This window comes from Vibrio sp. Y10_XG_PY6 (assembly GCF_024181795.1).
GTDB classification, from domain to species: domain Bacteria; phylum Pseudomonadota; class Gammaproteobacteria; order Enterobacterales; family Vibrionaceae; genus Vibrio; species Vibrio diabolicus.
This window is the reverse complement of the sequence record NZ_JAMZAQ010000003.1, coordinates 1-57,671: the sequence shown is the minus strand read 5'-3', so window position 1 is coordinate 57,671 and position 57,671 is coordinate 1. Positions and strand designations below refer to the sequence as shown.

At 46.5% G+C, this 57,671-nt stretch carries 49 protein-coding genes, 5 tRNA genes and 1 rRNA gene (1 of these 55 running past the window's edge); 23 read left to right on the top strand and 32 right to left on the bottom strand.

The features are described from left to right. Positions 1–41: the 3' end of a hypothetical protein gene (locus NL644_RS16320; RefSeq protein WP_114323025.1), read on the top strand. 358 nt of this gene lie to the left of the window's left edge; only the last 41 of its 399 coding nucleotides appear in the window; the start codon falls outside the window, past its left edge; its stop codon occupies positions 39–41. 205 nt (positions 42–246) lie between these two features. Here NL644_RS16320 and NL644_RS16315 read toward each other — a convergent pair whose 3' ends face one another. The 5 genes from NL644_RS16315 to NL644_RS16295 form a co-directional block, all read right to left on the bottom strand. Beyond that, positions 247–1,905 (bottom strand): diacylglycerol kinase family protein, encoded by a 1,659-nt coding sequence (locus NL644_RS16315; RefSeq protein ID WP_114323024.1) that lies wholly within the window; start codon positions 1,903–1,905, stop codon positions 247–249. A gap of 142 nt (positions 1,906–2,047) precedes the next feature. Continuing rightward, positions 2,048–2,479, bottom strand: coding sequence for a hemerythrin domain-containing protein (locus tag NL644_RS16310; protein ID WP_005394414.1), 432 nt, complete (start codon positions 2,477–2,479; stop codon positions 2,048–2,050). A gap of 102 nt (positions 2,480–2,581) precedes the next feature. Next, positions 2,582–2,779, bottom strand: a complete 198-nt coding sequence (locus tag NL644_RS16305; protein WP_048624594.1) for a hypothetical protein — start codon at positions 2,777–2,779, stop codon at positions 2,582–2,584. A gap of 8 nt (positions 2,780–2,787) precedes the next feature. Continuing rightward, positions 2,788–2,964, bottom strand: coding sequence for a DUF1328 family protein (locus tag NL644_RS16300; RefSeq protein ID WP_012841233.1), 177 nt, complete (start codon positions 2,962–2,964; stop codon positions 2,788–2,790). A gap of 45 nt (positions 2,965–3,009) precedes the next feature. Continuing rightward, the gene (locus tag NL644_RS16295) at positions 3,010–3,561 is read right to left on the bottom strand and encodes a BON domain-containing protein (RefSeq protein ID WP_047009372.1); all 552 of its coding nucleotides are present in this window, start codon (positions 3,559–3,561) and stop codon (positions 3,010–3,012) included. A 435-nt stretch (positions 3,562–3,996) separates the two neighbouring features. On the opposite strand from NL644_RS16295, the gene NL644_RS16290 reads away from it, so the two are divergent. After that, on the top strand, positions 3,997–5,340 hold the full coding sequence (locus NL644_RS16290) for a sigma-54-dependent Fis family transcriptional regulator (protein WP_253658636.1): 1,344 nt from the start codon (positions 3,997–3,999) through the stop codon (positions 5,338–5,340). 87 nt (positions 5,341–5,427) lie between these two features. On the opposite strand, the gene NL644_RS16285 is transcribed toward NL644_RS16290, so the two are convergent. The 3 genes from NL644_RS16285 to ftnA form a co-directional block, all read right to left on the bottom strand. Next, positions 5,428–6,621: an NAD(P)/FAD-dependent oxidoreductase gene (locus tag NL644_RS16285; RefSeq protein ID WP_114323023.1), complete on the bottom strand. Its 1,194-nt coding sequence runs from the start codon at positions 6,619–6,621 to the stop codon at positions 5,428–5,430. A 180-nt stretch (positions 6,622–6,801) separates the two neighbouring features. Continuing rightward, complete coding sequence (uspB, locus tag NL644_RS16280; protein WP_005394407.1) at positions 6,802–7,125, bottom strand: universal stress protein UspB; 324 nt, start codon at positions 7,123–7,125, stop codon at positions 6,802–6,804. Between the two features lie 91 nt (positions 7,126–7,216). After that, entirely contained in the window at positions 7,217–7,744 is a 528-nt protein-coding gene (gene ftnA / locus NL644_RS16275) for a non-heme ferritin (protein WP_005379167.1), read from the bottom strand. A gap of 281 nt (positions 7,745–8,025) precedes the next feature. On the opposite strand from ftnA, the gene uspA reads away from it, so the two are divergent. Both uspA and NL644_RS16265 read left to right on the top strand, forming a co-directional pair. Then, the gene (uspA, locus tag NL644_RS16270) at positions 8,026–8,451 is read left to right on the top strand and encodes a universal stress protein UspA (RefSeq protein WP_005379165.1); all 426 of its coding nucleotides are present in this window, start codon (positions 8,026–8,028) and stop codon (positions 8,449–8,451) included. Between the two features lie 64 nt (positions 8,452–8,515). After that, positions 8,516–9,394 (top strand): carboxylate/amino acid/amine transporter, encoded by an 879-nt coding sequence (locus NL644_RS16265; protein ID WP_253658635.1) that lies wholly within the window; start codon positions 8,516–8,518, stop codon positions 9,392–9,394. Between the two features lie 72 nt (positions 9,395–9,466). Here NL644_RS16265 and NL644_RS16260 read toward each other — a convergent pair whose 3' ends face one another. From NL644_RS16260 to NL644_RS16250, 3 genes are all read right to left on the bottom strand, one after another. Continuing rightward, complete coding sequence (locus NL644_RS16260; RefSeq protein WP_199803647.1) at positions 9,467–10,039, bottom strand: hypothetical protein; 573 nt, start codon at positions 10,037–10,039, stop codon at positions 9,467–9,469. Between the two features lie 186 nt (positions 10,040–10,225). After that, a complete protein-coding gene (locus tag NL644_RS16255; protein WP_253658634.1) occupies positions 10,226–11,005 on the bottom strand; it encodes a class I SAM-dependent methyltransferase in 780 nt (259 codons plus the stop codon). Positions 11,006–11,095: 90 nt separating this feature from the next. Beyond that, the gene (locus NL644_RS16250; RefSeq protein ID WP_253658633.1) at positions 11,096–14,221 is read right to left on the bottom strand and encodes an EAL domain-containing protein; all 3,126 of its coding nucleotides are present in this window, start codon (positions 14,219–14,221) and stop codon (positions 11,096–11,098) included. 113 nt (positions 14,222–14,334) lie between these two features. Here NL644_RS16250 and asnC point away from each other — a divergent pair, with 113 nt between their 5' ends. After that, positions 14,335–14,799 carry a transcriptional regulator AsnC gene (gene asnC / locus NL644_RS16245; protein WP_005394393.1) on the top strand — a complete coding sequence of 155 codons (465 nt, stop codon included), beginning with the start codon at positions 14,335–14,337 and terminating at the stop codon, positions 14,797–14,799. A 74-nt stretch (positions 14,800–14,873) separates the two neighbouring features. Here the strand turns inward: asnC and prlC are convergent, their stop codons facing one another. Further along, positions 14,874–16,916 carry an oligopeptidase A gene (gene prlC, locus NL644_RS16240; RefSeq protein ID WP_006741761.1) on the bottom strand — a complete coding sequence of 681 codons (2,043 nt, stop codon included), beginning with the start codon at positions 16,914–16,916 and terminating at the stop codon, positions 14,874–14,876. 395 nt (positions 16,917–17,311) lie between these two features. Here prlC and NL644_RS16235 point away from each other — a divergent pair, with 395 nt between their 5' ends. Next, positions 17,312–18,151, top strand: coding sequence for a 23S rRNA (adenine(2030)-N(6))-methyltransferase RlmJ (locus NL644_RS16235; protein WP_005394390.1), 840 nt, complete (start codon positions 17,312–17,314; stop codon positions 18,149–18,151). A 259-nt stretch (positions 18,152–18,410) separates the two neighbouring features. Continuing rightward, positions 18,411–19,766 (top strand): glutathione-disulfide reductase, encoded by a 1,356-nt coding sequence (gorA, locus tag NL644_RS16230; protein WP_253658632.1) that lies wholly within the window; start codon positions 18,411–18,413, stop codon positions 19,764–19,766. Positions 19,767–19,846: 80 nt separating this feature from the next. Here gorA and NL644_RS16225 read toward each other — a convergent pair whose 3' ends face one another. After that, positions 19,847–20,752 (bottom strand): LysR family transcriptional regulator, encoded by a 906-nt coding sequence (locus tag NL644_RS16225; protein WP_005379156.1) that lies wholly within the window; start codon positions 20,750–20,752, stop codon positions 19,847–19,849. Positions 20,753–20,873: 121 nt separating this feature from the next. Here NL644_RS16225 and xapA point away from each other — a divergent pair, with 121 nt between their 5' ends. After that, the gene (gene xapA, locus NL644_RS16220; protein ID WP_253658631.1) at positions 20,874–21,698 is read left to right on the top strand and encodes a xanthosine phosphorylase; all 825 of its coding nucleotides are present in this window, start codon (positions 20,874–20,876) and stop codon (positions 21,696–21,698) included. A gap of 105 nt (positions 21,699–21,803) precedes the next feature. On the opposite strand, the gene NL644_RS16215 is transcribed toward xapA, so the two are convergent. Both NL644_RS16215 and NL644_RS16210 read right to left on the bottom strand, forming a co-directional pair. Next, positions 21,804–22,415, bottom strand: coding sequence for a bifunctional 4-hydroxy-2-oxoglutarate aldolase/2-dehydro-3-deoxy-phosphogluconate aldolase (locus tag NL644_RS16215; protein ID WP_005394384.1), 612 nt, complete (start codon positions 22,413–22,415; stop codon positions 21,804–21,806). A 9-nt stretch (positions 22,416–22,424) separates the two neighbouring features. Then, entirely contained in the window at positions 22,425–23,801 is a 1,377-nt protein-coding gene (locus NL644_RS16210) for a GntP family permease (protein ID WP_253658630.1), read from the bottom strand. A gap of 153 nt (positions 23,802–23,954) precedes the next feature. Here NL644_RS16210 and NL644_RS16205 point away from each other — a divergent pair, with 153 nt between their 5' ends. Next, positions 23,955–24,479 carry a gluconokinase gene (locus NL644_RS16205; protein ID WP_253658629.1) on the top strand — a complete coding sequence of 175 codons (525 nt, stop codon included), beginning with the start codon at positions 23,955–23,957 and terminating at the stop codon, positions 24,477–24,479. After that, positions 24,479–26,275, top strand: a complete 1,797-nt coding sequence (gene edd / locus NL644_RS16200; protein ID WP_253658628.1) for a phosphogluconate dehydratase — start codon at positions 24,479–24,481, stop codon at positions 26,273–26,275. The genes NL644_RS16205 and edd overlap by 1 nt, the downstream gene beginning before the upstream one ends. Before the next feature lie 358 nt (positions 26,276–26,633). On the opposite strand, the gene NL644_RS16195 is transcribed toward edd, so the two are convergent. From NL644_RS16195 to NL644_RS16180, 4 genes are all read right to left on the bottom strand, one after another. After that, the gene (locus NL644_RS16195) at positions 26,634–26,963 is read right to left on the bottom strand and encodes an SMR family transporter (protein ID WP_005394379.1); all 330 of its coding nucleotides are present in this window, start codon (positions 26,961–26,963) and stop codon (positions 26,634–26,636) included. Further along, positions 26,960–27,364, bottom strand: a complete 405-nt coding sequence (locus NL644_RS16190) for an SMR family transporter (RefSeq protein ID WP_048624587.1) — start codon at positions 27,362–27,364, stop codon at positions 26,960–26,962. The genes NL644_RS16195 and NL644_RS16190 overlap by 4 nt, the downstream gene beginning before the upstream one ends. A 271-nt stretch (positions 27,365–27,635) precedes the next feature. Beyond that, on the bottom strand, positions 27,636–28,571 hold the full coding sequence (locus NL644_RS16185) for a LysR family transcriptional regulator (protein ID WP_114323015.1): 936 nt from the start codon (positions 28,569–28,571) through the stop codon (positions 27,636–27,638). A gap of 55 nt (positions 28,572–28,626) precedes the next feature. Then, positions 28,627–29,634, bottom strand: coding sequence for a LacI family DNA-binding transcriptional regulator (locus NL644_RS16180; RefSeq protein ID WP_181869494.1), 1,008 nt, complete (start codon positions 29,632–29,634; stop codon positions 28,627–28,629). A gap of 219 nt (positions 29,635–29,853) precedes the next feature. Between NL644_RS16180 and NL644_RS16175 the strand changes: the two genes are divergently transcribed. The 6 genes from NL644_RS16175 (at position 29,854) to NL644_RS16150 (ending at position 37,552) form a co-directional block, all read left to right on the top strand. Further along, entirely contained in the window at positions 29,854–31,206 is a 1,353-nt protein-coding gene (locus NL644_RS16175; protein WP_114323013.1) for a serine/threonine-protein kinase, read from the top strand. Between the two features lie 13 nt (positions 31,207–31,219). Continuing rightward, the gene (locus NL644_RS16170; RefSeq protein ID WP_253658627.1) at positions 31,220–32,698 is read left to right on the top strand and encodes a chromosome partitioning protein ParA; all 1,479 of its coding nucleotides are present in this window, start codon (positions 31,220–31,222) and stop codon (positions 32,696–32,698) included. A 2-nt stretch (positions 32,699–32,700) separates the two neighbouring features. Then, the gene (locus tag NL644_RS16165) at positions 32,701–33,273 is read left to right on the top strand and encodes a sigma-70 family RNA polymerase sigma factor (RefSeq protein ID WP_005394366.1); all 573 of its coding nucleotides are present in this window, start codon (positions 32,701–32,703) and stop codon (positions 33,271–33,273) included. Between the two features lie 2 nt (positions 33,274–33,275). Then, the gene (locus NL644_RS16160) at positions 33,276–34,835 is read left to right on the top strand and encodes a hypothetical protein (protein ID WP_253658702.1); all 1,560 of its coding nucleotides are present in this window, start codon (positions 33,276–33,278) and stop codon (positions 34,833–34,835) included. Between the two features lie 262 nt (positions 34,836–35,097). Continuing rightward, positions 35,098–37,419 (top strand): acid phosphatase, encoded by a 2,322-nt coding sequence (locus NL644_RS16155; RefSeq protein ID WP_114323011.1) that lies wholly within the window; start codon positions 35,098–35,100, stop codon positions 37,417–37,419. Beyond that, entirely contained in the window at positions 37,409–37,552 is a 144-nt protein-coding gene (locus NL644_RS16150) for a hypothetical protein (RefSeq protein WP_012841245.1), read from the top strand. Before NL644_RS16155 ends, NL644_RS16150 begins: the two co-directional genes overlap by 11 nt. 76 nt (positions 37,553–37,628) lie before the next feature. On the opposite strand, the gene NL644_RS16145 is transcribed toward NL644_RS16150, so the two are convergent. The 5 genes from NL644_RS16145 to NL644_RS16125 all read right to left on the bottom strand — a co-directional run bounded on the left by NL644_RS16145 (position 37,629) and on the right by NL644_RS16125 (position 44,244). Further along, positions 37,629–38,642, bottom strand: coding sequence for an SPOR domain-containing protein (locus NL644_RS16145; protein WP_114323178.1), 1,014 nt, complete (start codon positions 38,640–38,642; stop codon positions 37,629–37,631). A 157-nt stretch (positions 38,643–38,799) separates the two neighbouring features. Continuing rightward, positions 38,800–39,756: an ABC transporter permease gene (locus NL644_RS16140; RefSeq protein WP_005394358.1), complete on the bottom strand. Its 957-nt coding sequence runs from the start codon at positions 39,754–39,756 to the stop codon at positions 38,800–38,802. Positions 39,757–39,758: 2 nt separating this feature from the next. Further along, positions 39,759–40,736: an ABC transporter permease gene (locus NL644_RS16135; protein WP_031780394.1), complete on the bottom strand. Its 978-nt coding sequence runs from the start codon at positions 40,734–40,736 to the stop codon at positions 39,759–39,761. A 146-nt stretch (positions 40,737–40,882) separates the two neighbouring features. After that, positions 40,883–42,436, bottom strand: coding sequence for an ABC transporter substrate-binding protein (locus NL644_RS16130; protein WP_005394355.1), 1,554 nt, complete (start codon positions 42,434–42,436; stop codon positions 40,883–40,885). Between the two features lie 92 nt (positions 42,437–42,528). Next, positions 42,529–44,244 carry an ABC transporter ATP-binding protein gene (locus NL644_RS16125; RefSeq protein WP_253658626.1) on the bottom strand — a complete coding sequence of 572 codons (1,716 nt, stop codon included), beginning with the start codon at positions 44,242–44,244 and terminating at the stop codon, positions 42,529–42,531. Positions 44,245–44,906: 662 nt separating this feature from the next. Between NL644_RS16125 and NL644_RS16120 the strand changes: the two genes are divergently transcribed. Beyond that, positions 44,907–45,632: an HAD family hydrolase gene (locus tag NL644_RS16120; RefSeq protein WP_114323010.1), complete on the top strand. Its 726-nt coding sequence runs from the start codon at positions 44,907–44,909 to the stop codon at positions 45,630–45,632. A gap of 340 nt (positions 45,633–45,972) precedes the next feature. On the opposite strand, the gene NL644_RS16115 is transcribed toward NL644_RS16120, so the two are convergent. The 5 genes from NL644_RS16115 to NL644_RS16095 all read right to left on the bottom strand — a co-directional run bounded on the left by NL644_RS16115 (position 45,973) and on the right by NL644_RS16095 (position 46,527). After that, positions 45,973–46,049 (bottom strand) — tRNA-Pro (locus NL644_RS16115). Positions 46,050–46,073: 24 nt separating this feature from the next. Next, positions 46,074–46,149: transfer RNA gene (locus tag NL644_RS16110), tRNA-His, on the bottom strand. A gap of 46 nt (positions 46,150–46,195) precedes the next feature. Beyond that, positions 46,196–46,272, bottom strand: a tRNA-Pro gene (locus NL644_RS16105). 69 nt (positions 46,273–46,341) lie between these two features. Beyond that, a tRNA-His gene (locus NL644_RS16100) sits at positions 46,342–46,417 on the bottom strand. A 33-nt stretch (positions 46,418–46,450) separates the two neighbouring features. Continuing rightward, a tRNA-Arg gene (locus NL644_RS16095) sits at positions 46,451–46,527 on the bottom strand. 335 nt (positions 46,528–46,862) lie between these two features. Here NL644_RS16095 and NL644_RS16090 point away from each other — a divergent pair. Further along, on the top strand, positions 46,863–47,276 hold the full coding sequence (locus NL644_RS16090) for a cytochrome c5 family protein (protein ID WP_012841248.1): 414 nt from the start codon (positions 46,863–46,865) through the stop codon (positions 47,274–47,276). Between the two features lie 73 nt (positions 47,277–47,349). Here NL644_RS16090 and rep read toward each other — a convergent pair whose 3' ends face one another. Further along, positions 47,350–49,365 carry a DNA helicase Rep gene (gene rep / locus NL644_RS16085; RefSeq protein ID WP_109168649.1) on the bottom strand — a complete coding sequence of 672 codons (2,016 nt, stop codon included), beginning with the start codon at positions 49,363–49,365 and terminating at the stop codon, positions 47,350–47,352. A 168-nt stretch (positions 49,366–49,533) separates the two neighbouring features. Here rep and NL644_RS16080 point away from each other — a divergent pair, with 168 nt between their 5' ends. The 4 genes from NL644_RS16080 to NL644_RS16065 all read left to right on the top strand — a co-directional run bounded on the left by NL644_RS16080 (position 49,534) and on the right by NL644_RS16065 (position 54,758). Then, positions 49,534–50,115, top strand: coding sequence for a TetR/AcrR family transcriptional regulator (locus NL644_RS16080; RefSeq protein ID WP_005398171.1), 582 nt, complete (start codon positions 49,534–49,536; stop codon positions 50,113–50,115). An 18-nt stretch (positions 50,116–50,133) separates the two neighbouring features. After that, a complete protein-coding gene (vmeC, locus tag NL644_RS16075; protein WP_005398173.1) occupies positions 50,134–51,240 on the top strand; it encodes a multidrug efflux RND transporter periplasmic adaptor subunit VmeC in 1,107 nt (368 codons plus the stop codon). A gap of 12 nt (positions 51,241–51,252) precedes the next feature. Continuing rightward, complete coding sequence (vmeD, locus tag NL644_RS16070; protein WP_048624578.1) at positions 51,253–54,375, top strand: multidrug efflux RND transporter permease subunit VmeD; 3,123 nt, start codon at positions 51,253–51,255, stop codon at positions 54,373–54,375. A 131-nt stretch (positions 54,376–54,506) separates the two neighbouring features. Next, on the top strand, positions 54,507–54,758 hold the full coding sequence (locus tag NL644_RS16065; RefSeq protein ID WP_005398178.1) for an accessory factor UbiK family protein: 252 nt from the start codon (positions 54,507–54,509) through the stop codon (positions 54,756–54,758). 187 nt (positions 54,759–54,945) lie between these two features. On the opposite strand, the gene ilvC is transcribed toward NL644_RS16065, so the two are convergent. Then, positions 54,946–56,430 (bottom strand): ketol-acid reductoisomerase, encoded by a 1,485-nt coding sequence (gene ilvC / locus NL644_RS16060; RefSeq protein WP_048624577.1) that lies wholly within the window; start codon positions 56,428–56,430, stop codon positions 54,946–54,948. A 143-nt stretch (positions 56,431–56,573) separates the two neighbouring features. Here ilvC and ilvY point away from each other — a divergent pair, with 143 nt between their 5' ends. Then, positions 56,574–57,464, top strand: a complete 891-nt coding sequence (ilvY, locus tag NL644_RS16055; protein ID WP_114323008.1) for an HTH-type transcriptional activator IlvY — start codon at positions 56,574–56,576, stop codon at positions 57,462–57,464. Between the two features lie 94 nt (positions 57,465–57,558). On the opposite strand, the gene rrf is transcribed toward ilvY, so the two are convergent. Beyond that, positions 57,559–57,671: ribosomal RNA gene (gene rrf / locus NL644_RS16050) — 5S ribosomal RNA — on the bottom strand; the annotation flags it as partial.

Here is a 57,671-nt window from a genome sequence, read left to right as displayed (position 1 = left end):
AAAACGATGAAATTGAAAAGCACTTACCCCAGGGTGAGTAGTCATACTCACCCCCTTCTTCCTTTCACTTCGAGAACGATAAATAGACGCTCTCTCAGATACAAAAAATGCCGATATAAAAAAGCCGCTGCACCTACGCAGCGACCTTATTGGTTCCCTCAAAACTATGACTAAACCGGTAAACAAAGGCGCGCAATAAAGCACTAGGCAAATCGCGCGTTATCCACTGCTTATCTGTTTTTAAAGCTAAGCCGATTTACTTCTCCCGCTTGGGACAAATACATTCAACGATTTTGGACGAAGCTTAATCGCTAATTGCTCATCAGAATAAAGCTCACCATCAATCACATACTCAATCGGTTTGTTCGCAGAAATAGTGACATTCTGAGCCGTCGCGTATTGAAAATGAGTCGATTCCTCCTGCGCACCTACGCTGGTTAATGTCAGATCAGACAATGCGATGAGGCGTCCGCCTAAAGATTCGGTGTTATCTAAATACGTGATATGCAGCTTGCCATCGTCAGGCTGTGGAGCACCACCACCTTGCGCGAGCAACGTACTAAAAGGAGCGATGTTCGCAACGACAAAGCTATGAACTTCTAGCGTTTGTGATCCATTTTCGCGGTTTCCATCTTCAAATGGCGCATCCATCGCAACAGTCAACGTCTGCGTCTCTTCCGCCACCACCGCGTTAAAAAAGCCCGTTAAGTAGGCCAATTGTCCAAAGGTGTTTTTCTCTTCTCGCTGCGCATGCTCGATCATTTTCTGCTCTAGGCCAATACCTAGGACTAACAATATAAGCCTCTGATTACACTCCGCCGTATCAATACGTTGGCAGTGACCTGCTAGCAATGCTTCACACGCTTTTTCGACTGGTGAGAATTTTGCGCCAACTCCATAGAGCACATGACATAACGCATTGGCGGTTCCGAGCGGAACAATACCGAGTTTGATATCAGTACCTACCAGCTGGCTCGCCACTTCCGTCACTGTGCCATCGCCACCCGCTACGATAATTTGCTTAGCCCCACTTTCTTTTGCCTGTTGTGTTAGCTGCTCGGCGCTGAGGTCTGTCGTCGTTTGATGAATACTCAAGCGATATTTTTTGGTTAGTTCACGAATCAAGTGCTGTTCGTTTTCCTCCCATTTGCCGCCACCTGCAACAGGGTTAACCACCATCCAAGTGGACTGATCCAGACCCAGTACGCCTTTTTCACTTATCGCTCGTAACGTTTTGATCTGCAATTTATTCAATCTCGCGGTACTGCGCACGTCATTGATTTTTTTCATCACAGATTCAACCGTCAGCGACGGATCTTTGCTCAGTAGATACGCCGCAACAACAAACACCGATCGACCACGCCCTAACGCACAATGCACAACCACAGCTCGCGAGCACGAGATTTGCGTATCAATCCAGTTAATCGCATGACGCAAGCGTTCCAACGTTGGGGCTTTGTGGTCGAGCACCGGAATCGAAAGGTAATGAAACTGCTTGTCGGTCATCGCACTTTCAAGCCCAGCAAATTCTGCGGTGACATCGACAATACAAGAGATGTCATTGGATTCGAGAAAATCTAAGTCACTCTGAAATAGCCGACGGGAGAGGTATAAATTATCGCTGACTTTTTGGATCGGAGGCACAGTATCGCGCCGTCTTTCCCAGGCATTATATGCTCTAGCGCCCAGTAAAAAGGGGATGAATGCCCAGCGGATCCACCTGACAATCTTGCCGTCTTGGTTTTTTCTAAAAATGGAGGGAATGTCGAAAACGTAGGCTACGCTGACTAATGCTAAAGAAAGAGATACCCATAAGAACAACAGGCTAACCATGATTTGGGGAATATAAATAGCGGCCAATAAACTGATCAGAGCGCCAAGAATATAATATTTGATGATAAACATTCGCTCTCCTTGCCTTCAGCGAGTGCGCTTTTTTAGTGAAAGTGAGAATAAGCTGGTTTTAGTTTAGGCTAATTAGCTTGGTAAACGCTTTGATTGGGCCCCTTCCCGTACCGAAATGGCACGAAAAGGATCAATACTCCACCTAGCTAGCCATTTCTTCGACGTAGCTATCCGCTAGTTTCATTTTCTGCTGATCGGTCATCACCTTACCGGCCAATTGGAAAAAACGCTGCTCTTCTTCTTCGAGGTGGTGCAATACTTTGTGACGCAAAGTTTTCATGAGGTTGAGCCATGCTGGCGAGCTCATGTCGGTTGCATCAAGCTGTGCAATCACTTTATCAATCTCGTGGTGCTCTGCGATGCCATGACGAGTAAGATCGATGGTTTTATCACTCTCGATTAAAGGCGCGTAGAAAAAGCGCTCTTCTGCGGCGGCGTGCTGTTCGAGTTCATCCTTAAGATTGTGATAAAACTCTTCGCGTGCAGGGGAATCTCCAGACGTTTCCATCAGAGCATCGAGTAAAAGGCGTTGCTTTTCATGACTCTCTTTTAGTACATCAAATATGTTTTTCATCTTTGACTCCTCATCTGATTGTAAACACTTGGGATAAAAGGAAGGGCGGTGATTGACCGCCCTTCCTTACATTGCTGTGAACAAAAAGCTGACCTGACTCGACTAACAATCTTGGTCTTCTGCGTTCAAGTTCTCTTTAATATTTTCACACTCATCTTCAATCGCATTTTGAGTTTCTTCGGCGGCTTCATCTATCTTCTTGCCTGCCTGTTCCATTGGCCCTTCTTCACTACAAGCAGCCAGTGCGAACACCAAACCAAATACTGCGGCGATACGGTAAATTAATGACGTAAGTCGCATGAAATCTCCTATCTATTTACGTTTTTTCTTCCTAGCAGAACAATCACTATTGATACAATTAATGACAATAGGAATAGGTAAAATATCACTTGCGCGATAGAGGCCGCCGCCCCTGCAATACCAGTAAAACCTAGTAGTGCAGAAACCAGTGCCAAAGCCAGAAAAATAAACATCCAACGAACCATAGTGTTACCTCCTAATAAAATTGGGTTAGGTCACTCGGCTCGTTATTATTGAACCACTTCTAGCTTATCAATCACCTTATTTACATCATTGGTATTATTTGCAATTGAAAGTGCAAGATCATGCTCCGCATCTGAATTAACCTTACCTGCCAACGTTACCGTTTTACGTTCCGTCGTTACATCAATGTCCGTACCACTTACATTGGTATCCATCAGTAGGCGCGTTTTAACTATAGTCGTGATTTTAGAGTCGGTCAGTGTGGCTAATGCCTCTGAATCGGTTTCTTTCTTACCTTCATTCACCACTGACAATTCGTTATTTACTTCTTTCACACCATCAAGACCTGTTACAAGCTCTTCGGCAAGCGATTTTTCAAGGTCATTGTTTACCGAACCAGAAAGGGTAACTACCTGATTTTCAACATCGGTGTTGATATCAAAAGAGTTAAGGTTACTGTTTAGCAGCAGCGTCGTTTCAGCTTTACCATCTAGCCAAGCGTCCATGGATTCTTTTTCCCATTTATCACTCGCTAAGACTGCTGTAGATGAAGTAGCAAGAACTGACGTAAGTACAATTTTAGCTGCGATGTTATTCATGGTAATTCTCCTTTATTGACGTTGTATTTCCATAGGAGCAAACCATGTGCCAAGTTTTTAAACAATTGTTTTTAAAGGAATAATAAAAACAAGAGATAAAAATAAGACAAACAAGAAAATATAAGCATGAATTATTTACACAGAAGAAATGTAATTTTTAATCGTTAGTAATTTCGCAATCAATTACATAATACGCCAATAAAAGATGAGACATTATTTCTTCAACTTCACTTAATCGCAGAATTATTATTTAAAGCGTGAGACACCCGAATAAATAAGCAATATTTATCAGAATTATTACTGATATATACCAAGATAGGTTCAACAACATTAAAATAGCCTACAGACCCTTAAATCTCTGCTGACAATATTTTGTCTTGTGCACTTAGAATAATCCACGTACATTGTTTCTGTCATAGTAAAGAGGACATTTCTATGTCGTTGCCAAGCCTGTTTCTACGAATACAAGACCCGACACTTAAAGGTGCTATCGCCTCTTGCCAGGAACTGAACAAATTTCGTCTGCATAATACCGATGCCGCAGATGGTTGGATTGAAGATTTCCTACAACTCAAACCGGAAGTTGCGATTGTTGAAGTCGCCCACTTTACTAGCGCAGACTACCAGCGCCTTTCTAATATCGAAGACATCTACGATATGGACTTGATCATCATTAGCTCTGGTGCTCCAAACGAAAATTTGGATAAGCTAATGAACTTAGGTGCAATTTTTCACTACAGAAAACCCGTCGATATTGCCATTTTGACGGACACCCTAAGCGAAGTCAGCCAGTACTATCAGCAAAAACAAGATCAAGGACGTAAAGTGTCCACTAGCGATCTCGACCAATTTGGCCTTTTGGTGGGTTCCTCATCGCCAATGCATCAGCTCTATCGCATGATCCGACGCGTCGCAAAAACAGAAGCCAACGTCCTCATTGTCGGTGAAAGCGGTTCGGGTAAAGAGTTAGTCGCACAGACCATTCATTTAGCTAGCGATCGCAAGCAACAACCCTTTATCGCGATTAACTGTGGTGCCATTAGCCCTGAATTGGTTGATAGCGAACTGTTTGGCCATGAGAAAGGCGCTTTTACCGGAGCAAATAAAACTCACCAAGGTGTATTTAAGCAGGCAGAGGGCGGCACGCTGTTTTTAGATGAAATCACCGAGATGCCTATCGAGCATCAAGTGAAGCTATTGCGTGTGTTGGAAACCGGAGAATATCGCCCAGTGGGCAGTAATACGGTGCATATCGCCAACACTCGCATCATTGCCGCCACCAACCGTGATCCTAAAGTCGCCATTGAAGAGCAGTTCCTGCGTGAAGATCTGTTTTTCCGTTTATCGCACTTCCCATTAACGATACCGCCACTGCGAGATCGAGGCGGTGACATCGTCGGTCTGGCTAAACACTTTATCGCGCACCGCAACGCAAATGAGGCTAAAACCAAAACCATTCTTGATTCTGCCATCCAAAAAATCGCTGCACACGATTGGCCAGGTAATGTCCGTGAGCTCAAACACACGATCGAGCGTGCATTTATTTTGGCTGATGACACCATCCGAGATGAACACCTGATCTTCGATACGCCACCATTGGAAACAGGCACCAGCATCGAAGACCTTGTTCCAGCGGGCGTTTCGCTAGAAGAGCTAGAAAAAGCCGCTATTCTCAATACCCTTGAAGAGAATCAAGGCAATAAAACGGAATCAGCGCAGGAGTTAGGCATTAGCGTTAAAACGCTCTACAACAAACTCGAAAAGTATCAAGACGAGTAACTCGCTGTGGGAATACAAAAAAGAGCACGGAATACGATTCAGTGCTCTTTTTTTATCTTATCTTTTATGCGGATGTGTAGCGTTTGATTACACCCACTGACCCGCGACAAAGCCGCTCGACCAGCACCACTGAAAATTGTAGCCCCCTAACCAGCCAGTCACGTCCATGACTTCGCCAATGAAGTACAGCCCTTTGATGTCTTTGCATTCCATGGTTTTCGAAGATAAGTGATCGGTATCCACACCGCCTAGTGTCACTTCCGCGGTTCGGTAGCCTTCAGTGCCATTCGGGGCGATATCCCAATGCTCTAAACGATCCACAATCGCCGCAAGCTCCTTTTGATTGAACTGCTTTAGCGGTTTATCGACCAGCTCTTTACGTTCAATCAAGACTTCAACCAAGCGCTTTGGTAGCACTTTAGCGAGCGTATTTTTGAGCGACTGATTCGGATGCTTTTCACGGCTGCGTTCTAATAACTCGGCAACATCATCGTTTGGCACCAGATTAATCGACACCTTTTGCCCCGCTCGCCAGAATGATGAAATCTGTAAAACGGCTGGGCCAGATAAACCACGATGTGTGAACAACAGGGCTTCTTTGAACATGGTGCCATCTTCAGCTGTAATTTCCGCAGGTACCGCGATACCAGATAACTCAGCAAAATCTTCTTTGTCTTCTTTATGCAACGTAAATGGTACAAGCCCTGCCGTAGTTGGGATAACTCGAAGACCAAATTGTTCCGCGACTTTATAACCAAATGGTGTCGCCCCCAGTTTTGGCATCGACAAGCCACCGGTTGCGATAACTAAAGACTCACACTCGACAATCTCAGTGCCAGCATGAAAACGAAAGCCTTCATCGATTTTCTCAATTGAGTGAACATCGCATTGGTACCGCTGCTCGATATTCGGCATATCACATTCAGCCAACAGCATCTTCACGATGTCTTTAGCCGTAAACGCATCGACACAAAACAGCTGACCGTGATCGCGCTCTTCAAATTCAATACCATGCTTACACACCATCGAGATAAAATCCCAGTTAGTGTATTGGGAAAGCGCCGACTTAACGAAATGCGGGTTTTGGCATAGGTAGTTGCTGGCTGAGACGTCGTAATTAGTGAAGTTACAACGGCCACCGCCTGAGATAAGGATTTTACGTCCTGGCTTTTTAGCATGATCGAGCACCAAAACACGGCGGCCTCGCTTGCCGGCTTCTGCAGCACACATCAAACCCGCTGCGCCTGCGCCAATTACAACAACATCAAATTTCTTACTCATCGGTAGCTCTTAGACTGATTGGGATCGAATCGAAATAAAAAAGGATGTGCACATTGCACATCCTTGCTTTCTAGGCGCGACATTCTACCGACAAATCTCGAAGGGGAAAAGCGCTTAAACGGTAAGCGCTATGCATGCCCGTACAATCTTAGGAGATTAACTCGCTAGATTATTGATTCGTTAAAGAATGAAGGCCGCGAGTAGGGTAACACCGAGCAAAGCGGTCGATAAAACAAATAGCTCACGCACCCTTTCGCACTTACCAGTAAAAATCTCATCGTGGTGATGGTGATATTCTTTACTTTTGATGTAGTGGAACAAACGCACCTGTTTGGTGACATTTCCATGGGTGGTAAAAAAGCCATTGCCATCAACTTGCTGATATAACAACGGATGCGCTTCACGCATGATGTAAATTAGAGAACGAAGAGCGGTGAGATACCGGATCATGTTGACTCCAGTTACCACCATTAGCGCAAATAAGATTGTGTCTCCACTGATCATCTTTTCCTCCCTACATCTTCAACAATGCTCAAGAGAAAAAGACGATCAATGCTTCGTCTTTACCCGCTACTTATAGCGTCAAAAAACGCGTTTACGCAGCTGGAGCATCCATGATTGAAGATGAACCTTCTTTCGCCATTTGTGCTAGATCTTTGTCGATGAAGAACAATGCTTTACCATCTTCACCTACTAATTCGATCTTATCTAAAATCCCTTTAAACAACTTCTCTTCTTCGTGCTGTTCAGACACGTACCACTGTAGGAAGTTAAACGTTGAGTAGTCTTGGCTAGTAAATGCAACATGTGCCAATTTATTGATTTTTTCCGTGATCATTTGCTCATGTTCGAAGGTCTCGCGGAAAACATCACCTAAGCTAGCAAAATCATGCTTTGGTGCATCAATAGCGCCCAAAATTGGCATTGAGCCAGTTTCACTTACGTAGGTGAATAGGCGTTGCATGTGCTCCATTTCTTCTACGGCGTGAGCGCGTAAAAATTCAGCCGCACCTTCAAAACCTTTGTCTTCACACCAAGCACTCATTTGTAAGTATAGATTGGATGAGAAAAATTCTAGGTTAATTTGCTCATTCAATTGTTCGACCATAGTTTGAGACAGCATGTTAACTCCTATTAATGTGCATGCAATATACCCAAGTAACCTCGAGATAAACGACGCCGCGAGATTGACTTGCTCTACATCAGAGGCAAGGTTTTACTTGAACTATAGTCAGTAACGGAGCGCTGAACTCCGCATCTCAAAGTCACTTGGGTATAACGCCACTATAACATGATTACTGAGACAAGACTTTGTACCTACGACACTGATATGAGATCACTTCAGCAAATTTTTTTGGGGGTTAGTGCTAATCTAAAACTATGACCTTACAAGGAGATAGCAATATGAGTTACAAACACATACTTGTGGCAGTCGACCTGTCAGACGACAGTAAAGTGTTGATTAAAAAAGCCGTATCACTGGCTAAACCTCTGGATGCGAAAGTCTCTTTTATTCACATCGACGTGAACTACGCAGAGCTCTACACCGGGCTTATCGACATCAATATGGCAGAAGCGCAACATCAAGCAATGGAAGCGTCGCGCACACAATTGGCGAATTTCGCAGAATATGCGCAATACCCAATAGCCCATACGTTGGTCGGTAGTGGCGATTTGAGTAATGAGCTGTGCGATACCATTCAAGACTACAGTATCGATTTGGTGGTTTGTGGTCATCACCAAGATTTCTGGAGCAAGATTCTGTCTTCGACTCGACAACTGATTAACTGCTCTCCAGTCGATATGCTGGTCGTACCGCTAAAAGACTGATTGGCGCGACGTTAAAACTTGGTTAGACTGCGGGCACATTTGTTGTTGATAAAGATTCTCATCCATGGCTTATCTATCCGCAGTTACCCTACTTTGGGCATTCTCATTTAGCCTGATCGGCGTTTACCTCGCTGGTCAGGTTGATTCTTGGTTCTCGGTGTTCATGCGCGTGGCACTGGCGAGTCTGGTTTTCATTCCCTTTTTAAAATTCCGCGGCGTTAGCAAATCCTTAATCGCGAAACTGATGACGGTCGGTGGCTTTCAGCTTGGTCTGATGTACTGCTTCTACTACCAATCTTTTTTGCTCCTTTCCGTGCCAGAAGTATTGCTGTTCACCGTATTCACACCCATTTACGTCACGCTGATCTATGACTTCTTGAAAGGTCGCTTTTCACCTTGGTATTTGGTTACCGCGGCGATTGCTGTATTTGGCGCAGCCTGGATTAAGTTTGCAGGCATTAATGAAGACTTCCTGCTGGGCTTTTTGGTCGTACAAGGAGCAAACCTCTGTTTTGCCATTGGTCAGGTAGGCTACAAATACATCATGGAAAGTGAGCCGGTTGATTTGCCACAACACACCGTGTTTGGTTACTTCTACTTAGGTGCGCTTTGTGTAGCAACCGTGGCTTTCGCTCTGATGGGCAACCTCGACAAACTACCCACCACCGCAACGCAATGGGGCATTCTGACGTACCTTGGTTTAATTGCTTCCGGTTTTGGTTACTTCGCGTGGAACAAAGGCGCAACCATGGTAAACGCAGGAGCACTTGCAGTAATGAACAACGCGTTAGTGCCAGCAGGTTTGATTGTGAACATTGTGATTTGGAACCGCGATGCTGATGTCATGCGACTCGCCATTGGCGGTGCGATCATCATGCTATCGCTATGGATTAACGAAACCTGGGTGAAAAAGCGCGTCGAAATGAGCTACGCCAAGAAGTAAAGCGACCGCTCCCAACACACATACCGACAATAAAAAACGCTCTCCAACTGGAGAGCGTTTTTTTGGATTAGATTAATGCACTTTGACTTGCGAGCTTGTGCTCATCAACGCATTAGGTGGCGTTGATAGCAACACCTCTAGCTTGGCATTGCGCGCTTCAAGCTTGCGCTGACGCTTAAGTAACTTTTGTTGTTTTTTCGCTACTTTTAACAACTTCTTCTGCTGCTTATAATGCTTTTTCAGTGCTTTTTTCGCTTTCTTAAGCGATTTTTTATCCGCTAAATCAAACCATACTGGTGCGTCGGTTCTTACTGGCTCCAGGGATTTTTCGGCTTGCTTTTTCTCTTTCACGCGCTCAACAACACGCTTCACAATCGCTGCTTTTTCGTTGCTTTGTTTTGTTGTCATAGGAATCGGTTGTACTGGCAGCGCTTCAGCCAATAAGCCACATGATTGTTGCTCGTTCAATGGCTTGTCTTGGCATTTTTGCGGCGGAATAGCGGCTGGCTTACACAGGGTATCTTTGGCCGCTGAAGAACGTGCGCAAGAGCGACAAACAAACTTTGGTGCGACAACTAAACGATGGATGTCGCCAAGCTCCGCCGCGATCTGTTTACGACTCATTTTACATAAGCGTTTAGCCATTCTACTACTCCAGCTTCCCAATTATCGACCGCATCACAACAAGTGAAATAATAATAATTCTTAGTTAGATATACAGTCAGGGAGGAGAATTAGCAAGAGAAAACTATCAGTAACGATTCAGAAAGAGAGGCTTGATCACAGCACGATACACCGTACTGTGACAAGAAAAGTTGAGCGGTCAGGAAGTTATGCCATTGAGGCTTTAACATAGACATCAAAGCGATTTTTTTTGGTTTCAATCGCCATGGTCGGCTTTTGCTCGTTCAACCAGTTTGCATAGTCTGGGCGCTTCACCACCACGCGTTTTGTGGCTAACGCCATGGCAGGATCTAGCAAACCATCGGCGTCCAAATCGGCGCCAACCAACGATTGGAAAACGCGCATCTCTTTTTTTACGAGCGCCGATTTCTTCTTGTTTTCTGGGTGCGGATACATAGGGTCGAGATACACCACATCTGGCTGAACAAAGTCTTCATCTTGTGCCAGCTGTTCCAATGCATCATGACTGGAGGCATGGATCAGCGACATACGCTCTGATACCCAAGTTCCAATTTCAGGGTCTTGTTTCGCACGAGCTAAGCCGTCATCCAGCAACGCTGCGACTATCGGGTGTCGCTCCACCATCTGTACCTTACAGCCGAGCGAAGCCAAAACGAACGCGTCACGTCCCAGCCCCGCCGTGCCGTCTAGAACGGTTGGCGTTGCCCCTTTGTTCAAACCTGCGGCTTTTGCGATGGCTTGGCCCTTACCACCACCAAATTTTCGGCGATGTCCCACTGCGCCACCAATTAAATCGACAAAAATAGCGCCCAACTTTGGCTCATCCACTTTACGCAGCTCTAAACGCTCGGTGGTCAGCACCAAAGCAAAATCGCTCTCGTCAGTGTGAGAAAGCTGCCAGCGTGCAGCCAGTTCATCCAGATGAGGTTGTTGAGACGGGTCTTCACAGATCAATTGCAGTTGCAAAAGGAGGCTCCAATAAAAAATCGCGGTAACTGGCGCTGAGTGTATACCTAAGTTACCTCTCAATGCTAGGTTGAGCTTGATATGACAGGACTACTCAGCCGTCAGTCGCTCAACTAACTCAGAAAGCGGTTGAGGATGCCCAATACCGTAGCCTTGACCATAATCCACACCAAGATCGATCAAATGCTGCATGACTTGTTCGTTTTCGACAAACTCCGCCACCGTCACTTTGCCTAGCTGTTTTGCCAGATCATTGATCGAGCGAACCATCACACGGTCCATTTCATTTACGTTGATATCTCGCACGAAAAGACCATCAATTTTCACGATATCAACGGGAAGTTTCTTTAAGTAACCAAATGAAGACAAGCCCGAGCCGAAATCATCCAATGCAATCATGCACCCCAACGCTTTGAGCTTGGTGAAGAGCTCAATGGCTTGCTCAAGATTACTCATCGCTGCTGTCTCGGTGATTTCTAGACAGATTTTTTCACACGGCATGGACGAACGTTCCAGTCGTTCCAATAAGAAATCGATAAATTCTTGATTCCCCATAGATTGACCTGAAAGGTTTATCGAACAACGGCCGAGTTTTTCAACCACCTCCGGGCGTTGCTCAAACCATTCTAGCGTTTGAGTAATGACCTGTTTATCAATCCAATGCGCAATGTTGTAGCGCTCGGAGGCAGGAATAAATAATGCAGGAGAAACATAATCACCATATCCATTGCGAATGCGCACTAAAATCTCAAAATACATCTGAGCATCGTGCTTTTGTAAGCTTTTGATCGGTTGAGCAAATAGCTCTAAACGCTGATTCGACAATGCCTCATGCACCAAATTGACGCTCTGCATTTCCATCTGGCGACGTTGTAGCTCTTCGTTATCTAAGCTGAACAGATTGTAGCGGTTACGGCCTTGCTCCTTGGCGGCATGACACGCCGAGTCTGCTTGAGCGTGCACCATTTGCGGCGTCTCTGCCGTATGATCGATGATACGAATACCAATAGAACAACTGATGAACAAGCGTGTATCTTCCCAAATAAAGAGATGTTCACTCAACGTCGAGATGATCAGTTTAGCGATATTAATCGCGCCGTATTCGTCGCAATCTTTGAGTAGTACCGCAAACTCATCGCCTCCCATTCGAGCCAAGATGGAATTGTATGGCAACACTTCCTCTAACATGCTGGCGCAAAATTGAATCGCCGCGTCACCCGCATCATGCCCAACCGTATCATTGAGGACTTTTAGCTGATCTAAGTCGAGGTACAGCATGGCATGGACGCGACGATGGCTGTCCACCTCACGCAGTGCGGTCTTGAGCTCTAGTTCAAAGTGGTTTCGGTTATAAGTCCCTGTCAGTAAGTCATAGCGCGCTTGATATTCCAATTTCTCGGAAAGCTGTTTGGTTTCTGTAATATCTTCACCCACAATCAATAGCTGATCAGATTCACTCAGTGGACGAATGTTCTCGCGTACCCAAACACGATGACCGTTTGCATGGCGATACTCGACTTCACGTCGCCAGACCCCATGCACCTGTTGATTGGGTTGCAATAGCACTTGGCGAGGAAACAGTACCTTGTCATCAAAATAAAACTCCCTTAGGCGGTGTCCGAGCATGTCCATCGGTTTGTAGCCAAGGAGTAGCTGAGCAAATCGATTCACTTCTTGAATGCGGTTATTGCTGTCGAGTGTCACCATCATGACGGGCTGTTGCTCATAATAGTTACGCAGGGTTGATTCGCGTTGATAGAGCTTATCTTCCATCAACTTACGACTAGTGATATCGCGCGCTTCAAACAAGTATTGCTTTTGATTTCCTACTTGCTGAGAAAAAGGCTTGAGTGAAATTTCCAACACCAATGTACCGTGCTCTTTACTCCAAATTTCAGCCTCAAACGTCGACACTTGATGGTGAGGCGCGTGGAAGTACGCCTCAAGCAACGCTTGCGCTTTATCACTCCAATTGGGATGAAACCAAAGTGGTCGGTCTAAACGCAGCCCTTGGTGATACAGCAAAGATTGCAGGTGATCGTTGCCCGATTTAAGTACACCGTTGGCATCCAAAATGCCCATATACTGCATGCTCTGATCAAAAATCGATTCTAAGATGGCTTGGCTTTCTCGCGCGGCACTCTCGCTGCGACGCATCCGCTGTAAATAGTAACCCATCAACAAAATGACCACCGACATCACAACAAACAGGCTACCAAACAAGCGAATTTCTTTGGCAAAACGCTCAGAAAACTTCATCGGTTTATTAAAAAATACCGCAGAGACCTCTTGCTCAGCACCCAACCCCCAGCGCACTACAGCTTGATAATCGAGCTTGATTTCAGAATCACTTTTCTTCACGGCTGGCAGAGATTGGTCAGGGTTATCCAACACAAACTCAAGTATCTCAGCGCTCTCAATGCCATGCCGATAACCACTTTGGATCACGCCACCAACCGCACCGTGCCCTAAGCCAATATCGTGCACCATAAACAGCGGCGCATTTGAGGCTCTGTTAACGCCAATCCAGTCACGTTCACTGCCAACCACACCCTGTTTATCTCGGTAATAGGTCCAAAACAGGACGACTTTATCTTTATTCAGCTTCGCTACTTGTTGCTTTAAGTCAATGATACTATCGGGAATAACTTGCACGATTTTGTCGCGATATTGCGGATGTTCATGTACAAAATCGTCGATTTGATAGCGTAATACCTCTCCCGTTACGGAATGGTCACTGACAATAAGAATTTGGGTGTAATCAGGGTGTAGGCGCTCTATGAGGGCTAAATTTGCCTCCAAATCGACATCTTCTGTTACTCCTGTGGCGTTCAGAGATTGGTGCAAAGAAGGATGATAATTGTTGATGCCGTTAAATATAACCGGGGTGTCTTTGATGATTGGCGCCAAACGCTGCATCAGTTCAAGCGCGTTGTTGTCGCTCACTAAAATGGCATCGAATCGTTCTGTGCTTAATTTCGTACGATATAAGGATTCAAGCTGAGCGAAAAACTGCTCACTCTGGTTACGTTTCGAGTCTAAATAGAGCACGCGCATATCCAGCGATCGATCACCCAATTGCTGCTCGATACCTCGCTGTATGGAATCCGTCCAGAAAAAACCTTGATGATAGGAGTGCACGACCAAAACTTTCGGATCTGAGGCCGCGGCAAACGCGCTCCAACATAGCGCGACAATAACCAGAAAACGCTGCACATTATCTCCATAGCTCGGAGTTAACCCGCAGTTACTCCTGCCAAACCTTGTGAATCCTATCCGCTATGAGTATAAAAGGGAGGTAAAACTCTATCCCTAACGGAAATAATAGTATGAATGCGAGCCTGCCGAAACTCGACGACCTTGACCGCGCAATATTAAAAACACTGATGGCTGACGCCAGAACGCCCTACGCAGAAATGGCAAAGCAGTTCGATGTCAGCCCTGCCACTATCCATGTGCGTATTGAGAAGATGAAATCGGCTGACATCATCGAAGGAACGGAGGTGATCGTAAATACCAAAAAGCTCGGCTACGATGTGTGCTGCTTCATTGGTATTAACCTAAACGCAGCTCGCGATTACCATTCCGCGCTAGAAAAACTCAACGCGCTCGACGAAGTCGTTGAAGCTTACTACACCACGGGCGCGTATAACATATTCGTCAAATTGATGTGCAAATCGATTGAAGAACTGCAATTTGTGCTGATTGATAAGCTGCAAGCCATTGATGAGGTTCAGTCTACGGAAACATTGATATCGCTGCAGAACCCAATTAACCGCAGTGTGAATCCGTGAATTTTTTATAAAAAATGGACAAAAAAGGCCAACCGAATGGTTGGCCTTAGTATTTTTGGAAAGACAGCGTGCGCTTACGCTGCAATACCAGAATGGCGCAATAGCGCATCAATTTGTGGTTCACGACCACGGAAGCGCTTAAACAGCTCCATTGGCTCTTCACTGCCACCCATTTCTAAGATGTTGTTCAGGAAGCTTTGACCCGTTTCTTTGTTGAAGATACCTTCTTCTTCAAAGCGAGAATACGCGTCTGACGACAGCACTTCCGCCCACAGATAGCTGTAGTAACCCGCGCTGTAACCACCAGCGAAGATGTGACCGAAGCTGTGCGAGAAGCGCGCCCACTCAACTGCTGGAACCACCGCAACTTTCTCTTTCACTTTCGCCAGCGTTTCTAAAACGCGTGCACCCACTTCTGGGTCGTATTCGGTGTGCAGAGTAAAGTCGAACAAACCGAATTCTAGCTGACGCAAAATACCCATCGCCGACTGGAAGTTTTTCGCCGCGAGCATCTTATCTAGCATCGCTTTTGGCAACGGCTCGCCTGTCTCATAGTGACCAGAAATGAACGCCAGTGCGTCTTCTTCCCAACACCAGTTTTCCAGGAACTGACTTGGCAATTCAACCGCATCCCAAGGTACGCCATTAATGCCTGATACCGCGCCAGTTTCTACTTGCGTCAGCATGTGGTGGATTCCATGACCAAACTCATGGAATAGCGTCACAACTTCATCGTGCGTGAACAGTGCTGGCTTGTCGCCCACTGGACGGTTGAAGTTACACGTTAGGTACGCCACCGGCGTTTGCAGTTCACCAGAGAGCGTAATACGGCGACCACGACAATCGTCCATCCACGCGCCGCCACGTTTGTGCTCACGTGCGTAGAGATCTAAGTAGAAACTGCCACGCAGTGCGCCTTCAGCGTCAAAGATATCGAAGAAACGCACAGATTCGTGCCAAGTGTCCACGCCTTCGCGCTCAGTAACTGTCATGCCAAACACGCGGTTTAGCACTTCAAACAGACCACTGACAACCTTTGACTCTGGGAAGTACGGGCGCAGTTCTTCATCCGAGATTTGGAACAGGTGCTGCTTTTGTTTCTCGCTGTAGTAAGCGATATCCCACACATTCAATTCTTCAACGCCAAACTCACTTTTCGCAAACTGACGCAACTCTTCCACTTCACGTTCACCTTGCGGTTTCGCACGTGTCGCTAGGTCATTCAAGAAGCCCAGCACTTGATCTGGCGTTTCGGCCATTTTCGTTGCTAGCGATTTCTCGCTGTAAGTATTGAAACCCAACATGCGTGAAATTTCGTGACGCAGTCTCAGTTGCTCAGTAATGATTTCTGAGTTGTCCCACTTACCAGCATTTGGACCGCGATCAGAGGCGCGCGTCACATACGCTTCGTACACTTCTTTACGCAACTCTTGGTTGTCGCAGTACGTCATGACAGGTAGGTAAGATGGGATATCCAGCGTAATGAGGTAACCATCTAACTCTTTTGCTTCTGCCGCGGCTTTCGCTGCTGCCAGCGCCGATTCTGGCATGCCAGCAAGGTCTTTCTCATCCGTGATGTGCTTGGTCCAACCCATGGTGGCATCCAGTACATTGTTAGAGAATTTAGAGCTGAGCTCAGACATGCGCTTGCTGATTTCGCCGTAACGGTGCTGCTCATCGGATGGTAAACCAATACCCGATAGCTCAAAGTCTCGTAACGCATCGGTGATGGTTTTTTGTTGAGCGCGAGTCAGCGTTGCGAATGCATCACTGGCTTTAATCGCTTTGTACGCTTCGTACAGGCCTTTGTGCTGACCAACCCAAGTGCCGTATTCCGACAAAATTGGCAAACAACTTTCGTACGCTTCACGCAGATCTTCGCTGTTCACCACGGAGTTCATGTGACCCACTGGCGACCAAATGCGGCTTAAGCGGTCATCCGCTTCTTCAATTGGCGCAATCACACTGTCCCAAGTTGGGTGAGCATTATCTTTTAGAACTTCATCGATTTTCGCTCGGCAGTCAGCAATCGCTTGTTCAACGGCTGGCTTGATGTGTTCTGGTTTAATTTGAGAAAACGGAGGTAAGTCCGTAAACGTCAGAAGAGGATTAGACATGAATAATTCCTTTTGTGTTTTGACTCTGTGATTGCCTGTCTATTTTGTGTAGATAGGCCAACTCAATGTACAGACGAGCCAGCAACATGGATTGGGGGAGCTCCGTTCCCTTTCTCTATGCTGCGATGACCATATAGTCAACGAGCGCTACTCTGTCCTTGAGTCTTGTTATACCTAAATGAGATTTCACACTCTTTGAGCACGAGAAACTCACCTAGTTCAATTCGATTACCAATAGTAAGTGTGGGTGACTTAAAGAAATTTCAATAGCGTCCCCTTATCAGAGGAACAGATTTGATTGGAAGTTCTACATCTTTAAGTTACTTGAGTATAATACCGCCATAGAGTGAAAATCACAGACCACACTCAGCCAAAGAGTGTTTCGAGAGTTTAATTTGTTAAGTTACCGCCACAGCTTCCACGCTGGCAACCATGCCGACGTGGTCAAACACATCGTTCAAAGCCTCATTCTTGATGCGCTGAAACAAAAAGATAAGCCATTCGTTTATCACGATACCCACTCGGGTGTGGGCCGTTACGATCTGACTCACGAATGGTCTGAAAAAACGGGCGAATACAAACAAGGCATCGCACGTATTTGGGATAACCCAAACATTCCTGAAGACATCAAAAGCTACATCGATGCCATCAAAGTGCTCAACAACGGCGAGAAGCTGCGTTACTATCCAGGCTCACCACGTGTGGCGCGCGCGCAAATCCGCCCACAAGATCGCATGGTGCTGACCGAGTTGCACCCAGCCGATCACCCATTGTTAGAGCAAGAATTCCATCGCGATCGCCAAGTGAGCATCTTCAAAGAGGACGGATTCCAGCGTCTAAAAGCCAGCTTACCGCCACAAGAGCGCAGGGGGTTGGTACTGATTGACCCACCATACGAACTCGCGAAAGAGTACCGCGATGTGGTGCGCGCGATTCATCAGAGCCATAAGCGTTGGGCAACCGGTATCTACGCGATTTGGTACCCAGTGGTAAACCGTCACGACATCGAAGATATGATTGAGGGCCTGGAAGCACTGGGCATTCGTAAAATTCTGCAAATCGAGTTAGGTGTCGCACCCGATACCAACGAGCGCGGCATGACGGCATCCGGCATGATTGTGATTAACCCGCCGTGGAAACTGGAAAGCCAGATGAAAGAGATTCTGCCATTCCTGCAAGACGCGATCGCACCAGCCACCGGCCACTGGAAAGTGGACTGGATTGTGCCAGAGTAAACTCTTCTGCACCGAAACCTCTCAGCGCAACGACATTTTCGTTGCGCTTTTTTATACTCTCAACTTTGCCCTCTCATCGCGCTTATTCTTCTTTTTATACCTCTCATCGCTATTTGTCATAAGTAATGTCGCTTTTTCCCATTTAGGAATTCGTTACATTCGATTTATGATAGTGGGATAACGGTGGCATTGAGTTCGGGCAAGGTCATCCCAATCTATCTATGTACCAGATAAAATTTATAAGCTCTTGGAGAAAGTAATGGCGACTCATTTTGACTATATCTGTATCGGTGGCGGCAGTGGCGGCATCGCATCTGCAAACCGTGCGGCGATGTACGGCGCTAAAGTTGCGCTAATCGAAGCTCAAGATCTTGGTGGCACCTGTGTAAACGTGGGTTGTGTACCGAAGAAAGTGATGTGGCATGGCGCGCAAATCGCAGAAGCAATGAACCTGTACGCAGAAGATTACGGTTTTGATGTCGACGTGAAAGGTTTCGACTGGAGCAAACTGGTTGAGAGCCGTCAGGCGTACATTGGTCGTATTCACCAATCTTACGATCGCGTTCTTGGCAACAACAAAGTAAACGTGATTAAAGGCTTTGCTAAGTTTGTTGACGAAAAAACTGTCGAAGTAAACGGTGAACACTACACAGCGGATCACATTCTGATCGCGGTTGGTGGTCGTCCTACTATTCCAAACATTCCAGGCGCTGCATACGGCATCGATTCAAACGGCTTCTTCGACCTAGCAGAGCAACCAAAACGCGTTGCGGTTGTCGGCGCAGGCTACATCGCAGTTGAAATTGCTGGCGTACTGCACGCGCTAGGTACAGAAACGCACCTGTTCGTACGTAAAGAGTCACCACTGCGTAGCTTCGATCCAATGATCATCGATACGTTGGTTGAAGTGATGGAAGCAGAAGGCCCAACACTGCACACCCATTCTGTACCAAAAGAAGTGGTAAAAGAAACCGATGGCAGCCTAACTCTGCACCTAGAAAACGGTGAGAGCCAAAACGTTGACCAACTAATCTGGGCAATCGGCCGTCACCCAGCGACAGACGCAATCAACCTAGCGTCAACCGGCGTGGCAACGAACGAAAAAGGCTACATCAAGGTAGACGAATACCAAGAAACCAACGTGAAAGGCATCTACTGTGTGGGTGACATCATGGAAGGCGGTATCGAGCTAACACCAGTAGCAGTGAAAGCGGGTCGTCAACTTTCTGAGCGTTTGTTCAACAATAAACCAAACGCGAAGATGGACTACGATTTGGTTCCAACTGTGGTATTTAGCCACCCACCAATCGGCACTATCGGTCTTACAACGCAAGAAGCCGAAGAGAAGTACGGCAAAGACAACATCAAAGTCTACACATCTGGCTTTACTGCGATGTACACCGCCGTTACTAAGCACCGTCAACCATGTAAGATGAAGCTTGTATGTGCGGGCGAAGAAGAAACGGTTGTTGGTCTGCACGGCATCGGTTTCACGGTAGATGAAATGATCCAAGGCTTCGGCGTAGCAATGAAGATGGGCGCAACCAAAGCAGACTTCGACTCTGTTGTGGCTATCCACCCAACGGGCTCAGAAGAGTTCGTAACGATGCGTTAATTACGCGCTAATCGCATTGCTGATTTCAGCGAATCATTTGAAAAGGTCATCTTAGGATGACCTTTTTTGTTAGCCCATGCTTAACTCGCATTCTCCAATAACGTGCGAATAAACTCGGCTTTGATAGCACTCTCCTGCTTACCGTCATGAATCAGGCATAAGTCTGCACGCAGTGATTCTTTCAGCTTGATAAAACGAATCCCATGCCAATGATGCTGAGAAAACGTCGACGGCACCAACGTCACGGTATTGCTGTTTGCTACATACGCCATCAAGGTGCTTGGCTCCACCACTTGTTTGCCAATATGGGGTGAAAAGCCTTCTTGCAGACAGGCATTGATGATGAAGTTTGCCGAGGCAGAATTCGCCAAGCTCATAAACGCAAACTCACACGTCTTTAAATCTTGGAGCCGCAGCAAAGATTTGCTGGCTAACTCATGTTGCTCCGACACCGCCACCACAAACACATCTTTGCCCAAAGATACCGACTGATACGGATAAATGTTGAGTGCATCGGCAAAACGAACAATGCCTACATCGATTTTCTTCTCGCTCAGATGTTTCTTTTGCGTCTCTGGGTTGAGGTCAAAAATGTCGGCGTGATAAGTGTCATGCTCAGCATGGAAGCGCTGTAACAGACGATCAAATCCGCCCCAAAATGCGCTACTTACCACACCAACTCGCAAAATGTTTCTCTGGTTCAAGCCCACTTGCTGCACTTGATTGAGCGAGACATCCAAGGTCTGAAAAATCAGTTGGCATTTGGACTCCAACAATCGCCCGGCCTCCGTCAGCATGACGTTTCTTGAATCACGCTCAAACAGTTTGACGTTAAGCACCTCTTCCAACTCTTTGATGCGATTGCTCAACGGCGAATTGGTGATATTGAGATTCTCGGCCGCCTTAGTGAAATGCTTGGTTTGTGCGACCTCGTAAAAGTAACGCAGCATCTTCAGCGTCACGCGCTCAAATGGTTCTGACTTCATGCATTGAGTCCTAGCGAATTTCATCATCCTCTTTTTAAGGATGATAGTAGCGAATAAAGCAAAGATAACCAGCGCAGAAAGTCACACAATGGAATCAACACACAACCAGAAGGTGACTAACATGAATCACGATCCAGTAATCGGCGCGCTGCAAACCATTCGCGAACGCAAACCAAACTTCCAACCTAAAGCGGCGTTTATTTTAGGCTCAGGTTTAGGCGTATTGGCAGACGAACTACAAGACAAAGTGGTCATTCCATACGAAGAGCTCGAAGGCTTTCCGGTTAGCACCGTGCAAGGCCACTCTGGTGAGTTGGTGCTTGGTACCATGGGCGGCGTAGACGTAGTGTGCATGAAAGGTCGCGGTCACTACTACGAACACGGCTCAATGAAGGTCATGACCACGCCCGTACGCACCTTTAAAAAGCTGGGCTGTGAGTTTTTACTCGTCACCAACGCGGCAGGCTCACTTCGCCCTGAACGCATTGATGTCGGTTCTCTGGTGGTATTTCATGACCACATCAATACCATGCCTGAATCTCCAATGATCGGTCCGAATGATGAAGAGTACGGCCCGAGGTTCTTCAGCCTCGCCAATGCGTACGACAAAGACCTGCGCGCAGAAGCGTTTGAAGTCGGCAAAGCCAATAGCATTCACCTGAATGAAGGTGTGTTTGTCTCTTACACAGGCCCCAACTTTGAGACCGCAGCCGAAATCCGCATGATGCAAATCATCGGTGGTGATGTGGTGGGCATGTCGGTCGTGCCAGAAGTGATTTCTGCGGCGCATTGCGGCTTACCCGTATTGGCAGTGTGTGCGATCACCAACATGGCAGAAGGCTTGGGAGATGTAGAATTGTCTCACACCCAAACATTGAAGTGCGCGAAGCTAGCCGAAGCAGATTTCATTCGCTTTATTAAGCGCTTTATGAAGCATCACTTCTAAAGCCGTTTCATTCCCAAAAGCAAAAGGGTCATCAAGTAACTTGATGACCCTTTTTTGTGTCACGTTTTCTAACGTTCGGGGGTATTTCGGAGCCGTTTGTGCATTTTACTTAACTGCACGAACCAATTCAGCAATACCTTCCCAATCGCCGTTGTCCATCATTGCGGTTGGCACCATCCAAGTACCGCCACAAGCTACAACCGATTTCAGCGCTAGGTAATCTTCCACGTTGGATGGGCTTACGCCACCTGTTGGCATGAATTCCACTGGGTAAACCGCCGTCAGTGCTTTCAGCATGTTTACGCCGCCTGATGGCTCAGCAGGGAAGAACTTCAACGTACGCAAACCCATTTCCATCGCTTGCTCAACCAAGCTTGGGTTGTTTACACCTGGTACGATAGTCACGCCACGTTGCTGACAGTATTTCACTGTGGTTGGGTTGAAACCTGGGCTAACGATAAAGTCCACGCCCGCTTCGATCGCGATATCCACTTGTTCTGTGGTCAGAACGGTGCCCGCGCCAATCAACAGCTCTGGGTACGCTTCACGCATGATGCGAATCGACTCCGCCGCCGCTTCGGTGCGGAATGTTACTTCAGCACATGGTAAACCGTTTTCTACCAACACTTTTGCCAGTGGCAGAGCGTGTGCTACGTCGTTGATTGCGATAACTGGGACGATTTTGATTTCTCTTAATCGTTGTTCAAGTGTTGTCATGGGGAACCTCTAAAGAATAAAGCTTAATGTTGCGACGATAATAAACGCGATACCACCAAGTAACGTTTCCATTACCGTCCAAGTTTTTAATGTGGTTTTCTCATCCATCTCAAGCAGACGAGAGGCCAACCAGAAACCAGAGTCATTGAAGTGAGACAGTACCGTTGCACCACCCGCAATCGCGATTACGATAAAGCAAAGGTCTAGTTCACTCAAACCTGTTGATGCTGCCACAACTGGCGCGATAAGAGCCGCCGTCGTGGTTAGCGCTACGGTTGCCGAGCCTTGAGCAACACGCAGACAGGTTGAAATCACAAACGCCGCCACAATCACAGGCATACCTGTGTCTGTAAGAACGTCAGCCAGTGCATCACCAATACCGCTTGAGCGCAGTACGCCGCCAAACATGCCACCTGCACCCGTGACTAGGATAACACCACAGATAGGAGCCAATGACTCACCACACAATTTTTCTAGTTTTGCCATGCCGTAGTCTTTGGCAAACACAGCCAGACAGACAATCAAAGTGATCAGCAACGCTACTGGGGTTTTACCTAGCATACGTAGAAACTCAACCAGTGCCGTTTTGCCATCAATCACACCCGCAACCGCCAGTGTGTTCAATACCGTATCCAAACAGATTAGCAGGACTGGCAGCACAAGGATGGTCATAACCGTGCCAAATTTTGGTGCGTTGCGCTCATCCACCATCGCTTCGCCATTAAAGAAGGCTTTAGATAGTGGAATATCGAATTTTTTGCCCGCGTACAAGCCAAATAGGTAAGCGCCAAGATACCAAGTGGGAATAGCAACCAAAATACCCACCACCAATAGCAGACCGATGTTTGCGCCAAGGAATTCTGCCGCTGCAACCGGACCTGGGTGTGGTGGAACAAACGCGTGCATAACCGCAAAAGCACCGGCAGCAGGCAACGCGTATTTAATTGGTGAGCCACCAAAACGAGCCGCCACACTTAGAATGATTGGCATCATCACCACAAGTCCAGCATCGAAGAAGATTGGGAAGCCAAACAGTAATGAAGCGACGCCCAAAGCAAATGGTGCGCGCTCTTTACCAAAACGACCAATCAAAGTGTCTGCCAGCACTTTCGCACCGCCAGTCACTTCAAGAATTTTACCGATCATCGCACCAAGACCAACCAGCAATGCTACGGAAGCCAGTGTGCCGCCGAAGCCGCCCATCATGGTCGATACGACTTTCTCAGAAGGAACGCCAGTGGCGATTGCTGTGCCTAAACTCACCATAGTAAGGGAAGCAAAAGCATGGACTTTCAGTTTAATGATCAGAACGAGTAACGCTGCAATGGCAAGGCCTGCAATCGTCAGTAGGAACGTAGGATCTGGGGCTTGGGTTAATTGCTCCATAGGTTCACCTTTAAGAATTATTGTTTGTGTTATGGTTCACATTTATTTCAGTTACCGGTAACATGTTACCGATAACATAAATAAGATAAACCCATATTTTAAAGTGAATTCAAAAATTGAGATCACGCGCAAATTTGGTTATGAGGATAAGTTATGGCTGGTAGTAGTGTCATCGTTATGGGCGTTTGTGCTAGTGGTAAAAGCACAATTGGTGAGCATCTAGCGAAAAAGCTAGGGCGTAAATTCATTGATGGTGATGATCTTCATCCACGAGCGAACATTCAGAAAATGGCATCGGGCCAACCTCTGAACGATGATGATCGCAAGCCATGGCTAGAACGCATTCGTGATGCGGCGTACAGCCTAGAAAGCAAAAACGAACACGGCATTATTGTCTGTTCAGCACTGAAAAAGATTTACCGCGATCAGATCCGCGAAGGCAACGACAACGTGACCTTCCTGTTCCTTGATGGCGATATGGAGTTGATCCTGAATCGCATGCGTATGCGCAAAGGCCACTTCATGAAAGAAAACATGGTGAAGAGCCAATTCGAGACGCTAGAGCGCCCAGACAACGAGCCTCAAACTCTGATCATCAGTATCGACGGAGACATCAGAGACGTGGTGGAACGCTCTGCCGCTGAGCTAATCAAAATGCAAGCGATCGAGGTGGCGTAATGACTCACTCTGTTGTTCTTGAGGTCACACAACGTTTGACCGAGCGCAGCCGTGAAGCGCGCGCTGCGTTTCTTGCTCGCACCGAAGTGCAAGCCGAAGCTGGCAAAGGCCGTGTTGGTTTATCTTGTGGTAACTTAGCTCATGCAGTCGCCGCATCTTGCTCTTCTGAAAAGAAAAATATTCTCGATTTTACTCATGCCAATGTCGCGCTGATCAGCGCCTACAACGACATGTTGAGCGCCCACCAGCCGTACCAAGACTACCCAGCACAAATCAAAAAAGTGCTGGCGGACTACGGCCATACGGCGCAAGTCGCAGGTTGTGTGCCAGCGATGTGCGATGGGGTGACTCAAGGTCAAGCAGGCATGGATATGTCGCTGTTTTCGCGTGACTTAATTGCGCAATCAACGGCGTTATCTTTGAGTCACAATGTCTTTGATGCCACATTACTGCTTGGTATCTGTGACAAAATCGCCCCGGGGCAACTGATGGGCGCGCTGTCTTACGCGCATCTACCGACTGCGTTTGTACCAGCGGGTCTGATGGCAACAGGCATCAGCAACGAAGAGAAAGTCGACGTGCGCCAAAAATACGCAGCGGGTGAAGTCGGCAAAGACGCTCTGCTGGATATGGAGTGTCGCGCTTACCACTCTGCGGGTACGTGTACGTTTTACGGCACCGCCAACACCAACCAGTTGGTGTTCGAAGCCATGGGCTTGATGCTGCCAGGTTCGGCATTCATTCATCCCCATACCCAACTGCGTAAAGCGTTAACCGATCACGCGGCTCTGAAAATCGCCTCAATGACGGCGGGTTCTGCACACTTCCGTCCGTTGGCAGAAGTGGTCACAGAAAAGAGCTTGGTCAACGGCATCATCGCTCTACTCGCATCTGGCGGCAGTACCAATCACACCATTCATATGATCGCCGTGGCGCGTGCTGCTGGCATCTTGCTCACGTGGCAAGACATCAGCGATCTGTCGGATGTGGTTCCTTTGTTAGCTCGCGTTTACCCGAACGGCCCAGCCGATATGAACGCGTTCCAAGATGCGGGGGGCGTGCCTGCGTTATTACACCGCTTGAACCAATCCGAGCTTTTGCATCGCGATGTGAAACCCGTGTTTGGTGAATTTGAAGATCAGATGACGCTACCGAGCCTTGTCGATGGCCAACTGACTTGGACACCGTGCCAAGGTAGCCAAGACAGTGACGTGATCGCCAAACCAGACGCCACTTTCCAAAATACTGGTGGCACTCGCGTATTGACTGGCAACTTGGGCAAAGCCGTGGTGAAAGTGTCTGCGGTGAAAGAAGAGCAACGCGTGATTGTGGCACCTGCGATCGTATTCCAATGCCAACACGAAGTGGAAGCCGCGTACAAACGTGGTGAGCTGAACAAAGATTGCATCGTTGTGGTCACACATAACGGCCCAGCGGCAAACGGCATGCCTGAGCTGCATAAACTGATGCCAATTCTCGGCAACGTGCAAAAAGCGGGCTTTAAAGTGGCGCTGGTTACTGACGGTCGTTTGTCTGGCGCGTCAGGTAAAATTCCGTCTGCGATCCATGTTTCTCCAGAAGCCATTCGTGGCGGCGCGATTGGTTTGGTGCGTAACGGCGATTTGATTCGCCTTGATTGCCAAACGGGCGAATTGAACAACTTAAGTGACACCACTGGTCGCGATTTGATTCATTTCGACACCGAATCTACCCAACAAACATGGGGACGAGGCTTGTTTAGCGTGATCCGCCAAAACGTCTCTAGTGCAGAAGAAGGCGCAAGCTTCATTGTTTAAGGCGAGAAGAAAAACCTCGTCATTTCGACAAGCCTATGCAAGATCAGGAATTTAATATCAACGTGCTGTGAAGCCAGAGAAAACAACTCTGCCACAGCACTTTTTTGTTGGTAGATTCTGAATCACGCTCGTCCCTCGCTGTTCAGAATGACGAGATGTGGGATTGGTCATTTTTCTTTTTCAATAAACTAATGAATCCGTCATTCCGACGAGCCTAAGCGAGATCAGGAATCTACTATCAACGTGCTGTGAAGCCAGAGAAAACACCTCTGCCACAGCACTTTTTGTTGGTAGGTTCTGAATCACGCTCGTCCCTCGCTGTTCAGAATGAAGATATCTGGGGGGTCAGAGGATTGCATTAAGCGGTTTTCATCACCACGACCGCAGCAATCACCACAAAGATACCAAACCAGCCGATTGGCTTGAGTTTCTGTTTAAACAGCAAGGCTCCACCCACTGCGGTACCCAAGATACCGATCGCGCCCCAAGAAGCATAAGCAATGGCTAAGTCGATCTCTTTAACCGCTTGTGCCAACAGCGTGAATGCTGTCAGTACCAACACAATCGCGGTAATGCCCCAGCCTTTGTATTTAAAGCCGTGAGAACGTGTGAGCGCCATGTTCGCCACAATGTCGACCAAGGCAGCCATCACGACAAATCCAAATGACATCGTAAAAAATTGACTCATGATTCACACCTTACACTTGTAGAAAATGAACGTTCTTTTGCCAGTTTATCGGAGTTTTTCTTGGTGTTAGATTGACCGTGTGACTCCCCTAAAGTCACACAAACGATGCCGATGACAGCTAACATCAAACCAAGCAGCTCTTGGGTATTTAAGTCAGAATCAAACAACACGATTGAAACGACCGTGATCAATGAGATACCCAACCCTTCCCAGACAGCGTATGCCACGCCGATAGAAATTTTTTTCGCTGCAATCGAGAGGAAGTAGTACGACACCGCAATCAATACGTACATCACGATGTAGCCCAACCATCCATGACCTTGTCCGATAAAAGACATGGTGCTGGTGCCTGCTACTTCGGCAACGATGGCGAGCAATAAAAATAGACGTGCAACTAGCATGATGAATCCTCCATCAGAAATTAAAAAACTGCATAACGGAGAATGGTGAATGTCACGCATCTGTATCGACATTCAAAAAGTTAAAAAGATAAAAATGAGCCACTTCTCCTGACTATTTGAGCTAAGGTTAGCGCTGAGCAGAAAAAAGAGACAGGTAATTGAGATATTCATTTTTGAATATCTATAGGATCGAGTTGTCTATGTAATCACACATTTTCTTCATGGTTATCTTATGCAGAGAATCTCGGTGACGCGAGACAATAATCCGTCGTCACTGTGCGAAAATTAATGGCATCTTCAGAGTTTGGCGTACCACTTTATGTAAGTGTCGGTGCAAAGGATGGTTGCGATTGGTTTGTAAGAAACCGCCAGAGACGACAAACTGGCTAAACTCACGGTTGACCAAAGGCATCGCGTAAGAGTCCAGCTCCGGCATCAATACTGCTGAGCTTTGGCTGGCATACATAATCGCGTCGGTTTCTTGCAACATTTGGCAAGCCACGCGCAAATTATAGGATTTCAATAACACCACAGGCTCATAGCCCATGCGGCGATACTCGGACTCCACGGTACAAAGTGGTTTATACGAGGCGGGCGCAGGCAGAGACACCAGAGGCAGTTTGGAGACCGTGTCCCAATCATTGCTGACTTTCGACAAAGTCGGGTGGTTTTTACGTGCCAAAATCACCCGTTTTTCAACAAACAACGGACGCATATAAATGTCTTTCGACAGCTCGGTCTCTTGGTCTAGAATGCAGTAATCGTGCTCACCCTCTAACATTTCATCGTGCGAGTAACTGTTCCAACTGGAAAAGGCAAAGTGCGCTTTGGGAAAGGCTCGATGGCAGCCAGTTAGCAATCGCTGCCCTTGCTCATCCATCAAATAAGGGTCGGTCACAATCGCGATCTGCCCTTGGTATTGCTGAGGGTCGAATACTTCAAACTCTTGCACCACTTTTTCCAGTGGTGCAATCATGTTATCGAATTCGGCAGCAAGGCGAATCGCCATGGGAGATGGCTCTACCCCATGCGCTTTACGCACAAATAGCGGGTCATCAAACACTTGCTTGAGCTTCATCACGCCGCGGCTGGCGCTCGGTTGAGAAATGCCCAACTGCATCGCGGCCAGCTTGATGCTGCGGTTTTCCACCACGGCCTTTAATAAACGCATTAAGTTGAGATCCAATGCATCCAGCTGATGTGCCATACCCTAACCTGCCAATACCATTGATGAGCGAATACAGAGAGCAGTTAACTGCGAGTTAAACACTCTCTCCGGAGGTAATTTGATACCCCATATCAACCACTTTTTCTTCTTGCGCTTCACCTTTCAGACGCGCAATTAAAAGCTCTGCGCTCTTTACACCAATTTGGAAACGCGGCGTATCAACGCTGGTCAGCTTCGGACTGATGGTCTGACCAATATCCAAGGCGTTATAACCCACCACCGCTAATTGCTGCGGGACTTGAATGCCACGTTGTTGCGCGCTCAGCATGGTCCCTATCGCGATGTCGTCGTTGGTACAGAATACGCCATCAAGCGTTGGGTGAGTTTCTAGCGCGCGTTCAAGCAAATCATGGGCTAAAGAGAAGCTAGAGTGGTCACCCGTTAATACGTGCTTAGGTTCTAGCCCTGCTTCCGTCATCGCGCGATCATAACCTTGCATACGCAGCTTGGTTCGCGTATCCAAACGCGCCCCAAAATAAACGATTGTGCGCTTACCTGAATCTAGCATCTGCTTAACCGCCGTGTACGAGGCATCTTCATGATCTAGCCCAACCGCCATATCAATCGGCTCTGGAGGCAACTCCATGGTTTCCACTACAGGGATCCCTGCATTTTTTATCATTTGCAATGTACGCGGCGTGTGATGGCTTTCAGTTAAAATAAGTCCATCGACCTGATAAGAGAGTAATGACGCGATCTTGCGTTCTTCTTCAAGCTCATCGTAGCTAAAATGCGCTAAAAGCGTCTCATAGCCATTGGCTTTGGTCACCATCTCGATGCCCTGAACAAAGGAAGCAAAAATTTGGTTGGACAATGAGGGCAGTAAAATACCAATGGCTTTACTGGACGACTTTGACAACATAGCGGGGGCGCGGTTTTCGATGTATCCCATCTCTTCAATCGCAGTCGCAATCTTGGCCCGAGTCTTTTCTGCCACCGATTCAGGGTTACGCATATAACGTGAAACCGTCATCTTCGTGACACCAACTTGGTCTGCGACATCCTGCAATGTCGTGCGAGTTTTCTTATTCTGTTGAGCCATAAATATGTGATTTATCAGTAATGTTACAAGTAACATTATGACGAATAGACTCTCTGCCGACAAGCTCAGTGAAAATAATTCGCAAAATCATGACGTTATTATTGTATTAGCCACCAAATTGCGTTTCATACATTGTGAGTCAAAGCCGAATAAATAAATGACATTTATATCAAAGTTCTTATAAAATGCCGTACCTAAAAGAATAAGACATTAGGCACAGTGCAGTTAGGCTCTAGCGAAACCCAGATTTACTATCACTTGCTTGATCTGGACGACTCCCAAAAGCAGCAATACCTCCAAGCATTGCAACAAAGTCAACCTGAGCTGTATCAACAACTCGTTCCTCTTTTAGCCAATGAGACACCAGAAGAACAACTAACGCAGTTACTTTACTTTGGTGCTCACCAGGCTACGAATCGAGACGTCGATCTAAGCGGAGAAGTCATCAGTAAGTATCGCCTAACTCATGAGTTGGGTCGCGGTGGCATGGGTGTCGTTTACGCCGCCCTACGTGCAGATGAAACGTTCGAACAAGATCTGGCCATCAAGTTTATTCAAAGCAATTTGAGTAATGTGCTGGGACAACGTGCACTCTTCGATGAGGCACAACTGCTCGCGCGCCTAAACCATCCATACATAGCGAAAGTGTTTGATGGCGGCCTTCATCAAGATTCAGTTTACATCGTGATGGAGCGGGTATTTGGTCAAACCTTAGATGAATACCTGTCAGAAAATAAGCTGGAAAAGACAGAAAAACTGCTGCTGTTTAAGCAGATTTGTCAGGCGATGGAGCACGCCCACCAGCATCATGTTTTGCATGCCGATCTAAAACCAGAAAATATACTGATCGATCGTAGCAAACGACCCAAACTGCTCGACTTCAACTTGACTCAAAAAGCGCACTCCACCCGAGAGGGCTCACCCTCGGCACTGATTGCGTTTAGCCAAAATTTTGCCAGCCCTGAGCAGCAGGCAGGACAAGTACTGACAGAGCAAAGCGATGTTTATTCATTGGGCAAAATCCTCGCTTTGATGTTTCCGTCACCAGCGGTTTGGTCTGATGTGTATTGGGTGATAAGACGGGCGACGCGTCCAGCCACCCAAGTGCGATACTCAGATGTACGAGCGCTACGCATTGATATCGAGCGAATTATCGAACGTCGCCCTATCGAGCAGAAAAAACACTGGCCGTTGTATAGCGCCTTTCGCTTGGTGCAACGGCGCCCTCTTGCTTCTGCATTGTCAGGCATCATCGTGCTATCAGGTGTGCTATTTGGCAGCGCCATGATGCAAAAGAATATCCAACTGCAACAAGAGAAGAAGATTGCAGAAGATATGATGTACGAAATGACTCGCCTTATCTTCCACGCGAAGGGGCAGAATGTCGAACACCTCTCGGTGAGCTCCATGATGGAGTTAACACGAAGGCGGATACTCTCTAATCCAGATATCCCCAAACATATAAAACAAAAAATGTTGTTGGCGATGATGACACCGGTGCCAAAGAAGCACCTAACTACTCCAATGAGTTGTCAGCCAAATTGTGCGTCTGAGGACAGCACCAACCCATAAGGCTTAAAACAAGATGTATACACGTTCAGTGGTATTTTGGCTGTCTGCATTGACGGCTACCTCCACGTTAGCAGCAGACACTTCTGCTGCCACTTCACACCCGCCCACTTCATCCTTGAAGCAAGGCTACTTTATCGATGCGCCGGTGACTGGCTTGTATTACAAAACCAGTTCCAATATCACTGGCGTTACCCAACAAGGGGCATTTCACTACCAACCTGGTGATGTGATTAGTTTCTTCCTTGGCAACGATGAGAAGGGTTATCTGCTGACAACCTTATCGAGCCAAGAAGTGCTTACACCGACGATGGCAACAACCAAACCCAGTCGTAGCATCAATATGACGCGCCTGCTGCTCTCTCTCGACAGCACGCCTGAGAATCGTAAGGAAATTGTCTTAGCCAACCGCGTGTTGTCTGATGCTCGCTTTCAAAACCAGCTCAAGGGCCTTGACCTCAATTATCTGGATGACGCCAAACGTCACCTCAATCTCGACTGGGTATCTGTCAATGAGGCGATTGAGCACCTAAACGAAAGCCAGCAGTACATTGAAAAAAACTTTGCCTCAGATGAGATCATCTTTGAACCTCGCGGCATGACGTTCAAAAACATCGTGATCAAAAAGAAAGATTGGCAAGGCCGAGCTTGTGCTTACGACTTACGTTATCAACATCATCCTAAATATCGCCCTCCGTTTGGTGAAACTCGATTCACCATCACCAAAGATTCATTGATTGAGCATCCAAGCATTGGCGACCATTTTCAAGGCTGTTTCCTTTCGATGAAGCGCCCTATCACGGAAGATGTTGTCGAGCCGATAAGCAAATTTGCGGATTGGTTTAATATCGTTGGTTGTTCAGTCACAGGGTGCACCCGCAACGACTTGAATGGCTTCTCTCTTGAAGACTTTGATGATGAAGGCGACTGGAAATACCGCTCCGTTGCACTCAACTTTGATCCAAGTACTGAGCTACTGATGGAAAAAGTACAAGGCCTTGGGCGTAAAAAAAACATCCACATCCACCACCACAATCGTACAGAAATGCTGTGGTTTACGTATCCCAATACTAGCGAACACGACATTGACTACCTCGGCGTGTGGCAGCAAACCGAATACCACCAGCAGTCCATGACACAATCGTGCCTATTGATGCGCCACCAACAAGTCATGCGACTGCCACACAATGCAGACACCTGTCCAACCGACGCAAGCCTATACACACAAGATGTCACCCAAGAGTATGCGGACATGTGGTGGGTCAACAATGACGAACCCAAAGCCGAGCTTGCGCAAATGAATGTCATGGTACGTTGGTCAACGACCCCTGCCGAAATCAATTACACCACTTGGGAATATCTGCCTGCTGGCGCAACTTGGGAACAAGGCATTTTATATCGCTATCAACAAGATGTTCTCCGCAACCGAGACGGCTCTGATCGCATTGAAACCCACACCATTTCTGAATTTGTCAAAGTGAGCGAGGATGTATAACCATGGCAACAGCAGTAGCACTAACACAAATCATTCAACAATGGCAATCTGGTGATAAACAAGCCGAGAGTGAGCTTTACCAATTTGCGTATTTGCAGTTACGTAAGATCGCCCAACACGAGCGTGAACGAAACGCGGAAAAGTACGGCACCGACAACAAGGTATTGGCCGATAGCGTCAACAGCACCACGGCATTAATTCACGATGCTTACCTGAAGATGTCCAACTGCGACATGAGTGAAATTGAAACAAAACGTGATTTCTTTTTGATGGCCGCCAAAGTGATGCGTCAAATCTTGATCGATAACGCACGCTCACACCAAGCGCAAAAGCGCCAACACATTACGTTGATGAGAGATGAAGAAGATCGCTTCGAACAATTGATCATCATGGATAAAGCTCTGGATAACTTTAGTAGCCGTTACCCACGCCAATCAAGTGCACTCAAACTCAAGTATTTAATGGGAATGAAAAACCAAGAAATCAGTGAACTACTCGAGTGCAGCGCGAGCTTAATAGAGAAAGACCTAAAATTCTCTCGCAGTTGGTTGCAATCACGAATGGCGCACGCGTAATGATAAGCAAAAAGTTTTGGATAATCGGCGCAATCTGCGTCGGTTTGCTCGGCGTATACTGCATGTCAGACGAATCCAGCTTGGCATCCGCGGCGGACTCATCAGACAGCACGAGCCAATCAACCACGCGAACACATCGTCAATATGAGCGCACATCTTTAGTTGAAGTAAAGCAAGCGTTGACAGGTTCTGCGTTGGAGAACGCCCACAAAAAAGACGGTGATGACGCCTTCAACTCTGCCATTTTAGGACAACCAGGGCCAGTTACGAACCCATTTCATACTACAGAAGACGGCTCTTTTTACGACTCGTCTGTGGGTTATGAAGACAGCCGCTCAAAAGAGGACCCATCAGAGAACAATAAACCCATCATCAACCTCACGGTGGAACAACAGCTACAAACCATTATTTATGCTTGGGAGCTCAACCAAAACTCTCCGATTAGCTATTCGCTCAATCTTAACCAACTGTTTGAAGACCCGGATGGTGATCTCCTCACCACTCGGATTTGGCTCGAAAACGCCAATGGATTAAGGGTGCTAAACCAAGGACAAATGATGGTACTAGGTGCACCAGAGAACATTAAAACCACCACATACCTGGCGGTAGCGGCGCGTGATGATTACCACGGCGACAGCGACCATGCGTGGGTCACAACACGTTTTGAGTTGCCTGTTGTCACTCCAGGTCACAATGACACGGAACACCCGTTAATTGGCGACACTGTCTATCGCTTGGAGACGACGCAAAACCTTGGCGGTACCGCGTACGCGTATGAAGTGGTGTATTGCGAAGCGTTTCAGTTTGAGGATGACGAGGTACGTTATGCCGCCTCAAACAACAAACACCAGTGTCCTGAAAAGGGAGACTTAAAAAAGGTGGGTGAGTACAAAATCAGTGATGACTCGTTGATTGTTTATGTCCACGGCGTACGCCAAATTTGGACCACCAAAAAGGTATACGCATCTCAGGTTCATAAAGAGACTCAGAACTATTTCACCACCGTATTTGATGGCAAACAATTCGAAAGCTACACCATGCAAAAAAACAAGCAATCGATGGAAAAACGCATCAATGTCCACACTGGTGAGTACGAATATCAAGGAACGTTGTTTGACTACCTCTTTCCCATTTCGGGAGGAGGTTACATAAACGGGACTGCTAGCAACTACATATTTGATAGAAGTGTTCAGGGTAACGAACCTGTGCACAAACTGGACTCTGATCTCAATATGAAATCAAACCAACATGACCTATTTTGTCATGATTATTTATTTTACTGGTACAGCTCTATCGTAGCGGGGCGAGGAGAGTTTGCCGATATTATCTCTAGCTCAATGGATTTTGACGGCATAACTCCAATACATTGTGCTGAATGGCCAGATGATTACTGGCAACGAACATTTATGTTTTACAATCTTGAATACACAGATTACGACATATTCATTCCAGGCGAAGTCTACAGTTATGTGCTTAAACCTCACCCTCAATTTGCTGATCGTGTTGAGGAATTTAAGATCAACATGATTTATCACGCCCCCGTCCTTAGCGATACCCAATAAACCTTTCTTTACAGGTGGTTATTTTGACAAAACAATCATCCCCAAAATAAAACTGGAACCGTGATCAAATTATCAATTTTCCATCATAGACAAAAAATAGAAATAAATTTTACGGGTTTTGTGCGGTTTTTCGTGTCTTGAACCTAGGCTCAATAGTCATTAAAAAGACACCACTCTCTTCAATCTCACTAGTGAGATTGAAAGATAAAAACAATAAAAAAGCGACTTTCTCATTCGGAAACGAAACAAGGACAAATGAATAATGAATAAGGTGAGTTTATTAGCAGCGTCAGTGGCTATCGCTCTTACTGGCTGTGGCGGTTCAGATGGTGGTTCAAACAGTGCTAACAACGGTGTTGTGATCACAGGCTTTGACGGCTACTTCAAACATGCAGTTGTTTTTGAAGATACGAACAACAACGGCCAATGGGACACTCAAGAAACACTCCTTGGTCTGACCGATGAGAAAGGTCAGCTTAAATTGGATGCAAAACCAGAAAACACTCTAGCACTGCAGACCATTACACCAAACGGTGCAAAGCAGAAACAGCTTATCGCTTTGGATGCTAAAGAGTACGCTGGCAAATACACGGTTGATATGGATCATCCAGGCCAAGCCATGGCCCACGAAGTCGTGTTCCGTGCACCAACATCGTCAAACGTGATTTCACCTATCACAGACCTTGTTGCGATTGAAATGGCAAAAGATCCATCCATTAGTGAAGAAGACGCAAAAGCCAAGGTAAACCAAGCGCTAGGAGGCTCAGAAGAAGCACCAATTGATCTGTACAGTGATTTTGTTGAAGGTGCGACAAAAAACGCCGAACTACATAAAACCGCTCAGATTCTGACCGACTCAAAAGCGCAAAACCCAGCTAACTACGAGAAAAAGGCCACTGAATTTGCTCAAGCGGCAAACCAAGAAGTGGAACGTCTTGTTGCATCTGGCGAAAACATCAATGACCCAAGTCTACGTCCAATCATCACTGACGCGACCCCAAATAGCGACAACTTAGCACCTGAAACGGCAATCAATAACAAGTTAACCGTAAACGAAACCGTCGAAGAGGCGGCTAAAGATAAGCTTGGCAAATTACCAAAAATCGTACAAGGCGCAGGCTTTGATGGCGTTGAACTAAACATCGAAGGTCTTTTCACAGACAAAGACCAAAACCTTGTGACAACCAAACTGACGCACAACTTAGCAGGCACAGGCATTGAAGTTGCGCAAACTGGCAACCTGATTGTTCTATATCCGACTGCTATCGTAGAAAAAGCTGGTGATTTTGAGATCGTCCTAACGGCGCAAGACATTGATTCTTCAGGTAAGGTTTTGGGTACGGTAAGCACCGTATTTAAGTTCGAAATCGAATCGGCAAACTTACCACCAATGGTTGTAGAAACAGAACAAGCGCATCTACAGTCCATCGTTGATGGTTGGTACCTACAACAAGGTGAAGTATTTGAACAAACGCTCGATATTTCTAGCTTGTTCCAAGATAAAGACGGTCATATCACCGACTACTCAGCGGACTATGTGGACATTGAAGGTCTAACAGTATCTGAGGATGGTAATGCGATTGTCACCATTAAAGGCACACCGACAAAAGCGAGCGAAGCCGGTGCAGCACTTGCGATTAGCGCAACAGATGGCCATACCGCGGTACAGATTGCGCTTAGCATGCCAACGGTTATCGAAGGCGTAACGCCACCACCAGTAGTACCGACTTTGGGCTTCACTCACGAGCACTTCAACGGTCAAGAATGGAAAATGGGTAGCTTCGCTCAAAAAGACGGTGAAATCGGCTATGCCATGTTGATGCAAGACTCTGAAGGCCTACTATTCTGCTGGGGCTCAAACCATGATGAGATGAATCAAGAGTACAAAGCGAGCATCAGCGACTTCCTAGAAAACACATGGGAACACGATGCCTACGCTATTCTTGCCGATCTGGACCAACAAACTGGTTACGCGGAATACCACAATAAAGACTGTGAAGACGTCGAGCTGAAAGACGGCAAGCTATACAACAGCTACGGCGAAGAGTATGAAATGCTGTACCAGCACACAACCGAGCATAACGGCACTCAGATGATCGTTAAAATCTCAGATGATGAGCTGTTCTGGATGGATTCAAGCAATACACCATTCGCAGAATCACTTTCGGTTGCAGAACACATCAAACACGGCACGGTAGAGCATGACTTGATGGTAGAAAGTAAAGGCTCGGGCGACGACAAAGTCCTGAAATACTCGTCAGGTACGTACGAGTACAACGCTGATACTTACAACTACACGTCGTTCATGCCAACAGGATTCCAAACTCCAGGTAATTGGGAAATCCAGAATGATGAAGGCCGTGAGCTGCTGATTCTAAAAGAAACAGGCTCAGAGTCAGATTACAAAACTCGTCATCGTTACATCAACCGTGATTTTGGTGACTTCTACATCGGTATTCGTTGGAGTAAAGAGCAAAACGGTCATGAATCCGCGCCGGAATATGGTCTGTACTCTCACAACAAAGAAGCCATGACAAGCATCGCGAGTTCACTCCCGATTTTGGAGCCTGGCGATGATGACTAAAGCAACCATCGTTAACCCTTGCTGTGATAGCGTGCATTTGCGTAGAAGACGCAGAACGCTTTGGGAACGCTTGGTCGGTATCAAAGAAGTGTATATCTGCTCTAACTGTCACAAAGAAACGCCACTCAAATAGCGATAATATTTGAGACCGCAAAAAAGCCCCGAACTCGGGGCTTTCTTCTATCTTTTTGACCGCAATATTTGAGTCGTTATTTCACGCACACTACGTTCAATAATGAGGTTCCGGTGAGCTGGTTTGGCTCACGATCTGCGAACAAACCTTTCTTATCTTTGCCCCAATACGGCAGTTGCAGTGGCCATTGATTTTTTTCCATCACACCAGACGCCCTCAACACTTTGAATTCTGCAGGGCTGGCTAAGCTCATACCCAGTTGCTGACATACTTTTTGCGAGTTTTCGTAGTTGAGACGATTCCACGGCTTGCCGTATTCCATGTAAAACTGATTGTGGTGGTCGAGTAAGTACGGCACCACGTACGTTTTGCCTTGTAAGGAGGTTCTCAACCGAACTTCAATGTCATCATTCCCGCTCACAACTGGCTTCGCTTTGGTCTTAGCAGCAGGCTTGGACGAAGAATTATCACGTGTATTTTTTACCTTGGTCTTTGACTTCTCTGCCGGCGCTGTAAAGGCGTCGGTATCAGCTCGCACGGCAGGAACTGGCGCGGATTTCGGGGTCACCGTCGGTGTTGGCTTAACCGAAGATGCGGCTGATTTCGACGGCACAGCGGGTTTAGATGGTGTCGTAGACTGTTTATTCTCTTTTCCAACCACGCGGATGAACGCCTCTTTGTAATTCGACAAGGTTTTGACTCCTCGCAAATCCCCTCTCGCATCAGACAGATCTTTGTAAGGCCCAATCAAACAGCGATAACCTTTGGACTCCGGCTTCATCCACACGTCAGTCGTAATCTTGCTGTAAAGCGGCTTTGCTTTCGCGAGTGACATTGGCTTTGGTAATAATCCGCATTGAATCCAGTAGAGGTAGTTGCCTCCTTGCGGCACTTTCTTTCCCCATACTCCGTTACCAATTGGGCACGTTTTCTCAAGCATCGGCAGTTCTTTCTCGCTCGCTTGAGTAGCTTGGCAAAGGAACTCCTCCGCCGATACTGGGCTAGAAAACTGGGCGCATACCAGCAACAAGCCGAAAGCTAGGCTTGCTTGGAAGATACGAGATGGGTGTTGTGCCTTCTTCATTTCCATACACTTCACTCTAAATTAGTGGGTAAGGTCATTATGGCGGCAAAGCGCCAAAAAAATGTGAACAAAGAATAACTAGCAAAAAAAGAGCCGGAATTTGCATCCGGCTCTCAGTTTAGGAAGGAATTAAGCGAATTTACAACGCTTGGCGGGAAAATTCTTAACCTTTGTACAGTTTCGGGTTGAATACATCTCGTAACCAGTCACCCAATAAGTTGATAACCAGAACCAGTGTAACCAACACGATGCCTGGGAATGCAGTAATCCACCACGCACCTGAGAAGATGTAGTTAAAGCCGATGCTGATCAGCGCACCTAGTGACGGCTGATCAACAGGAAGACCCAAACCTAGGAATGACAGTGCCGCTTCCGACATGATCGCATTCGCTACCTGTACCGTCGAGATAACCAAGATTGGTGATAGACAGTTTGGCAAAATATGGCGGAACATGATGCGTGGCGCTTTAAAGCCCATCACGCGTGCCGCTTCTACGTATTCTTTCTTCTTCTCTGCCAGTACCGATGCACGAATGGTACGTGCGTATTGCGGCCATTCAGCCACACCGATGATCACCACCAGCATCACCACCGCGTATTGGCTGTAAAAATCGCTGCCAAAGCTGGCTTTGAAAATGGCCGATACGATGATCGCCACCATCATGGTTGAGAACGATAGTTGAACATCCGCAAAGCGCATCAAGAAGCTATCGATACGACCACCGAAGTAACCCGCCGACAAACCAATGATGATACCCAGAATCAACTGAAGACCGACGGCTAAAAAGCCGATCGTCAAAGACAAACGAGAACCGTAAAGAATGGTCGATAAAATATCACGGCCTTGCTCATCAGTACCAAGAACAAAACGCTCATCGCCCTCTTCCATCCAAGACGGTGGTAGCTCTGAATCCATGATGTCGATAGACGTCAGATCATACGGGTCAGTCGGAGCTAGAATTGGCGCAGCTAATGCCAACACTAAGAACATCATAAAGACCGTAAAACTTGCCATCGCCACTTTGTCGCGCTTGAAGTAATACAAGAAGTCCGACTCTTTAAAACGCTGCCATGCAGATGGAGCGGCTTCAGGAGCTGGTGTTACATTTGATTGGCTCATGATTAAGCTCCTTTTCCAGTTAAGTTCACAGTTGGGTTGATGATGCCGTACAGCAAATCAACGATGGTATTGGTTACCACGAAAATCAGACCAACAAAGATAACGTAAGCTGTGATCAACGGTGTATCGACACGGTTGATTGCTTCTAGGAAAAGAAAGCCTGTACCTGGCCACTGGAATACGGTTTCGGTTAGGATGGTGTAAGCCACCATGGTACCAATCTGCACGCCACCTACCGTCAGTACTGGCAGCATGGTGTTCTTAAGTGCATGTTGGTAGTAAATTTTTTGTAAGTTCAAACCTTTTGCTTTGGCGAACTTAATGTATTCCGAGCTCAGTACTTCCAGCATTTCTGAACGTACCAGACGGATGAACAACGGCAGCATGATAGACGCTAGCGCAATACACGGCAGGATAAGGTGCTTAATACCATCGATGGTAAAGAAGCCAGATTCCCAACCGAGCACGTTAGCGGTTTCACCTCGCCCGTAGGAAGGCAGCCAGCCGAGTTCGATGGAGAAGACGTACATCAGCATGATTGCGGTTAGGAACACCGGAATCGAGATGCCGACACTACTCATCGCCATAACAAATTTGGTAAAGACACTCTTCGGGTGAATCGCGGAATACACCCCGAGTGGTATAGAGAAAACGATAATAATGAGCGTCGCGCCAAACACGAGCTCTAATGTTGCCACCAGCTTATCGAGGATCACCTCAACCGCAGGTCGCTTGAAAAAGTATGATGTACCCAAATCACCTTGCAGTGCATTACCCACAAAGCGCGTGTACTTTGTGATAAAGGGATCGTTCAGGCCCAATTCGTCGCGTAGCGCTTGGCGCTCCGACTCCGAAACCGACTGACCTACAAGCTCACGCAGCGGATCACCCAGGTTGTCCTGAATGGCAAACGCCACCAAACTGATCACAAACATCACTATCAGTGCCTGAAACAGGCGCTTGACCAGAAACGAAAACATTCCTTGCCCCTTAACTATCCATAGATCTCTAAACTTAGAGAGAAAATTCAGTCTGTAAAACTGGCTCAATCCGACTGAAATAAAACCGAGCCAAGTGTCGAAAACAGAGAAGGACTGGCGCCCCTCTCTGTCATGACTAAGTATGATTACTCGACAACTAGGTCGCCAAAGTAAGGCATTACCATTGGGTTCACGATGTCTGCGGCTTTCACGTTAGACTTCGCGCCCCACGCTTCACTTTGCCAGTGTAGCGGTACGAATGCGGCATCGTTGTATAGCGTCGCTTCGACACCTTTCAGCATTGCTGCACGTTTCGCAGGGTCCGTCTCTACGTTTGCAGCTTCAACCACTTTGTCCATTTCTGGGTTTGAGTAGTGACCACAGTTGTACTGACCACGACCGGTTTCTTCGTTACGAGTCATGGTTAGGAACTCGTTGAAGTTTGCCGAGTCCTCTGTATCCGAGTGCCAACCAATCATCAGCATGTCTGCCGCACACTTATCAAACTCAGGCCAGTATTGCGCTTTTGGCATAGTTTTCAGATCAACCTTGATGCCAATCTTAGACAACATTGCCGCTGCCGCTTGCGCTACTTTCGCATCGTTTACGTAACGGTTGTTTGGCGCAATCATAGTTAGCGTCAGGCCGTTCTCATAACCCGCTTCTTTCATCAGTTGTTTTGCTTTCTTCAGATCGTAGCGAGGTACTAGCTTGTCATCGTGACCAACGTAGCCAGTTGGACTCTGCTGACCAGCAGCTGTCGCGAAGCCTTTCATGATTTTCTTAACGATGCCTTCGTTGTTGATTGCGTGAACAATCGCTTGACGAACGCGAACATCTTTCAGTGCTTCGTTGCTGTTTTGGTTTAGTTGGAACGTGATGATACGAGTACCTGGTAGCGTGACTAGATCGATGCCGTCTGCGTCTTTCACACGTTTGTGATCGTTTGGTGCTACCGGGTGAATCATGTCAACGCCGCCAGAAAGTAGCGCAGCTACACGAGTCGCGTCTTCTTTGATTGGAACAAGCGTTAGCTTATCAACGTTACCTTTCGACTCTTTGTCCCAGTAATCTTTAAAGCGTTCAAATTCCACTTTTACGCCCTGTTCACGTGAAGTCACAATGAATGGACCCGTGCCAGATACGTTAGTCGATGCAAATGAGTTACCGTGCTTCACTAGCTCAGACTTGTCTTTGCCGTCTGCTGTTTTACCCGTGTAGAACTTGCTGTCCATAGGGAAAATGTACGTTGCAGTTTGCAGCACTAGTGGGTAAGGACCTTTGGTTACAAGATCGAACGTGTTGTCGTCCACTTTGACGATTTTCTCGTACGGGTCGAAAATGTTTTTAAAATCAGGAGAACTTTGTAGACGCTCAAACGTCCATACAACGTCGTCAGCCGTTAGGGTATTACCAGAGTGGAATTTCACACCTTCACGCAATTTAAAACGAACGGTAGTGTCGTTAATGCGCTCCCAGCTCTCTGCTAGACGAGGTTCGAAATCCATTTTTTGAGTAAAGCGAACTAACGGATCAAATACCATGTGTGACATTTGCAGTGTGCCACCTGATAGCTGCTCATGTGGGTCAAGCGATACTGGGTCAGCTGCGTAGCCAACTTTGATATCTGCTGCCAGTGCATTAAAGCTTAGGCCCGCCGCCATTAGCGCCACTGCTAATTTGCTTTTCATGGTTTTCATTTGCATAACTCCTTCATGCGGGGATACGGATCCCTTGTTGTTGTGTTTGCGTCTTTGTTATGACTAAAGGTTAACCAAGTGAGGTGCTTGGTTTATGCCGTCTCGATCTCTTCTCGCAAGCCTGTAAATTCAGGCATCAGAGAAATCAATTTTTTGCTGTATTCGTGTTGAGGTGCCGTGAATAACTGTTCTGTTGGTGCCACTTCTAACAGTGTACCCATTTGCATCACACCTACTCGGTCACACATCTGGCGAATAACAGGTAAATCGTGGCTGATAAACAACATAGTCAAGTTCAGCTCACTTTGCAGATCTTTCAGCAAGTTTAGAATTTGTGCCTGTACCGATACGTCCAGTGCCGATGTCGGTTCATCACAAATCAAAAGTCGAGGACGAGTCGCCAACGCACGCGCAATAGAAATACGCTGACGCTGACCACCGGAGAATTCATGAGGGTACTTAAGCCCTGCCATACGACCCAAACCAACATGATCGAGAAGGTCATTCACGATTTGGCGAGTTTCCGACTCGTTTTTCGTCAGTTTATGAAAACGGATTGGCTCAGCAATAATATCGAATACCTTCATACGAGGGTTCATTGAGGTATACGGGTTTTGGAACACCATCTGCATTTGACGACGCATTGGGCGGCGTTCTTTCTCAGAGGTTAAAGCTGTCAGGTCAATACCCTCAAACTTCACCTGACCAGAGTTAGGTTGGTATAAACCAGCAATAACTCGCGCAATGGTTGATTTACCAGAGCCAGACTCACCCACCAAACCAAAGGTTTCGCCTTCATGCACTTCAAAGCTCACATTATTGGATGCCTGCACGTATTCGCGACGGCTTTCAAATAAAGAGTCTTTGGTGACAAAGCGCAGATTAACGTTCTTCACGTCCAAAAGCGGGCCTGTGTACTCGCGCTCATCCTGGCTTTGTCCTAGCCAGTGATTCTTGATGTCGAGTGGCTCCATTTCTGCCGCTTCTTCGATGTAGCTGACCAAAGGGAAGCGATCAAGCTTTCTGTCTGAACGTGGAACGGCTGAAATTAGGCTGCGAGTATAGGAGTGATCAGGATCGCCCAACACTTTGGCTGTTGGTCCAAACTCCACCAAGTCACCACGATACATTACCGCGACGCGGTCAGTGACGTTGGAGACCACACCCATATCGTGAGTGACCAGCATACAGCCGACATTATTCTTGATACACAATTCTCGGATCAAGTTGAGGATTTGGTCTTGGATTGATACGTCCAGTGCCGTAGTTGGCTCATCGGCGATGATCAGATCTGGCTCACCAGCCAAAGCAATCGCAATGACGACACGCTGACGCATACCACCAGAGAATTGGTGTGGGTATTGTTTTAAGCGGTTTTCTGGCTGCGGGATGCCAACTTGCTGCATTAGAGAAAGCGCACGCTGATACGCCTCTTCATCAGAGACTTTCATGTTGGCGTGGATCGTCTCTTTCAGCTGCTGCTCAACCGTAAAAAGTGGGTTAAGTGAGGTCATTGGATCTTGGAAAATAAAACCAATCTTCGATCCGCGAACCTTACGCATCGCTTCTGGTGATAAACCAGAAATTTTTTCTCCATCCAAGAAAACATCGCCGCTAGCAACGCGACCTGGAAGGCTAAGCAAATCAATAACGGCGTTACCAACGGTGGATTTACCCGCACCTGATTCGCCAACAACACCCACGATTTCACCACGTTCAATATGAAAAGAAAGTGACTTCACGGCAGCGTGAACGCCGTGTCGGGATGGGTATTCAATACGAAGGTTTTTCACTTCTAATAGTGACATTTCAGACCTCTACTGCCTTGTCTGTGGTATCGAATCGCGCCAAAGGCACCATTCATCACCTGAATGAATCCGTTCAAATTCAGAATAATACTCTGAAATCTTAATGCGGAAACAATTTGGCAAAAATCACACAAAAAAGCAACAATTAAAGTATATTCCGCCGAGAAAACATTAAATAAACGCACAATGAGCGAATAAAAATGCATTAACAAGTATTTAACCATTTTCATATCACACTATTTTTGTGCGCCATGCACCAATAAAACTAGAAAAATGCTCTAAAAATAAGCATGGGCCAACCAGAACCATTACCCACATTATTCATATGTGATTGTTAACATTTAACAAACAATATCGTATGCGAAAAGCAATTTTTCAACATAAAAAACTATTAATAAAATAGTCGGCAAATATAAAAAGCCAAACTTAGAAAGAGAAAGGATAGGCTAAAACGTGAACACAACAGCAAAACCACACAAATCCTCTGTCGACGACGATTATGCGCCGCTTAAGCGGTTTGTTGACTAAACAAAAGAAAGTGCGGTTACCATCACTCTCCCAGTGTAGGTGAAGCACGTCGATTTTAACCCTTTACGGCACAATTGAGAGTGGGATAATAGATAATCAATGTTAGAGCCAAGCTGTAAATGAAAGGAGCCCCTGTGCTTAAAGCGATTTTTTTTGATATGGACGAGACTTTATGTGCGACGTCACAAGCCGATAAAGTTGCAGGACAAAAGTTTACGACTTGGATTCATAAGACCTACCCGCAAGTTACCGAACCACAAGCTTTCTTACAGCGCTACTTACAGGGTGTGTACAAGAAGCTGAATGCGGAATTCCCTCACCTTGTGGCTCTGCTACCTGATGAAAACGCGTTCCGTTGTGGCCTGATCCAAAACATATTGGCGGAGCACGGAGTCAGCATTAATGCCGAAGAGGCTCAACAAGCTCAAGACTACTTTGACTCTGCACGTATGGGCGCGTTCACTTTCTTCCCTGATGTAAAAGAAATGCTCAGCGACCTTCGTCGGCATTATAAACTCGTCGTGATCACTAACGGCCCGATTTTTTCTCAACACCCTAAACTCAGCGCGACACAGATGAGCGACTGGGTGGACCATATTATTGTGGGGGGAGAAGAGCCTGAAGAGAAGCCCGCTGCGAGCATTTTCCAAAAAGCGCTCGACTTGGTCGAAGTAAAACCAGAAGAAGCCCTACACATTGGCGACTCTTTACCAGCAGATATAGCAGGCGCTAACAATATGGGTATTTTGAGTGTGTGGGTGAATGCGACAGGTGCGAGTAACTCAACAGATATAACGCCCAATTTTGAAATCCAAGAAACGGTAGAGCTGAGAGAAATCCTTAAAACACTCGCCCAATAAAAGTAGCGGATTAGAAAAACACAAAACCCCAGACGTCGTTCTGGGGTTTATTTTGTCAGCTCGAAAAGCATTTGGATCATAGGTGGTCAAAAGCCCCTAGAGCTGTACACTTTTGGTGAAATTGAAATCGCATGCAGATGCTTTTAAGAGGATAGATGCAAAAAAGCCCCAGTCTTTCGACTGGGGCTCTAAATAGCGGTCGGTGAAGAGCCGAATTCTAACTTCAGGCGAACCCCACTTGGGTTCAAATCCTTTGAAATACTGTCGACTAATAGTCGCCCAAGCGATGTAATAAACTCTAAAACGACGAAAGCCTGCTAAAAAGCAGGCTTTCTAATAGTGGTCGGTGAAGAGGGATTCGAACCCCCGACCCTCTGGTCCCAAACCAGATGCGCTACCAAACTGCGCTATTCACCGAGCATGTATTCTTTAAATAAAGAATGGGGTGGCTAACGAGACTTGAACTCGCGACAACCGGAATCACAATCCGGGGCTCTACCAACTGAGCTATAGCCACCATCAAATTGTCATGTTTACCGCTATCTCAGCCATAAACTAAATAGTGGTCGGTGAAGAGGGATTCGAACCCCCGACCCTCTGGTCCCAAACCAGATGCGCTACCAAACTGCGCTATTCACCGACGATGTTTTATCTTGATTTAATCAAGATTGGGAGCAATGCTACCGCATTCAATCTAAAAAAGAAAGAATGGGGTGGCTAACGAGACTTGAACTCGCGACAACCGGAATCACAATCCGGGGCTCTACCAACTGAGCTATAGCCACCACTGATTTTTACCGATGTATCCTCCGAGGCAATGGTACGCCCGAAAGGATTCGAACCTTCGACCTTTGGCTCCGGAGGCCAACGCTCTATCCAACTGAGCTACGGGCGCATGCCCTATCGGCGGAGTGGAATAATACGGATATCACACTATGCCGTCTAGTACTTTTTTTACTTTTTTTATCGTTTGGTCTCTTTTTCGACAGTTATCTTCCTTTAAACTGAATTTTTGATGTGATTCACGCCCTGTCATGGATAACTTGTTGTTTATTGCAACAAGTTATCGGGATATAATCACCCATTATTTACATTGATTTAACAGCTGCAACCAAGTTGTCTAATCATTCTATGCCATTCAGTGGAATTTAGTGATTTCTCTGCTCGGCATTAATACTCTAACTATATAAATAGGTAAGTCACTTACCTCGGGAATGTGAAGTGGGTTTAATGGATATGTCTCGACAAATGATTAGCGTTTTGTTCGCTGCCTTAACGTTTTCTACGGCAGCTTTAGCTTCTGACATCAGCCAAACTGAATACGATGCGATCGCAGAACGCATCCAACCTGTCGGTGATGTTTATCTAGCGGGCTCTGAGCCAGTGAAAGAAGAACCAACCGGTCCACGTGATGGCGCCACAGTTTATGGTACTTTTTGTATTGCTTGTCACGCATCTGGCGTAAACGGCGCACCTAAAACAGGTAATGCCGATGACTGGGCACCGCGTATTGCACAAGGCAAAGAGACGTTAGTGAAGCACGCGTTAGAAGGCTTCAATGCGATGCCTGCCAAAGGAACCTGTATGGACTGTTCTGACGATGAAATCATCGCAGCAATCGACCACATGATTGAAGGTCTATAAGTAAAGACATCAATGAAAAAGGCTTGCCAACTGGCAAGCCTTTTTGTGTTTAGTCAGTGAGAACAAGGTTACTCTACTTCTTAAACATTGCTCGAATATTGGCAATGTGTGCCTGACCTTTCGCCATACGCTCTTCTGCTGATACTGGCTTTTTATTGGCTTCCCATTCAACGTCATCAAATGGCAACTCATCCAAAAATCGGCTTTGAGTCGGTTTTATCAACTCGCCGAACTGTCGACGCTCTTTGCACATAGTGAAAGTCAGTTCACGCTGCGCACGGGTAATGCCAACATACATCAGACGACGCTCTTCTTCGACGTTGTCTTCATCAATACTGGTTTGGTGCGGTAAAATACCTTCTTCAGACCCAATTAAGTATACATATGGGAACTCAAGGCCTTTTGATGCGTGCAGCGTCATCAGTTGTACTGCATCGCTGTCTTCATCTTCTTCGCCACGTTCCATCATGTCACGCAAGGTCAAACGTTGAACGACTTCTTTTAACGTTTTCTCTTCTTGATCGTAGTTGTCACCTTCTAGGTCCGCCACTATCCACGAGTAAAGATCAGAAACGTTCTTCATTCGCATTTCAGCGGCTTTCGGGCTTGCTGAAGTTTCGTATAGCCAATCTTCATAATGGATATCGCGAACTAGCGAGCGAACCGCTTCGACGGTATCACCACGCTCAGCTTGGTCAGCAATCGCCACTAACCATTGGGTGAAACGACGTAAATTTTCCAGGCCGCGTCCCGTTAAGTGCTGTTCGAGCCCCATTTCAAAACTCGACTCAAACAGGCTCTTCCCACGCATATTGGCATAACTGCCTAGCTTTTCTAAAGTTACAGGGCCAATTTCACGTCGTGGTGTATTCACAATGCGTAAGAATGCATTGTCGTCATCTGGGTTAACCAAAACGCGCAAATACGCCATGATGTCTTTAATTTCTGCTCGTGCAAAAAACGAGGTGCCACCAGAAATTTTATACGGCACACGGTTTTGCATTAGAGACTTTTCAATTAAGCGTGATTGGTGGTTACCACGGTACAAAATTGCGTAATCACGATAGTCGGTTCGATTCAAGAATTTGTGTGCAATCAACTCCCCCGTGACACGCTCAGCCTCATGCTCTTCATTTTTAGCCAACAACACTTTGAGTTTTTCACCGTCAGGAATTTCTGAAAATAAGGACTTCTCATAGACGTGAGGGTTGTTGGCTATCAAAATGTTGGCCGCACGCAGGATTCGACTCGTAGAGCGGTAGTTTTGCTCCAACTTAATCAATCGCAAATTCGGGTAATCTTCACCCAGCAAGACTAGGTTCTGAGGCTTCGCACCACGCCATGAATAAATGGACTGGTCATCATCTCCTACGACCGTCAATCGCCCACGTTCACCGACGATTAATTTCACCAACTCATATTGACTCGTGTTGGTATCTTGGTACTCATCGACCAACAGATAGCGGATACGATTCTGCCAACGTTGGCGAACGTCTTCATGATTGCGCAAGAGTAAGACGGGCATCAAAATTAGGTCATCAAAATCGAGCGCGTTATAGGCTTTCATTTGCTTTTGGTACATATCAAAGCAGAACGCAAACAATTGTTGCTGCTCACCTTGCGCACGCGCTTTGGCTTGCTCTGGCGTCAACATGTCGTTTTTCCAATTGGAAATACAACTCAGAAGCTGACGTAGCAGATCTTTATCACCATCAAGCTGCTTTTCGGTAAGTTCCTTGAGTAGCGCCAGTTGGTCTTGGTCATCAAACAGTGAAAAGCCCGCTTTCAATCCTAAATGCTTGTATTCGCGTTTGATGATGTTTAATCCCAAGGTGTGGAACGTTGATACCATCAAACCTTTAGACTCGGCTTTCCCCAACGTTTGGCCGACACGTTCTTTCATTTCACGCGCCGCTTTGTTGGTAAACGTCACCGCTGCAATATTACGCGCTTTGTAGCCACATTGCTGAACCAGATAAGCGATTTTATTGGTAATAACACGAGTTTTGCCCGAGCCAGCACCAGCTAGCACTAGGCATGGACCAGACACGTATTTCACGGCTTCATCTTGACTAGGGTTCAGCTTCATAGAAATTCTCTGCGGGTGATAAATGTGGCGCCTATGATAAAGGGGTGGCCTCGTGAAAGCTACGCTGATTTCTTGTAATTTTCATACCAACAAGCGCAACATTCTGTTGCATAAAAGGCGGGTATTTGAGCTATAATGAATGAACGTTCATTCACTGGTGGTAGGATTATGAAGGATAACCCTGCTGTAGATAAGCGAGAACAAATCTTAGTCGCTGCAGAGCAACTCATTGCTGAATCGGGCTTTCAAGGGCTTTCCATGCAAAAGCTCGCCAATGAAGCAGGTGTCGCAGCAGGAACGATTTATCGTTATTTCTCAGATAAAGAACATCTTTTGGAGGAATTACGCCTTAACGTTGCAAAGCGTGTCGCTACGGCTGTGCAACTGGGCGTGAGTGAAGAGATGCCTTTAAAACAGCGATATCGAACCATGTGGCTCAATATTTGGAATCTAGCGAGCTCGAATTTAAATGCGCTCAGCAATCGAGTTCAATATGAGTCTCTACCCTGTTCAAATAGTAGCAAAGCTCGGGAACTTGAAAGACAAATGTTTGCCCAAGTAGATCTTCTTTTTAATCAGGGGAAAGAAGAGGGCGTATTCAAGCCTCTCGATAACGAAGTGCTTTCTGGGTTGAGTTTTGAGGCAAGTGTTGCACTTGCTAGGAAACACGCTTTGGGATTTTATCAACTGGATAAGGCGGCATTAGAAGCTGCTATTGAAGCCAGTTGGGATGCAATTATTAAACACTAACTTGGAGTTCTTAATAGAATGAAAAAGTGGACTTTCTTTATGTTACTTATCGCCGTTCTCTTGTTCGGCAGCGTGATAGGTTTCAATTTATTTAAGCAACAAAAGATTGCTGAATACATGGCAAACCGTCCTGAACCTGAGTTCCCAGTAACCGTGACGGAAGTACAAGCGGTTGATTGGGTACCAGTGATCGAGGCTATCGGTTTTATCGAACCAAACCAAGGTGTGACGGTCGCAAACGAAACCAGTGGTGTTATCGACAAAATCGCATTTGATTCCGGCACTCAAGTCAAAGCAGGTCAGCCATTAGTACTGCTTGACTCTGACGTTGAGAAAGCGAATTTAAAGAGCTCGCAAGCCAAGTTGCCAGCAGCAGAAGCGAAATACAAACGCTATCAAGGGTTATTTAAAAAAGGCTCTATTTCTAAAGAAGCGTATGACGAAGCAGAAGCGAACTACTTCTCCTTAAAAGCGGACATTGAAAGCTTGAAAGCGACCATCGACCGACGCGAGATCAAAGCGCCATTTGATGGTGTAGTAGGTATTCGTAACGTGTACCTAGGTCAGTACCTACAAGCGGGTACCGATATTGTTCGCCTGGAAGACACCAGCGTGATGCGTTTACGCTTTACCGTGCCGCAAACCGATATTTCACGTATCAATATCGACCAAGAAGTGGATATCTTCGTGGATGCCTACCCAGATCAGCCTTTCAAAGGTTCAATTTCTGCAATTGAGCCTGCGGTTAACGTACAAAGTGGCTTGATTCAGGTTCAAGCAGATATCCCTAACAGTGATGGCAAACTGCGTAGTGGTATGTTCGCACGTGCAAACATCATTCTGCCTAAATTAGAAAATCAGGTCACTCTGCCTCAAACTGCGATCACGTTTACGCTATACGGCGACAATGTTTACATCGTAACGGAAGAAGATGGCGAGAAACGCGTTAAGCAGCATGTGGTAAAAGTTGGCGAACGCTCTAAAGATATCGCACACATTCTAGAAGGCGTGAAGCCAGGTGATGTAGTGGTGACATCGGGTCAAGTCCGTTTAAGTAACCACGCAAAAGTAAGCATTGTCGAAAGCGATGCAACTACCCCACCTGCTGAAACACCAATGCTTTAAGTTGGAGGCATCATGCGCTTTACAGATGTTTTTATAAAACGTCCAGTTTTAGCGGTATCGATCAGTTTTTTGATTGCATTGCTTGGTTTGCAAGCCGTGTTCAAAATGCAAGTTCGTGAATACCCTGAAATGACGAATACAGTGGTCACTGTGACCACCAGTTACTACGGTGCAAGTGCCAACTTGATCCAGGGCTTTATTACTCAGCCATTGGAGCAAGCGGTGGCGCAAGCCGATAATATTGATTATATGACCTCGCAATCGGTGTTAGGTAAATCAACCATTACTGTCAACATGAAGTTGAATACCGACCCAAACGCGGCATTGGCTGACATCTTAGCGAAAACTAACTCGGTACGTTCCCAGCTTCCAAAAGAAGCCGAAGACCCGACCGTAACGATGTCGACCGGTTCTACTACCGCGGTATTGTATATTGGTTTTACCAGTGACGAGTTGTCTTCCAGCCAGATCACCGACTACCTTGAGCGTGTAATCAACCCACAGCTATTCACTGTAAATGGTGTATCAAAAGTTGACCTTTACGGTGGTATGAAATACGCGCTGCGCGTATGGCTAGATCCAGCCAAAATGGGCGCGTTAAAGCTGACTGCAACGGATGTCATGAGCGTTCTTAACGCCAACAACTACCAATCTGCGACGGGTCAAGCGACGGGTGAGTTCGTGCTTTATAACGGTAGCGCGGATACTCAGGTATCAAACGTTGCTGAACTTGAAGCGTTGGTCGTAAAAACGGGTGAAGGGGACGTTATTCGCTTAGGTGATATCGCTAAGGTAACACTTGAGAAGAGTCACGACGTTTACCGTGCAAGTGCAAACGGTCAAGAAGCCGTGGTTGCTGCAATCAACGCCGCGCCAAGTGCCAACCCAATCAACATCGCTGCTGATGTGCTTGAATTATTACCTCAACTTGAGCGCAACTTACCAAGTAACATCAAAATGAACGTGATGTACGACTCTACCATTGCGATCAACGAGTCAATTCACGAAGTAGTGAAAACGATTCTTGAAGCGGCAATTATCGTACTTGTAGTGATCACACTGTTCCTAGGTTCGTTCCGTGCGGTCATCATTCCTATCGTCACTATTCCACTCTCTTTGATTGGTGTAGCGATGGTTATGCAGGCAATGGGCTTCTCTTGGAACTTGATGACACTACTGGCGATGGTACTTGCCATCGGTCTGGTGGTGGATGACGCGATCGTGGTACTAGAAAACGTGGACCGTCATATCAAAGAAGGCGAGTCACCATTCCGTGCAGCAATCATTGGTACGCGTGAAATTGCAGTGCCAGTTATTGCGATGACATTAACGCTAGGTGCGGTATACGCACCAATCGCGTTGATGGGCGGTATTACAGGCTCGTTGTTCAAAGAGTTCGCTTTAACGCTAGCAGGTTCGGTATTTGTGTCCGGTATCATCGCTTTAACGCTATCACCTATGATGTGTTCAAAGATGCTGAAGGCGAATGAAAAACCGAGCAAGTTTGAGCAAAAAGTTCATCATATCCTTGATGGCATGACTAATCGCTATGAGAAAATGCTTACAGCAGTCATGGCTCACCGTCCTGTTGTAATTGCATTTGCGATAATTGTATTTGCGAGCTTACCGATTCTATTTAAGTTTATTCCTAGTGAGCTGGCGCCGTCCGAAGATAAAGGTGTGGTTGTTCTGATGGGTACCGCACCATCAAACGCGAACTTGGACTACATCCAAAACACCATGGATGACGTGAATAAGATTCTCTCTGATCAGCCAGAAGTAGAATACGCTCAGGTATTTAACGGTGTGCCGAACTCAAACCAAGCGTTTGGTCTAGCAACATTGAAGCCATGGAGTGAACGAGAAGCAAGTCAATCTGAAATCACAAAGCGTGTGGGAGGCCTAGTTTCAAGTGTCCCAGGTATGTCTGTCACTGCGTTCCAAATGCCAGAACTGCCTGGTGCGGGCTCAGGCCTACCTGTCCAGTTTGTAATTACGACACCAAATAGCTTCGAAAGCTTGTTTACTATCGCTAGCGATATCCTGACCGATGTTGCAAGTAGTCCAATGTTTGTCTATTCCGATCTAGACCTGAACTACGATTCAGCAACCATGAAGATTAAGATCGATAAAGACAAAGCGGGTGCCTATGGTGTGACCATGCAAGATATTGGTATCACTCTCAGCACCATGATGGCTGATGGTTATGTTAACCGTATCGACCTTAACGGCCGCTCATATGAAGTGATTCCTCAAGTTGAACGTAAATGGCGTCTAAACCCAGAGTCGATGAAGAACTACTATGTGCGTTCTGTTGATGGTAAAGCCGTCCCACTAAGCAGCTTGATTACGATTGATGTGATAGCAGAGCCTCGCTCTTTGCCACACTTCAACCAGCTAAACTCCGCGACGGTAGGTGCGGTGCCATCGCCTAACGTTGCTATGGGTGATGCAATTAACTGGTTTGAAGACATCGCACAAACCAAACTGCCTGCAGGCTATAACCACGATTACATGGGCGAATCTCGTCAGTTTGTAACGGAAGGTAGTGCCTTGTATGCAACCTTTGGTCTTGCACTTGCGATCATCTTCCTCGTTCTGGCGATTCAATTTGAATCACTCCGCGACCCTATTGTCATCATGGTATCTGTACCGCTAGCAATATGTGGTGCTTTGATCGCGTTGGCGTGGGGTACTGCCTCAATGAACATCTACTCGCAGGTTGGTTTGATCACGCTGGTCGGCCTGATCACCAAGCACGGTATCTTGATCTGTGAAGTAGCCAAAGAAGAGCAGTTACATAATAAACTGTCTCGTATTGATGCTGTGATGGAGGCTGCGAAAGTACGTCTTCGCCCTATCCTAATGACAACCGCAGCAATGATCGCAGGTCTGATCCCGCTGATGTACGCTACCGGTGCAGGTGCCGCGCAACGTTTCAGTATCGGTATCGTAATCGTTGCTGGTCTAGCAATTGGTACATTGTTCACACTATTCGTACTACCTGTGATTTACAGCTACCTAGCAGAAAAACACAAACCACTGCCAGTATTTGTTGAAGACAAAGACTTGGAGAAGTTGGCACGAGTTGATGAAGCGAAAGCAGCCCACCGTGAATTAGCGGATAACAGATAAGCTTTTAAGGCATTCAAAAAGGTCACTTCGGTGACCTTTTTTATTGCCGCTCTCTTTTTTGCCATCTAAATGGCGACTTTCACGTATCATTTACTTAAAATGAGGACAAATCAAAAGGAGTTTTAGCCACTATGTTTGACCCAAAGAAATTAGAGCAAATTGCTAAACAGATTCACGACTCAATGCCTCAACCTGTAAAAGAGTTGGGCTCTGATGTTGATCAGAAAGTTCGTCAAGTAATCCAAGGCCAACTAAACAAGCTAGATGTTGTAAGTCGTGAAGAGTTTGATGTTCAAACTCAAGTTTTACTGCGCACGCGTCAAAAACTGACAGAAATGGAACAGAAATTGGCGGAGCTTGAAGAGAAGCTTGCAGAAAAATAAGTGTTAAAACGCTCCTCACAAAGGAGCGTTTTTCTTATCGGCGCGCAGATAAATCGGCTAAAAACAAAAAGGCTTGGTCAACGGCGACCAAGCCTTTTGATTAGATGTTGTGTTTTATTTTGTATTTACCACTCCAGTCTGCCTGGAGTTCATTTAATATTTTCTCCGCTTTGTGCAGCAAAGAAAATTAGCCACCAACCGCGATGCGCTTCATATCTGTCATATAACCACGTAGTTCTTCACCGATGTATTCTACAGGGTGGTTGCGGATTGTTTCATTCACAGCGATAAGAGTCGCGTTATCCACTTGGTTAGACGTTTCACCTAGACCTTTACCAATGACGTCTGTACTAACAGAAGGCATGAATTTTTCACGCAGTAGCGGCGTTGCTACATTAGCAAATAGGTAGTTACCATATTCAGCCGTATCAGAGATAACCACGTTCATCTCGTATAAACGCTTACGTGCGATAGTGTTTGCGATAAGTGGCAGCTCGTGTAGAGACTCGTAGTAAGCAGACTCATCGATGATGCCAGATGCCGTCATTGCTTCGAATGCTAGCTCAACACCCGCACGAACCATAGCAACCATCAGGATACCGTTATCGAAGTACTCTTGCTCAGAGATTTCTACGTCAGTTTCTGGGTAGTTTTCGAAAGCAGTTTCACCCGTTTCTGCACGCCAGCCTAGTAGGTTCGCATCGTCGCTTGCCCAGTCAGCCATCATAGTGCTAGAGAAGTGACCTGTGATAATGTCATCCATGTGCTTGTTGTATAGCGGACGCATCAGCTCTTTTAGCTCTTCAGAAAGCTCAAATGCTTTCACTTTTGCAGGGTTAGTTAGGCGATCCATCATGTGAGTGATACCACCAAACTTCAGTGCTTCAGTGATGGTTTCCCAACCGTATTGAAGAAGCTTACCTGCGTAGCCAGGATCGATACCATCAGCAATCATCTTCTCGTAACATACGATAGAGCCAGCCTGTAGCATGCCACAAAGGATAGTTTGCTCACCCATTAGGTCAGATTTCACCTCAGCAACAAAAGAAGACTCTAAACAGCCTGCACGGTGACCACCTGTTGCTGCAGCCCAAGCTTTCGCGATATCCCAACCTTCACCTTTTGGGTCGTTCTCTGGGTGAACAGCGATAAGAGTTGGAACACCGAAACCACGCTTGTACTCTTCACGAACTTCCGTGCCCGGGCACTTAGGTGCAACCATTACTACTGTTAGGTCTTTACGGATTTGCATGCCCTCTTCAACAACGTTGAAGCCGTGTGAGTAACCTAGCGCTGCGCCTTCTTTCATTAGCGGCATTATCGTCTCAACAACGTTTGTGTGCTGCTTATCAGGAGTAAGGTTTACTACTAAGTCAGCTTGTGGAATTAGCGTTTCGTAGCTACCTACCTCAAAACCGTTGTCTTTTGCGTTTTTGAATGACTGGCGTTGCTCATCAATTGCTGCTTGGCGAAGCGCGTAAGCAACGTCTAGACCAGAGTCACGCATATTCAGACCTTGGTTAAGACCTTGAGCACCACAACCTACGATAACCACTTTCTTGCCTTTTAAGTAATCCGCTTCTGAAGCAAATTCACTACGGTCCATAAAGCGACAACGACCTAATTGGTCCAACTGCTCGCGCAAGTTTAAGGTATTGAAATAATTAGCCATCTTGGTGCTCCTTTGAGATTCTTCCATTGAGGTCGGTAATTGCCTTACCGAATAACTTCATACTAAAACAGACATTAAATTGCTTAAAGTGATATATTCACAATTAGTTATTGCAATTTGTGCAACATGGAAATGAAGATTTAATGAATATCAAAAGCCTGCAACTTTTTATTCATCTGTGTGAGAGTAAAAGTTTCGCTAAGACCGCAGCAGCGATGCATGTGAGTCCTTCAGCCTTGAGCAGACAAGTACAAAAGCTAGAGGAAGAAACTAGCCAACAATTATTTTTGCGGGACAATCGCAGCGTTGATTTAACGAGCCAAGGCAAAAAACTGGTTCCTGTCGCCTTAAAAATTCTTGGCGAATGGCAGCAGTACCAAAGTCACCTAAAAGGAGCAGAGGACGAGTTGAAAGGAGAAATCCGTCTCTTTTGTTCGGTTACTGCAAGCTACAGCCACCTGCCAGAGTTAATCTCTGATTTTCGTCTGCAGCATCCTTTTATCGAATTTAAGCTATCAACCGGCGACCCGGCTCAAGCAATCGACAAAATTCTAGCAGATGAAGCCGATATTGCCATCTCAGCCAAATCTGAGCAGATGCCAAGCAAAATCGCATTTGAAACGATCAGTGAAATACCACTTTCGGTCATCGCTCCTGTCGGCGTGAGTTCATTTGCGGAGGAGCTACAAAAAGAAAGACCAAACTGGTCAGTCATTCCATTCATTCTCCCAGAAGCAGGGACAGCAAGAGATAGAGCCAATGCTTGGCTCAAACAAATGAAAATAAAGCCGAAAATCTACGCGCAAACGTCAGGGCATGAAGCCATCGTAAGTATGGTTGCACTGGGATGCGGTGTGGGTATCGCACCTGATGTCGTGATCAACAATAGCCCGGTGAGGGAGAAGATAAATCGCTTAAAAGTGTTACCAATTAAGCCGTTTGAACTTGGTGTCTGCTGTACCAAAAATCAGTTAGAGAATCCATTAGTGAAGGCTTTTTGGAAAGTAGCGGAGAGTAAATACATTACACTTTAACAATAGATGTTTGAGCTCTGATTGCTTAGGTAATTTTCAGAGCCCAGAAACGTAAAAAAGCCCACTCTTTCGAGTGGGCTTTTTCAAATTTAAAGCCTGGCGATGTCCTACTCTCACATGGGGAAGCCCCACACTACCATCGGCGCTATTTCGTTTCACTTCTGAGTTCGGCATGGAAGTCAGGTGGGTCCAAAACGCTATGGTCGC

Coding starts and splice junctions, on each gene's coding strand:
- prlC (WP_006741761.1), bottom strand. CDS start 16,916: ATGTCTAATCCTCTTCTGACGTTTACGGACTTACCTCCGTTTTCTCAA.
- NL644_RS16225 (WP_005379156.1), bottom strand. CDS start 20,752: ATGAAGTCAGAACCATTTGAGCGCGTGACGCTGAAGATGCTGCGTTAC.
- NL644_RS16165 (WP_005394366.1), top strand. CDS start 32,701: ATGGCAACAGCAGTAGCACTAACACAAATCATTCAACAATGGCAATCT.
- NL644_RS16145 (WP_114323178.1), bottom strand. CDS start 38,642: ATGGAAATGAAGAAGGCACAACACCCATCTCGTATCTTCCAAGCAAGC.
- NL644_RS16305 (WP_048624594.1), bottom strand. CDS start 2,779: ATGCGACTTACGTCATTAATTTACCGTATCGCCGCAGTATTTGGTTTG.
- NL644_RS16190 (WP_048624587.1), bottom strand. CDS start 27,364: ATGCTAGTTGCACGTCTATTTTTATTGCTCGCCATCGTTGCCGAAGTA.
- NL644_RS16170 (WP_253658627.1), top strand. CDS start 31,220: ATGTATACACGTTCAGTGGTATTTTGGCTGTCTGCATTGACGGCTACC.
- NL644_RS16130 (WP_005394355.1), bottom strand. CDS start 42,436: ATGAAAACCATGAAAAGCAAATTAGCAGTGGCGCTAATGGCGGCGGGC.
- NL644_RS16195 (WP_005394379.1), bottom strand. CDS start 26,963: ATGAGTCAATTTTTTACGATGTCATTTGGATTTGTCGTGATGGCTGCC.
- vmeD (WP_048624578.1), top strand. CDS start 51,253: ATGCGCTTTACAGATGTTTTTATAAAACGTCCAGTTTTAGCGGTATCG.
- NL644_RS16155 (WP_114323011.1), top strand. CDS start 35,098: ATGAATAAGGTGAGTTTATTAGCAGCGTCAGTGGCTATCGCTCTTACT.
- NL644_RS16210 (WP_253658630.1), bottom strand. CDS start 23,801: ATGGAGCAATTAACCCAAGCCCCAGATCCTACGTTCCTACTGACGATT.
- NL644_RS16090 (WP_012841248.1), top strand. CDS start 46,863: ATGGATATGTCTCGACAAATGATTAGCGTTTTGTTCGCTGCCTTAACG.
- NL644_RS16205 (WP_253658629.1), top strand. CDS start 23,955: ATGGCTGGTAGTAGTGTCATCGTTATGGGCGTTTGTGCTAGTGGTAAA.
- gorA (WP_253658632.1), top strand. CDS start 18,411: ATGGCGACTCATTTTGACTATATCTGTATCGGTGGCGGCAGTGGCGGC.
- NL644_RS16295 (WP_047009372.1), bottom strand. CDS start 3,561: ATGAATAACATCGCAGCTAAAATTGTACTTACGTCAGTTCTTGCTACT.
- NL644_RS16125 (WP_253658626.1), bottom strand. CDS start 44,244: ATGTCACTATTAGAAGTGAAAAACCTTCGTATTGAATACCCATCCCGA.
- NL644_RS16180 (WP_181869494.1), bottom strand. CDS start 29,634: ATGGCTCAACAGAATAAGAAAACTCGCACGACATTGCAGGATGTCGCA.
- uspB (WP_005394407.1), bottom strand. CDS start 7,125: ATGATCAGTGGAGACACAATCTTATTTGCGCTAATGGTGGTAACTGGA.
- asnC (WP_005394393.1), top strand. CDS start 14,335: ATGAATGCGAGCCTGCCGAAACTCGACGACCTTGACCGCGCAATATTA.
- xapA (WP_253658631.1), top strand. CDS start 20,874: ATGAATCACGATCCAGTAATCGGCGCGCTGCAAACCATTCGCGAACGC.
- NL644_RS16260 (WP_199803647.1), bottom strand. CDS start 10,039: ATGGCTAAACGCTTATGTAAAATGAGTCGTAAACAGATCGCGGCGGAG.
- NL644_RS16150 (WP_012841245.1), top strand. CDS start 37,409: ATGATGACTAAAGCAACCATCGTTAACCCTTGCTGTGATAGCGTGCAT.
- NL644_RS16285 (WP_114323023.1), bottom strand. CDS start 6,621: ATGAGTAAGAAATTTGATGTTGTTGTAATTGGCGCAGGCGCAGCGGGT.
- rep (WP_109168649.1), bottom strand. CDS start 49,365: ATGAAGCTGAACCCTAGTCAAGATGAAGCCGTGAAATACGTGTCTGGT.
- NL644_RS16315 (WP_114323024.1), bottom strand. CDS start 1,905: ATGTTTATCATCAAATATTATATTCTTGGCGCTCTGATCAGTTTATTG.
- NL644_RS16135 (WP_031780394.1), bottom strand. CDS start 40,736: ATGTTTTCGTTTCTGGTCAAGCGCCTGTTTCAGGCACTGATAGTGATG.
- NL644_RS16065 (WP_005398178.1), top strand. CDS start 54,507: ATGTTTGACCCAAAGAAATTAGAGCAAATTGCTAAACAGATTCACGAC.
- NL644_RS16310 (WP_005394414.1), bottom strand. CDS start 2,479: ATGAAAAACATATTTGATGTACTAAAAGAGAGTCATGAAAAGCAACGC.
- ilvY (WP_114323008.1), top strand. CDS start 56,574: ATGAATATCAAAAGCCTGCAACTTTTTATTCATCTGTGTGAGAGTAAA.
- NL644_RS16080 (WP_005398171.1), top strand. CDS start 49,534: ATGAAGGATAACCCTGCTGTAGATAAGCGAGAACAAATCTTAGTCGCT.
- NL644_RS16300 (WP_012841233.1), bottom strand. CDS start 2,964: ATGGTTCGTTGGATGTTTATTTTTCTGGCTTTGGCACTGGTTTCTGCA.
- edd (WP_253658628.1), top strand. CDS start 24,479: ATGACTCACTCTGTTGTTCTTGAGGTCACACAACGTTTGACCGAGCGC.
- uspA (WP_005379165.1), top strand. CDS start 8,026: ATGAGTTACAAACACATACTTGTGGCAGTCGACCTGTCAGACGACAGT.
- NL644_RS16215 (WP_005394384.1), bottom strand. CDS start 22,415: ATGACAACACTTGAACAACGATTAAGAGAAATCAAAATCGTCCCAGTT.
- NL644_RS16290 (WP_253658636.1), top strand. CDS start 3,997: ATGTCGTTGCCAAGCCTGTTTCTACGAATACAAGACCCGACACTTAAA.
- ftnA (WP_005379167.1), bottom strand. CDS start 7,744: ATGCTGTCTCAAACTATGGTCGAACAATTGAATGAGCAAATTAACCTA.
- vmeC (WP_005398173.1), top strand. CDS start 50,134: ATGAAAAAGTGGACTTTCTTTATGTTACTTATCGCCGTTCTCTTGTTC.
- NL644_RS16140 (WP_005394358.1), bottom strand. CDS start 39,756: ATGAGCCAATCAAATGTAACACCAGCTCCTGAAGCCGCTCCATCTGCA.
- NL644_RS16185 (WP_114323015.1), bottom strand. CDS start 28,571: ATGGCACATCAGCTGGATGCATTGGATCTCAACTTAATGCGTTTATTA.
- NL644_RS16265 (WP_253658635.1), top strand. CDS start 8,516: ATGGCTTATCTATCCGCAGTTACCCTACTTTGGGCATTCTCATTTAGC.
- ilvC (WP_048624577.1), bottom strand. CDS start 56,430: ATGGCTAATTATTTCAATACCTTAAACTTGCGCGAGCAGTTGGACCAA.